Annotated in this window: 26 protein-coding genes and 3 pseudogenes (2 of these 29 cut by a window edge); 12 read left to right on the top strand and 17 right to left on the bottom strand. The window is 36.8% G+C overall.

Annotated features, from left to right (window positions below):
* The 7 genes from G7A72_RS14930 to G7A72_RS14900 form a co-directional block, all read left to right on the top strand.
* A protein-coding gene (locus G7A72_RS14930) for a hypothetical protein (protein WP_165153071.1) crosses the window boundary here: on the top strand, positions 1–1,460 show its 3' portion. 919 nt of this gene lie to the left of the window's left edge; only the last 1,460 of its 2,379 coding nucleotides appear in the window; the start codon falls outside the window, past its left edge; the stop codon is at positions 1,458–1,460.
* Complete coding sequence (locus G7A72_RS14925) at positions 1,457–2,152, top strand: DapH/DapD/GlmU-related protein (RefSeq protein ID WP_165153069.1); 696 nt, start codon at positions 1,457–1,459, stop codon at positions 2,150–2,152. The genes G7A72_RS14930 and G7A72_RS14925 overlap by 4 nt, the downstream gene beginning before the upstream one ends.
* A complete protein-coding gene (locus G7A72_RS14920; RefSeq protein WP_165153067.1) occupies positions 2,145–3,368 on the top strand; it encodes a glycosyltransferase family 4 protein in 1,224 nt (407 codons plus the stop codon). Before G7A72_RS14925 ends, G7A72_RS14920 begins: the two co-directional genes overlap by 8 nt.
* 1 nt (position 3,369) lies before the next feature.
* Positions 3,370–4,437 carry a glycosyltransferase family 4 protein gene (locus G7A72_RS14915; RefSeq protein WP_165153065.1) on the top strand — a complete coding sequence of 356 codons (1,068 nt, stop codon included), beginning with the start codon at positions 3,370–3,372 and terminating at the stop codon, positions 4,435–4,437.
* A gap of 119 nt (positions 4,438–4,556) precedes the next feature.
* Positions 4,557–5,774 (top strand): DUF1972 domain-containing protein, encoded by a 1,218-nt coding sequence (locus tag G7A72_RS14910; RefSeq protein ID WP_165153063.1) that lies wholly within the window; start codon positions 4,557–4,559, stop codon positions 5,772–5,774.
* Entirely contained in the window at positions 5,771–6,847 is a 1,077-nt protein-coding gene (locus G7A72_RS14905; protein WP_165153061.1) for a glycosyltransferase family 4 protein, read from the top strand. Before G7A72_RS14910 ends, G7A72_RS14905 begins: the two co-directional genes overlap by 4 nt.
* 45 nt (positions 6,848–6,892) lie before the next feature.
* Positions 6,893–7,678, top strand: a complete 786-nt coding sequence (locus G7A72_RS14900) for a class I SAM-dependent methyltransferase (RefSeq protein ID WP_165153059.1) — start codon at positions 6,893–6,895, stop codon at positions 7,676–7,678.
* A gap of 597 nt (positions 7,679–8,275) precedes the next feature.
* Here the strand turns inward: G7A72_RS14900 and G7A72_RS14895 are convergent.
* The 5 genes from G7A72_RS14895 to G7A72_RS14875 all read right to left on the bottom strand — a co-directional run bounded on the left by G7A72_RS14895 (position 8,276) and on the right by G7A72_RS14875 (position 26,004).
* Positions 8,276–10,219 carry an OmpA family protein gene (locus tag G7A72_RS14895; protein WP_165153057.1) on the bottom strand — a complete coding sequence of 648 codons (1,944 nt, stop codon included), beginning with the start codon at positions 10,217–10,219 and terminating at the stop codon, positions 8,276–8,278.
* Between the two features lie 11 nt (positions 10,220–10,230).
* Entirely contained in the window at positions 10,231–11,160 is a 930-nt protein-coding gene (locus tag G7A72_RS14890) for a type IX secretion system membrane protein PorP/SprF (RefSeq protein ID WP_165153055.1), read from the bottom strand.
* 60 nt (positions 11,161–11,220) lie between these two features.
* Positions 11,221–20,538 (bottom strand): PKD-like domain-containing protein, encoded by a 9,318-nt coding sequence (locus G7A72_RS14885; protein WP_165153053.1) that lies wholly within the window; start codon positions 20,536–20,538, stop codon positions 11,221–11,223.
* A 33-nt stretch (positions 20,539–20,571) separates the two neighbouring features.
* The gene (locus G7A72_RS14880; RefSeq protein ID WP_165153051.1) at positions 20,572–20,898 is read right to left on the bottom strand and encodes a hypothetical protein; all 327 of its coding nucleotides are present in this window, start codon (positions 20,896–20,898) and stop codon (positions 20,572–20,574) included.
* Between the two features lie 810 nt (positions 20,899–21,708).
* Positions 21,709–26,004, bottom strand: a complete 4,296-nt coding sequence (locus G7A72_RS14875; RefSeq protein ID WP_165153049.1) for a T9SS type B sorting domain-containing protein — start codon at positions 26,002–26,004, stop codon at positions 21,709–21,711.
* A 541-nt stretch (positions 26,005–26,545) separates the two neighbouring features.
* On the opposite strand from G7A72_RS14875, the gene G7A72_RS14870 reads away from it, so the two are divergent.
* The 3 genes from G7A72_RS14870 to G7A72_RS14860 all read left to right on the top strand — a co-directional run bounded on the left by G7A72_RS14870 (position 26,546) and on the right by G7A72_RS14860 (position 28,005).
* Positions 26,546–26,824 (top strand): transposase, encoded by a 279-nt coding sequence (locus tag G7A72_RS14870; RefSeq protein ID WP_165151468.1) that lies wholly within the window; start codon positions 26,546–26,548, stop codon positions 26,822–26,824.
* 23 nt (positions 26,825–26,847) lie between these two features.
* On the top strand, positions 26,848–27,663 hold the full coding sequence (locus G7A72_RS14865; RefSeq protein WP_241258508.1) for an IS3 family transposase: 816 nt from the start codon (positions 26,848–26,850) through the stop codon (positions 27,661–27,663).
* 201 nt (positions 27,664–27,864) lie between these two features.
* Entirely contained in the window at positions 27,865–28,005 is a 141-nt protein-coding gene (locus G7A72_RS14860) for a transposase (protein ID WP_165153047.1), read from the top strand.
* 781 nt (positions 28,006–28,786) lie between these two features.
* Here the strand turns inward: G7A72_RS14860 and G7A72_RS16625 are convergent.
* From G7A72_RS16625 to G7A72_RS14835, 5 genes and pseudogenes are all read right to left on the bottom strand, one after another.
* A pseudogene (locus tag G7A72_RS16625) lies at positions 28,787–28,915 on the bottom strand (DUF4133 domain-containing protein); the annotation flags it as partial.
* A gap of 123 nt (positions 28,916–29,038) precedes the next feature.
* Positions 29,039–29,338 (bottom strand): annotated as a pseudogene (locus G7A72_RS14850) (DUF4134 domain-containing protein); the annotation flags it as partial.
* A gap of 133 nt (positions 29,339–29,471) precedes the next feature.
* Complete coding sequence (locus G7A72_RS14845) at positions 29,472–29,726, bottom strand: transposase family protein (protein WP_165153045.1); 255 nt, start codon at positions 29,724–29,726, stop codon at positions 29,472–29,474.
* Positions 29,727–29,801: 75 nt separating this feature from the next.
* Positions 29,802–30,062 carry a hypothetical protein gene (locus tag G7A72_RS14840; protein WP_165153043.1) on the bottom strand — a complete coding sequence of 87 codons (261 nt, stop codon included), beginning with the start codon at positions 30,060–30,062 and terminating at the stop codon, positions 29,802–29,804.
* A 45-nt stretch (positions 30,063–30,107) separates the two neighbouring features.
* A complete protein-coding gene (locus tag G7A72_RS14835; RefSeq protein ID WP_165153041.1) occupies positions 30,108–30,311 on the bottom strand; it encodes a hypothetical protein in 204 nt (67 codons plus the stop codon).
* Positions 30,312–30,369: 58 nt separating this feature from the next.
* On the opposite strand from G7A72_RS14835, the gene G7A72_RS16705 reads away from it, so the two are divergent.
* Positions 30,370–30,495: a hypothetical protein gene (locus G7A72_RS16705; protein ID WP_256371154.1), complete on the top strand. Its 126-nt coding sequence runs from the start codon at positions 30,370–30,372 to the stop codon at positions 30,493–30,495.
* Positions 30,496–30,626: 131 nt separating this feature from the next.
* Here G7A72_RS16705 and G7A72_RS14830 read toward each other — a convergent pair whose 3' ends face one another.
* From G7A72_RS14830 to G7A72_RS14815, 4 genes and pseudogenes are all read right to left on the bottom strand, one after another.
* On the bottom strand, positions 30,627–32,585 hold the full coding sequence (locus tag G7A72_RS14830; protein ID WP_165153037.1) for an OmpA family protein: 1,959 nt from the start codon (positions 32,583–32,585) through the stop codon (positions 30,627–30,629).
* A gap of 14 nt (positions 32,586–32,599) precedes the next feature.
* On the bottom strand, positions 32,600–33,526 hold the full coding sequence (locus tag G7A72_RS14825; protein WP_165153035.1) for a type IX secretion system membrane protein PorP/SprF: 927 nt from the start codon (positions 33,524–33,526) through the stop codon (positions 32,600–32,602).
* 35 nt (positions 33,527–33,561) lie between these two features.
* Positions 33,562–44,076, bottom strand: a complete 10,515-nt coding sequence (locus G7A72_RS14820) for an Ig-like domain-containing protein (protein WP_165153039.1) — start codon at positions 44,074–44,076, stop codon at positions 33,562–33,564.
* 437 nt (positions 44,077–44,513) lie between these two features.
* Positions 44,514–45,415 (bottom strand): annotated as a pseudogene (locus tag G7A72_RS14815) (IS1595 family transposase).
* Between the two features lie 501 nt (positions 45,416–45,916).
* Here G7A72_RS14815 and G7A72_RS16700 point away from each other — a divergent pair.
* Positions 45,917–46,042 carry a hypothetical protein gene (locus tag G7A72_RS16700; RefSeq protein WP_256371154.1) on the top strand — a complete coding sequence of 42 codons (126 nt, stop codon included), beginning with the start codon at positions 45,917–45,919 and terminating at the stop codon, positions 46,040–46,042.
* A 131-nt stretch (positions 46,043–46,173) separates the two neighbouring features.
* Here G7A72_RS16700 and G7A72_RS14810 read toward each other — a convergent pair whose 3' ends face one another.
* The 3 genes in view from G7A72_RS14810 to G7A72_RS14800 are tightly spaced (at most 35 nt apart) and all read right to left on the bottom strand, a layout consistent with a single transcriptional unit that may run on beyond the window.
* Entirely contained in the window at positions 46,174–48,132 is a 1,959-nt protein-coding gene (locus tag G7A72_RS14810; protein WP_165153037.1) for an OmpA family protein, read from the bottom strand.
* A 14-nt stretch (positions 48,133–48,146) separates the two neighbouring features.
* Positions 48,147–49,073 carry a type IX secretion system membrane protein PorP/SprF gene (locus G7A72_RS14805; RefSeq protein ID WP_165153035.1) on the bottom strand — a complete coding sequence of 309 codons (927 nt, stop codon included), beginning with the start codon at positions 49,071–49,073 and terminating at the stop codon, positions 48,147–48,149.
* A gap of 35 nt (positions 49,074–49,108) precedes the next feature.
* Positions 49,109–57,671: the 3' portion of a gliding motility-associated C-terminal domain-containing protein gene (locus tag G7A72_RS14800; protein ID WP_165153033.1), read on the bottom strand. 638 nt of this gene lie beyond the right edge of the window; the window shows 8,563 of its 9,201 coding nt (coding positions 639–9,201); the start codon falls outside the window, past its right edge; its stop codon occupies positions 49,109–49,111.

The following is a 57,671-nucleotide window of genomic DNA, read 5'->3' as shown; positions in this document are numbered from 1 at the left end:
TACAATGCAGTACAAATGAATTTGGAGACCAGTTATTCGATAACGATTTAAATGAATGTCTACATTGGTATTTACTTATCAATTGCATGTATAACATGAATATTTACGCAAAAACTGAGGTATGGTACCCTCAAATTCATTGGATGATGGCCGTTTGGAACGAAGCTTTGAATCATTTTATCAAAAAAGAATACACTCAAAGGCAATTGTTGATTATGGACTTATTTGATTTACTACACAATCAAGAATATGCCGCACTAAAATATCCAAAAGAATACCCCGAGGATTTAAGCGTAAATTCAGACATTGATTTAGTTATCACTAAAGAAACGAATTCAATAGTTATGAAATACCTCAAAAATCATTCTTTGGTTTCCAAAATTAATAGCGATCACAGATCATTTATGAATACTATTCAGGTTTTTACTGTCGAGGGAAGTATACTATCAATAGATTTGATCTGGCAATTGAAAATAAAAAATTATGAAATATTAAGTACAAAACAATTAATAAAAAATAATTACAAGAATAATTATGGCATAAAGAGTGCCTCCATAATTGATACTGAACGATTTATCATTTTGTTCTACAATCTTAATGGAGCTCCAATTCCCGAAAAATATTTAGAGCACAAAAAGGGAATCGAAGAATCAAGTGAACCATTGGATTTAGTTTTGCAAAATTATTTTAATAACAAAAAAAATGACGTTTCACTAATTCAATATTTTATTAAACAGAAAAAAGAAAACAGTACTTTTTTCTATCTAAAAAACACTTTGAATTATTGCATAGACACCTTAAAAAATACCTTTAATAATCAAGGATTCACAATTACTTTTAGTGGGGTTGATGGTGCAGGAAAATCTACCGTTATAGATGAATTGGCACATAGAATAGAAAAACAACTCCGAAAACCAGTAGTAGTTTTACGCCACAGACCTTCTTTATTACCCATATTGAGTGTTTGGACAAAAGGGAAACAAAAAGCCCATCAAGATGCTACAAACAGCTTGCCTAGACAGGGGAAAAACAAAAATGTATTGTCCTCTTTTGCTCGGTTTTCTTACTATTATTTAGATTTTTTGATAGGACAATTTGTTGTCTATTTCAAATATATTTTAAGAGGTTATGTGGTTATTTATGACCGATACTACTTTGATTTTATAAATGACAGCAAGCGTAGTAACATTGTTTTGTCTAAAAAAATATCCTCTTTAGGATACCAATTTTTATTGAAACCCAAGTTTAATTTTTTTCTTTTTGCGGATGCCAACACCATTCTTAATCGAAAAAAAGAATTGAGCAAAACTACTATTGAACTTTTGACAGATGATTACAAGAATCTTTTTCTGAAATTAAAATCAAAAAGTCATGTCGCCATTTACGAAAGCATCAAAAATGAAGATTTAGAAGTTACCTTGAATCATATTGTTAGGACCATAATTCGAACCAAAAAATGAAACGAATTCTAGAAAAAATAATCCAAATGCGCAATCCAAATTTCAAATTTGATGCAGCATTACCCTTGGCAACAATTCTGGAGTTTGTATGGATGCAAAGCTTATGCTTGCTTAGAGGTTTTAAAGTGTTATTCTTTTTTAGAAAACCAAAAGCAATGATGCTGGGCAGAGGAGTTTCTTTTTTTTATATCTCTAAAATAAAATGGGGCAAATTTCTCCGATTAGGCGATTTTGTATTTGTATCGGCTTTGGGTAAAAACGGAATCCAATTTGGCAATAATGTAAGCATAGGTGCTTTTAGCCGCATTATTGTTTCGACCACATTAAACGATTTGGGCGACAAAATAGTCATTGGAAACTCTGTTGGAATAGGCGAATATGCTTCGTTAGGCGGAGCAGGCGGTCTAGAAATTGGAGATGAGTGCATCGTAGGCCCTTATTTAAGCTGTCATCCTGAAAATCATAATTATGAGGATTTAAATACTTCCATTCGATTCCAAGGCGTGAATAGAAAAGGCATAAAAATAGGTAAAAACTGTTGGATTGGCAGTAAAGTAAGCATACTAGACGGGGTTCAACTGGGCAATGGCTGTATTATTGCTGCCGGAGCCGTTGTAACAAAATCTTTTCCGGATAATAGCATAATAGGCGGCGTTCCCGCAAAACTTATAAAAACCAAAAGCAATGACTAAAACTATTTTGGCTAGTTGTTATGCCGTAAACCCATATAAAGGTTCCGAAAATGGAATGGGTTGGAACTTTGTGTATCAAATTGCGAGATACAATAAGGTCATTGCCATTACACGAGAAAATAATAAAGAAATGATTGATCTATATATGTCTCAAAATCAAGATGTGGTTTTTGAAAACATTACTTTCTTGTATTTTGATCTGCCGTATTGGATGCGTTTCTGGAAAAAAGGAGGACGTGGAGCGATGTTCTATTATTATTTATGGCAAAAAGGAATTGTCTCTTTTATAAAAAAACAAAACGTACATTTTGACATTGCTCATAACGTAAACTTTCATAATGATTGGACTCCCAGTTCCTTATGGAAACTAAATAAGCCAATGGTTTGGGGACCAATAGGACATCATCCCGAGATACCAAAACAGTATTTAAACCCTTATTCTGTGAAATATTTTTTGCAAGACCGAGCGACTTGGCTGGTGAAAAATTGTTTCTGGAAACTTTCTTTTTCGTTACACAAAACCAAAAAGAAATCCAACCATATATTGGGTATGAACTCTGGAGTAGCAACTGCGTTAAAGATTAGTACTGAACCCTTTTCGATACTCCCTTCTGTTGCCACAGAAGACAATTTTTCGGGGAATAATATCCCAAAAGAGGGATTTGACATCATTAGCGTAGGTCGTTTTGTCCCCTTGAAAGGATTTGATTTGACACTGCTCTCGTTTGCTAGTTTCATCAACTCTTTAGAACCAGAAGACCGCAATTATTGTAAACTAACATTAATTGGAACTGGTCCCGAAAAAGATTTTTACAAAACCATTATTGCTCAAAATCACATCGAGCCTTATGTAGAAATCATAGAATGGATTGACCGAAGTGAGTTGATGAAATGCTATGAAAAATCATCCGTTTTTTTGTTTCCCTCACATGAAGGTGCTGGTATGGTAGTGGCGGAAGCATTATCTTTTGGTTTACCTGTAATTTGTTTGGATAACGAAGGCCCTGGAGAGTTTATCAATTCGAAATGTGGTTTTACAGCTTCACAGATAGCATATAATGGGACCGTTTTAGAATTAAAAGAAGCGCTTTCAAAACTTTATTTAGATAAAAATTTATTGCATCAAATGAGTCTTGATGCACGAAAACACTACTTAAATAATTTTACATGGGATAGCAGAGGAGACTATTTGCAAAAAATATATAACACTCTATAAAATGAGAATCATAGCCGTACACCTCTTGAATAATTATAGCGGAAGCCCGAAAGTATTGATGCAATTATTAAAATGTTGGACAAAAAATAGTTTTGAAACTCATCTCTATACTTGTGGGGGAGAGGGTTTTTTATCCAATATTCACAAAGTTAACAACCATTTTTACTGGTATCGTTTTGCCAAAAATCCATTAATTAGGTTGTTGTTTTTGACAACAAGTCAATTATTTTTAGCGGTTCAGTTGCTGTTTTTTTTAAAGAAAAAAGACATTCTTTACATCAATACCGTTTTACCTTTTGGAGCAGCATTAATTGGAAAAATAATAGGCTGCAAAGTACTGTATCACATTCACGAAACGGGAGTAAAACCAAAAATATTAAATCATTTCCTTTTTGCAATAGTCAAATGGTGTGCTACAGATGTGGTTTATGTTTCTCATTTTCTGGCTGAAAAGCAACCTGTGAAAGTTAAAAATAATGTCTTGTATAATGTAATAGAAGAAAATTTTAGAAATGAAGCAAAATTACATTTAGGAAAAGCCAAAGAAGCCAAAATTATTTTGATGATTAGCTCCTTAAAAATATATAAAGGCGTAAATGAGTTTGTAAAATTGGCTGAATTATGTCCTCACTACATTTTTAAATTGGTTGTAAATGCCAATCAAAAAGAGATAGACTCCTACTTTAAGACTGTTTTTTTACCTCAAAATTTAATTTTATATACCAGTCAAACCGATGTACATCCTTTTTATAAAGAAGCCAGTATTGTAGTTAATCTTACCGTTACCAAGCTCTGCAAAGAAACATTTGGATTAACTATATTAGAAGCAATGACTTATGGAATTCCAACAATCGTCCCTCCTATTGGCGGTATGACAGAGCTTGTAGAGAACAATAAAAATGGTTTTTTTATAGATAGTCAAGAATTGATTCTTATTTCTGAAAAAATAAATCAGTTATTCCAAAATCCACTTTTATACCATCAAATGAGTCAAAGTGCCGTTATAAAAAGTAGATTTTTTAGTGAGCATTATTTCGAAAAAGAATCTATTAAAATTATTTCCAATTAAATACTCTTTTTTCCAACTTATGGAAAAAAAAGAATTGCAAAAAATAAAATAGTACTAATAATCAATTACTTACAATAACAGTACGGTTTTTGGCATCAGAATAGTAAACTTGAGAAATAATGAACAAAGATAGAATCGCCATTATCGGTACAGTAGGTTTACCCGCCAAATACGGTGGATTCGAAACCCTTGCAGAACACTTAGTAGAGCATTTATCTCCAAATTATGACTTTACGGTGTATTGTTCTAAAAATAAATACACCAAGGAAGAACGTATTGCAACCTACAAAGGAGCAGTTCTAAAGTACATACCGCTTAATGCCAACGGAATTCAAAGTATTCCTTACGATACCATTTCCATTTTACTAGCATTAAGAAATAGTGATGTCTTATTAATACTGGGTGTTGCTGGTGCTTGGACACTACCTTTGGTTCGGCTTTTTACCTATAAGAAAATTATTATTTCTATTGATGGAATGGAATGGAAAAGAGACAAATGGCCTTTAATAGCAAAATTATTTTTATGGTGGTCAGAAAAAATTGCTATTAAATTTTCTCACATAGATATCTCTGATAACGAATCGATTCAAGATTACACAGCATTACGTTACAAGACCTTGAGTCGCGTTATTGAGTATGGAGCCGATCATACTTTGCAAGTAAAGCCTTGCCGAAAAGACCTTGAAAAATATCGATTCCTTAACAAAAAATATGCAGTAAAAGTTTGCCGAATAGAACCCGAAAACAATGTGCAATTAGTCCTAGAAGCTTTTAAAAAATATGCAAAAATGAATTTGGTAATTGTAGGCAATTGGAATAATAGCAAATACGGAATAGCTTTAAAAGAAAGTTATAAGGAAATCCAAAATATTTTACTTCTAGACCCTATTTACGATCAAAGAGAAATTGATTTAATACGAAGCAATGCCACTTTATACATTCACGGACATTCCGCTGGTGGAACAAATCCATCCCTTGTAGAGGCAATGTATTTAAAACTACCTGTAATCGCTTTTAATGTTTCGTACAATAAAACAACAACCGAAAATAATGCACTGTATTTTAACTCATCCGAAGACTTAATAGCTCATTTGAATTGTATTACTGAATCTAAATTACTGGAACTTCGAATAAGGATGAAATCAATAGCATCGAGAAGATATACCTGGAATGTTATTTCAAAACAGTATGATTTATTAATAAAAGAAGCGCTGTCCATTGACCATAAAAATAGTGTTTTGGGTGAAGTACAAAAATTAAATCCAACTATATTACAAGAATATCAATTGTCGCATCTTCAAAATAGTAACTTATTTTACGAAAATAAACAACTATGAAAATAATTTTAGAATATCTATCGCTAGGTTTATTGTCATTGTTAATGAGCTTATTATACACTCCTATATTAAAAAAAATAGCCATTAAAATCAATTTGGTCGACAAGCCAAATTTTAGAAAAATACATTTTACAAGTATACCTCTTGTAGGTGGAATTTCAATTGCTGTTTCTGTGGTTACGGTCATTTTTATTTCTGGAAACATTACACTTTGCAAAGAATATTTATCCATTTTTAGTGCTTCATTTACAGTACTGATCATTGGTATTATTGATGATAAAAATGATATTAGAGCAAAATATAAATTGGCTATTCAGTTAATTTTATCTTTTATAATCGCTTTGTCAGGAATACGAATCTTTTCTTTTTATGGTCTGTTTGGTGTTTACGAAATTACTGTTTGGTTGCAGTATCTGATTACAGTTTTGATTATTACGGGAGTAGTAAATGCTTTTAATCTAATAGATGGAGTTGATGGTTTACTAGGTAGTTTATCATTATTAGGATTTATTATGTTTTTAGTAGCATCAGTATATTACAAAGATTATTATTTGGGGCTACTTAGTGTCATTTTTATTGGAGCTATTATCGGGTTTCTAAAATTTAATTTGTCAAAGGATAAAATTTTCATGGGTGATTCTGGTTCTCTCTTTCTAGGTTTTATGTTAGTAACGCTAGGAATTCAGCTTTTAAGTAAGCAAGAAACTCATAAAGAGTATAATTACGCATACGTTTTCATGATATTAGTCGCCTTTTTTTCTATTCCCGTTTTAGATTCTTTACGGGTGTATATGGGGCGAATAAAGCGAGGAAAATCACCTTTTATAGCCGATAAATCTCACTTGCATCATTTGCTAATAGGTGCAGGGTTAACACATAAAAGAATTGCATTGGCGGTAATTATCTTTTGCTTAATTTTCTTTTCCTTAGGATTTGGCTTAATCTCTTCCTACTCTACAACATTAATTATTTTCTCTATTATGATCGTTTTTTGGATTATAATTAGACTTCTATTATCCATAAATAATTTGCAAAAATGGATTCAAATTATAAAAAAAATAGAACAAGAATAAAATAGTGTATATAATCTTTTAATAATAACAATAAAAAACAAACTTATGGAATATTCAAATTTACTGCAGAAAAAAATGGCATTAGCTAATGGATTGTTTAATGTGCCTGCTCAAACCTTTTATGAAAGTAAACTTAATAAACTGACTGGAGCCTATACTGTAGCATGGAATGACAAAGGTGAGGAACACTCGCACAAAGCTTCGTTACGCATTACGGATTTTGAAGGATATAGCATCAATCCATCCTCTTTTAAATATTTATTACCCGCAATAAACACTTATATACAAGCCAAGAAAAACTATATAATAGAGAAGCCCCTTCCATTTATTGTATATGAGGCTATTAACTTCATGAGTACTATTTTAGAACCAAGGAAAAAGGTACTTGAGTTTGGTTCAGGTAACTCAACACTCTGGTTTTTAGAAAAAAAATGTGACATCACTAGTATTGAACATGATAAATTGTGGTATAATACCGTTAATGATTATGCACAATCTGCATCATTTGACAAAGATGTGATAAGTCAATTTTGCTTTTTGAATAAGCAAAAAGAAACTACTTGGCAATTCCTTGATGAAACCGAAAATGAAAGTTTTGATTTGATTCTTGTTGACGGGTCAAATGATTTCAACAACCGAAACGAATGCATAGAAAAATCTATTTCAAAACTTAAAAAAGGAGGATGGATAGTCTTAGACAATTCAGATCATCCTAATAATTGGCCGGGCGGTCTGTTTATGGATTCTTTATATAAAAGAGTACGATTTACAGGTTTCACTCCTATGGGGTTGTATATTTCCCAAACTAGCTTTTGGCAAAAAACAGATTAAAAATTTGGTACAAATTTTACAATTATAAATGCTGATCCTTTTATGTGCTGTTAATTATTTATTGAAGTAAATAAATAACGGCACATTTTTAATAAGTTACGAATCTGTTGAAAATTTATACATTGCGTTTTATGAGATTATTTTCGATTTACGAGAGTAGGTTTAAAAAGAGTAATTTCCCGATTTTGTTTGAAATTAGAGAAAATAATAAGTTAAGGAGGAGGTATTGAAAATATAGGATTTAATACCAAACGCAAATGTAAAATAGTCTCTACTCTCTCCAAAGGAGATGGAGTAAAAACATGGTTATTTGTGTTTTTGTTTTCTAAGGACTCTAGAAAGTCCGCAGATTGATTGGCATATTGAAAGTCTGATAGTTTATGGCACTTATTTATTTGCCGCAAATTTCACACTCGAGCGATAGGGAACTAACGAAGTAAATTATCACTGATTAATTTATGGGATTTGTGGTTATAAAAGTGGCAGAAGCTAAAGCAAAATAAACTAATCACATAGTTTTAAACGATATCTGAGACCAATAAAAAAGGCTTGCATTAATTAAAATGCTAACCCTTTTCCATCTACTATCTTTGCTTTCTATTCTATTGAAATAATAATAAACTCACTGCGTCTATTTGCCTGATGTTCGCTCTCTATACACTTTACACCATCAGAACACTTATTAACCAACTGGGCTTCACCATACCCTTTTCCGGATAATCTATAATCTTCGATGCCATTTTTAATCAACCATTCTATGGTAGATTTTGCCCGTTTATCAGACAATTTTAAGTTATATTGTTCTGTTTGTCGGCTATCAGTATGAGATCGAACATCAATTTTCATTTTGGGGAATTGTTGCATGACAACTACTATTTTAGCCAACTCAAAAGTAGCGTCTTTTCTAATAATAGATTTGTCTAAATCAAAGTAAATAATAGGGATATCTAATGTTTTTGCTAAATCAGTTCCTACACCAATTTCTTTAATACGTTTACTTAATTGAAAAGGCAAATCTGTTTTGCCAGTAGTGCTTTTTATAGTTATTTTTTCTTCTTTGGTTTCATAATCATCTTTAGTCGCTCTTATGTAATATGTTTTACCACAAACCACCTCGATACTATAATTGCCTTTGTCATCGGTAATCATCTCTTTTACGAGTGTAAAATGATCATCAAACATACTTATTTTTGCATTGACTAAAGGTTGTCCTGTTTCTTGATTAATAAGAATTCCAGCCAATAATTGTTCGCAAATTAGCTTCCTTGTTTCTGTAAAACTATAAATATCATCATATCCTAAACCCCCAGATCTATTGGAAGTAAAGAAACCTTTGCCGTCTTTGGTATTTATCAAAAAAGCAAAATCATCCTGTGGTCCATTGATTGGTTCACCAACATTTTGTATAACTCCATAAGTATTATCATTTCCTATATTAGTAACGAAAATATCTAAACCTCCTAAACCTGGACGGCCATCACTTGCAAAATACAATTCATTATTTCCAGATACGAATGGAAAGGTTTCTCTGCCTTCCGTATTGATTTCTGTTCCCAGATTCTTTGGTTCTCCATAAGTTCCGTCTTGCTTTATTGCTACTTTAAACAAATCAGATTGTCCAAATGTTCCCGGCATATCCGAGACAAAGTAAAGTGTGCTTTCATCTGTACTCAAAGCGGGATGTGCTACACTGTATTCTTCACCATTAAAAGGCAATTCGACAATATTTGTCCAATTACCGTTTTTTAAACTGGATTTATATATTTTCAACAATGTAACTTTTTGAGCATCTTTTCCTTTTTTTCCATCTAAATAATTATTTCTTGTAAAATACATAGTTTGACCATCCTTAGTAAAAATAGGAGTTGATTCATGAAATTTGGAATTAATAATTTTACTAAATCGTTTTGGATTACCTAAATTTCCATCAGTATTTATCTCGGAACTATACAAATTTGTAAACGATTGATTCGTCCATTTAAATATTTTTTGAGCTGTTCGTCCAGTATCTCTTGCTGAAGCAAAGACCAAATTATTGTTAAAAAATGAGCTTCCATAATCCGAATATTCAGAATTAATTCCAGCATTGGCTATTGTATAGCGCCCCGAATTGGCTTTAATTTCTTCAAGATAATTTTTTTGGGTTACATATAATTTAGCTCTCAAATCGTTTACTGACCTTTTATTGAAAGTATCCAGCATCTTATTAGCTTTGTCATAATTGCGAATAGATTTTAACGCTTGCGAATATCGGTAATAATATTCTGGCTCTTGTTCGCCATTCATATCAAATAATTCCGTATACCATTTTTCCGCTTTATTTAGATCTGCATTAAAGTAATAGGCGTTTCCAAGTTTTTGAAACATTTTTTCGTCTTTGTATCCTTTTAGAGCTACACTCTCATAGGTGGCAATTGCGTCTATGTAGGAATAATTGTTGTATTTTTTATCAGCACCCTCAATTCTTGCTTTTTGTCCGTATCCAGATACTGCTACTAGCAACAATATGACATTGTAGACGGGAGTTTTTATTTTTCTCATAGTAAAGTGATTTAAAAGAATCTTGGTGATATAATTTTATTATAGGTATTAAACAATTCAAAACGTAAAAAAATCTCATGAGACCCTGAGTTATAATTGGCCAACTGAGTAGTTTCTAAGTCATAGCCATAACCAATAAACCAAGAATCGCTAACTTGAAATCCTGCCATTGCACTAACAGCAGCACTCCATCTGTAAGCAAGTCCTAATACAAATTTGTCATCATACATCATGTTGGCGGATAAATCGACTTGTAAAGGAGCCCCGTTAACATATTTTACTAATAAAGAAGGTTTTAATTTAAAATTGTAGCTAATATCAAAAACATGACCTGCGATTAAATAAATATTTACATTTTCTTTTGCAATATAACTGCTTGCACCTGAGCCTGTATAACGATCAAAATGTTTTGTTTCTAATAAATGAGGAGCTGAGATCCCTAAGTAAGTTTTATCTGAATGTAGGTAGACACCAAAACCTATATTTGGAAAAAATTTATTATCTATATTTTGTTCAAATACAGGATCACCTCCATTATACTGGCTGAGTTTGGTAAAATCTACATTAAGTAAATTTGCTATTGCTTTAAGTCCAAACGACAATTCATATTGCTTGGACGCTCGAATACTATAAGAGAAATCTACCGCTATATTATTTTCGCTGGAAGGCCCAATTTCATCATTCACCACAGATACCCCAAGTCCAATATTACTGTTATTAATAGGAGTGTTAATTGATGCAGTATTTGTTATTGGCGCTCCATCTAACCCAACCCACTGTGTTCGGTGCAATGCAAAAATACTCATAACGTTTCTAGACCCGGCATACCCTGGATTAATATTGATTGTATTGTACATGTATTGAGTGAACTGTGCGTCTTGTTGGCCATAAATCACTACTGAAAAAAGTAATAGTACCAACCTGATTAATTTATTTCTCATCTTTTTTATTTTTTAACAATTCCTATAACTTTGGAGTTAAATGAATTAGAATTAACTAATCTATTTTATGTTTATATACAAGTAACCCGCTTTTTTTACCGTATCTGTGCTTCCTGTTTTGTATTTTAAAACATAATAATATGTCCCCACAGGTAGCTTTTCTGCTTGCGTAATAGTTACACGTCCTTCGGATATTCCTATAAATGTACGATCAGTATTGTTGTATCCGTTACGTTCGAATACCAAGACGCCCCAACGGTTATAAATTTCTACAGTATTCTCTGGGTAACATTCTAATCCTCGAATGTAAAAGACATCGTTATATCCATCTCCATTTGGTGAAACGGCATTGAATACTTCTACAACACACCCTGAGAGTGCTAATACCGTAGCATTATCACTTCCGTTGTTCAAATCATCAGACAAATCTTTCACATTAGTTCCATTAAGACTTGTTCCTTCTACTGAAGCTTGGTTTGTAATACTTCCTAACGTAATATCAGATTGTTTAAGTTTATAGCTAGCTGTAAAAGTGTTCTCATCAACTTGTCCCACACCCAAAGATATTGGCTCACCTTTAATAATAATTCCTGGTAAAAGGTCTTCTATTTTGACATTGCTTAAAGGTACATTACCCGTATTGGTTATGACAAAACGATACGCCACTGTTTCTCCAACTTGTGCAAAACCGTCATTATTATCATCCTCAAAAACAACTGTTTTTATTATCGCAATACTTGGTTTTTGAGTCAATTGCAAGACGGTTGTTCGATCTCCTCCTACTATTGAATTACCATTATCTGAAACAACTGATAAAGAACCACCATTTGTATCAACTCCAGAAGCAGTAGCAGAATTTACTACTTTACCTAAATCTATATCTGCCTGAGTAATTAAATAATTTACTTTGATAATAATAACGCTTCCAATTGCTAATGAATTTGTAACTGCAATTGGTGTAACAGATAACAATGCATCATTAATAACAATATTATTTATAGCAATATTTCCTGTGTTAGTTATTGTAAATGTATAAGTAATTGTCTCTCCAGCTAATACTGACCCAGCCAATGTAGCCGTTTTAATTAATGTCATTGCTGGTATTTGAACCAAAACAGTTACAGTAGCTGTATCACAATTCGAACTATTTGCTTTCTCACATATTTGATAGGTTAAAGTATATGTTCCTGCTGGAGTATTGGGTAAAACATCTATTGTTCCGTCTGGATTTAATAATAAATTTGGGCTGGATGTTAGTACTGTTACAATAACATCTGATGCTTTAATATTAACGGTATTTAAGGTGTCGTTACCAAAAATATTGATTACTCCCAAAGCTCCTCCCTGACTATTAACCGGTGTAGTAGCAGAGTCATTCACAGCGTCAATACTAAAAGTAGGTGCAGAATTACAAATAGCTGTTGCAGAAGGATAATTGATTATTACACTTTGTGCTATCTCTAATGAAAATTCCATTGTTACAGCTGGTTTTGTTAATTCAAATCCGTCACTACCTTGTATCCATTTGCCGTTTGACAATATCCATCCTGGCCAATCAATTGTTTTTCCATTACTATCTCGTAAAGTTCCAGGCCATAACAATTGACCTGTTAGTGGTAAATTGGTTAGTGTTGCTACAACATTATTGGCGCTATCAATCCACTTCACTATAAGTAAATTAGTCGTAGTAAAATTATCAGGAGTAACGGTGTAAGATACGTAAGGTGTGTTATTTAAACACAAACTACTGGTTGTAATAGTCATTGTTGGAGCAACAACCGATACTGTAACTACTCCCGTGCTACAATTTGAGGGATTTAAAATTTCACATATTTGGTATTTTAATGTATAAGTTCCTGCTGGAGTGTTGGGAGCTAAAACTACAGTTCCATCAGTATTTAATGTCATAAATCCAGAAGAGTCAGCTACAGTTAGTGACAACACTATTTGAGTAGAATTTACTGCAATACCATTAAGTTTATCATTAGTTAATACATTTATAACCGTAACTATTTGATTAATGCCTACTACGGAAACTACTGAATCATTAATAGCACTAATTGGGGCTTGTCCTACATTCACTGTTATTGTTATGGTACTGCAATTGGCTGGGTTCAACACTTCGCAAATGCTATAATCAAAAGTGTATGTTCCTGCTGGAGTTCCTGCATTTACTGCTACTTCGCCCGTGCTAGTGTTGAAGGTTATTCCTGTAGGAAGTACGCTTGCTAGCGTTACTAGTACTTGGCTTGGGATTACCGCTACGCCATTTAGTGTGTCATTCGATAAAACATTGGCTATTGCTGTTCCGCCTGTGTATCCGTTTATGGTTGTGGCGTTGGTATCGGCTACGGCTAGTATTGGTGCTTGGGCAACATTTACTGTTATTTTTATGGTACTGCAATTGGCTGGGTTTAACACTTCACAAATGCTATAATCAAAAGTGTATGTTCCTGCTGGAGTTCCTGCATTTACTGCTACTTCGCCCGTGCTGGTGTTGAAGGTTATTCCTGTAGGAAGTACGCTTGCTAGCGTTACTAGTACTTGGCTTGGGATTACCGCTACGCCATTTAGTGTATCATTCGCTAAAATATTGGCTATTGCTGTTCCGCCTATGTATCCGTTTACGGCTGTAGCATTAGTATCGGCTACGGCTAGTATTGGTGCTTGGGCAACATTTACTGTTATTGTTATGGTACTGCAATTGGCTGGGTTTAACACTTCGCAAATGCTATAATCAAAAGTGTATGTTCCTGCTGGAGTTCCTGCATTTACTGCTACTTCTCCTGTGCTGGTGTTGAAGGTTATTCCTGTAGGAAGTACGCTTGCTAGCGTTACTAGTACTTGGTTTGGGATTACCGCTACGCCATTTAGTGTGTCATTCGCTAAAACATTGGCTATTGCTGTTCCGCCTATGTATCCGTTTACGGCTGTAGCATTAGTATCGGCTACGGCTAGTATTGGTGCTTGGGCAACATTTACTGTTATTGTTATGGTACTGCAATTGGCTGGGTTTAACACTTCGCAAATGCTATAATCAAAAGTGTATGTTCCTGCTGGAGTTCCTGCATTTACTGCTACTTCGCCCGTGCTGGTGTTGAAGGTTATTCCTGTAGGAAGTACGCTTGCTAGCGTTACTAGTACTTGGCTTGGGATTACCGCTACGCCATTTAGTGTATCATTCGCTAAAATATTGGCTATTGCTGTTCCGCCTATGTATCCGTTTACGGCTGTAGCATTAGTATCGGCTACGGCTAGTATTGGTGCTTGGGCAACATTTACTGTTATTGTTATGGTACTGCAATTGGCTGGGTTTAACACTTCGCAAATGCTATAATCAAAAGTGTATGTTCCTGCTGGAGTTCCTGCATTTACTGCTACTTCTCCTGTGCTGGTGTTGAAGGTTATTCCTGTAGGAAGTACGCTTGCTAGCGTTACTAGTACTTGGTTTGGGATTACCGCTACGCCATTTAGTGTGTCATTCGCTAAAACATTGGCTATTGCTGTTCCGCCTATGTATCCGTTTACGGCTGTAGCATTAGTATCGGCTACGGCTAGTATTGGTGCTTGGGCAACATTTACTGTTATTGTTATGGTACTGCAATTGGCTGGGTTTAACACTTCGCAAATGCTATAATCAAAAGTGTATGTTCCTGCTGGAGTTCCTGCATTTACTGCTACTTCTCCTGTGCTGGTGTTGAAGGTTATTCCTGTAGGAAGTACGCTTGCTAGCGTTACTAGTACTTGGCTTGGGATTACCGCTACGCCATTTAGTGTATCATTCGCTAAAACATTGGCTATTGCTGTTCCGCCTGTGTATCCGTTTACGGCTGTGGCGTTGGTGTCGGCTACGGCTAGTATTGGGGCTTGTCCTACATTTACTGTTATTGTTATGGTACTGCAATTGGCTGGGTTTAACACTTCGCAAATGCTATAATCAAAAGTGTATGTTCCTGCTGGAGTTCCTGCATTTACTGCTACTTCTCCTGTGCTGGTGTTGAAGGTTATTCCTGTAGGAAGTACGCTTGCTAGCGTTACTAGTACTTGGTTTGGGATTACCGCTACGCCATTTAGTGTGTCATTCGCTAAAACATTGGCTATTGCTGTTCCGCCTATGTATCCGTTTACGGCTGTAGCATTAGTATCGGCTACGGCTAGTATTGGTGCTTGGGCAACATTTACTGTTATTGTTATGGTACTGCAATTGGCTGGGTTTAACACTTCGCAAATGCTATAATCAAAAGTGTATGTTCCTGCTGGAGTTCCTGCATTTACTGCTACTTCTCCTGTGCTGGTGTTGAAGGTTATTCCTGTAGGAAGTACGCTTGCTAGCGTTACTAGTACTTGGCTTGGGATTACCGCTACGCCATTTAGTGTATCATTCGCTAAAACATTGGCTATTGCTGTTCCGCCTGTGTATCCGTTTACGGCTGTGGCGTTGGTGTCGGCTACGGCTAGTATTGGGGCTTGTCCTACATTTACTGTTATTGTTATGGTACTGCAATTGGCTGGGTTTAACACTTCGCAAATGCTATAATCAAAAGTGTATGTTCCTGCTGGAGTTCCTGCATTTACTGCTACTTCTCCTGTGCTAGTGTTGAAGGTTATTCCTGTAGGAAGTACGCTTGCTAGCGTTACTAGTACTTGGCTTGGGATTACCGCTACGCCATTTAGTGTATCATTCGATAAAACATTGGCTATTGCTGTTCCGCCTGTGTATCCGTTTGTGGTTGTGGCGTTGGTATCGGCTACGGCTAGTATTGGTGCTTGGGCAACATTTACCGTTACTGTTGTGGTACTGCAATTGGCTGGGTTTAATACTTCGCAAATGCTATAATCAAAAGTGTATGTTCCTGCTGGAGTTCCTGCATTTACTGCTACTTCTCCTGTGCTAGTGTTGAACGATATTCCTGATGGTAAAGCTGTGGCTAATGTTACTAGTACTTCGCTTGGGAGTACTGCTACGCCATTTAGTTTGTCATTTGCTAAAACATTGGCTATTGCTGTTCCGCCTGTGTATCCGTTTATGGCTGTGGCGTTGGTGTCGGCTACGGCACATATAATATTATTTAGAGTTGTATTAGCTGTTGTTCCTGAAGTACAACCAATAGAGTTGGTTACAGTGAAATTATAAGTGCCTGGTGCTAATGCCGTTATTAAATAAGAACTTCCTGAACTGCTATAAGTTGCGGTATAAGTTCCGTTTTGGTTTATAGTCCAGTTTCCAGATGGTAATCCGCTTAAAACTGTACTTCCAAGAGTGTACACACAAGTTCCCTGTGTAGGTACACCAAGAGCCGGAATAGATGGAGTAGCTGGCTGAGGATCAACTGTTACACCAGTCCCTGAAGAAATACAGCCATCTATACTCTTCGCAGTTACTGTATAAGTCCCTGTTGGAACTAAATTAAAAATACCTGTTGTATTAGTGTACGTCAATCCATCTATACTGTAAGTCATTCCTGCACTTACAGGAGCTGTTATCGTTATAGTTCCTGTCGATACCGTACAAGATGGTTGTACTGTTGTTGTAGTTGGGGTTGCTGGCGTCGGATTTACAGTAATGGTTACTGTAAAAGTCGTTCCCAAACATCCAGTAGGAGCGGCTGGTGTAACGGTGTAAGTAGCAGTTTGTGATACTCCTGTTGGGTTAACAAAAACATCGGTAATATCTGCTGTGCTTCCTGTACTACGTGCGGTTCCGCCTGTTATTCCGCCAGTAACTACTGGGATGGAGTAAGTGAAAGTGGTGCCTGAAACTACTGGATTAGTTGTCAATACCTGATTTACTGTTTGTCCACTGCAAATTGTTTTGAGTGCAACTACTCCCGATGGAGTAGGATTTACCGTAATTACTACTGCAACCGGATTTCCAGCACAACCATTAATCAATGCAGTTACCATATAAGTAGCTGTTTGAACTACTCCAGTTGTGTTAGTTAAAAGATCAGTAATTGCCACGTTACTTGGAACTAATCTAGAAGTACCTCCTGTAATATTTCCAGGAGCTCCTGATATGGTTGGTGCTGGATAACTGTAAACGACACCAGTAGTTGTAGATGACAAACTTCTATTAGTGGTTTGTCCGCTACAAATAGTTTGAGCCAAACCTGAAGTTACAATAGGATTCGGATTCACAGTAATTACTACCGTTGTTACATCACCTATACAACCACCTAAAGAACCTGATGCAATTGGAGTTACAGAATATGTTGCGGTTTGCGGTTGCGTTGTTGGGTTATTATAATTATCTGTTATTGTACCTGTACCAAATCCATTATCGGTATAGGTCATCCCTCCAGACAAAACAGGAGGAGTCCAAGTAAAACTTGCGCTACTTGAAGAAGGTGTCGTTGTTAATGTTAAATTTGCTGTTGAATTACCACCAGTATTGGCACATAAATTTTGAACCTGACTGGCTGTCAAAACAGGAACAGGACTTACGGTAACAACCACTGTAAAAGTAGAACCCACACAACCTGATGGAGCTGTAGGTGTTATGGTGTAAGTAGCGGTTTGAATTGAAGATGTAGGATTTACAAGAATATCAGTAATATCTGCTGTACTTCCTGTATTACGTCCATTTCCTCCAGTTAAACCTCCAGTTACTACAGGTGTAGGATAAGTAAATGTTGTACCCGAAATAAAAGGACTGGTTGTTAATACTTGATTCACTGTTTGTCGGCCACTACAAATTGTTTTAGCTACAGCTACTCCCATTGGTGTTGGATTAACGGTGATATTTACAACAAAACTGCTCCCCGAACATGATCCAGAATTTGGAGTTACTGTATATGAGACTATTATACTAGCATTTGTTGTATTATTTAAAGTATCGGTAATATTCGTTGCATTTGTCCCCGAAGTAGTCCCAGTAATTCCGGCTACAACTGGCGCAGACCAACTGTATGTTGTACCAGAAGGGATAGTATTCCCTCCTCCATTAGTTGGTGTTACCACAAAATTATTTCCTGAACAAATTGTTGCAGCTTGTGCTGTGGTAATACTTGGTTTTGGATTGACTGTAACAGTTACGGGAAAACTAGTCCCTGTACAGCTACCTGATGTGGGAGCTAGATAATATGTCACTATAATTGCAGCATTGGTTGTATTGGTTAATGTACCACTAATTGCTGTTGCATTCGTTCCAGCAACTGCACCTGTAATCCCTGCTACAACAGGTGCTGACCAACTGTAAGTTGTTCCTAATGGAATCGTATTTCCTGATCCATTAGTTGGTGTCACTGAAAAAGTGCTTCCAGAACAAACTGTAGCTGCTTGTGTTGTATTTATACTTGGAGAAGGATTTACAGTAACAAAGAGTGTATCATCTATTATACAAGTTCCTAATCCATTATCCAAAGCTAATTTAACCCAAGTATTGGTATTGAATGACAATGACGGAGTTAAAGTACTATTATTGAAATTTGAATAAGGACCAGAAAGTCCACTCGTGCTATAAGACCATTGGTAACCGCCCACAGCTCCTCCTACACCTACATTATCACTTATAGTCAGTGTGTAAGGTATTACAACCGCACTAGGAGAAGGAACCGTGTAGGTAGACGCAGTTGCTGGAGTACAAGAGTTATCGGTAATTGGCACAGTAATAGATCCACTGGTATAGGTTCTTACATTGCCTGCTCCATCATCAAAAATAATAGTGACATTTGTAAGATTACCAACATCCGCACCAACACAATCATAAATTCTCACTTTCCAACCACCAGCATTACCATCTTCTCCAACAAGCGGAGTCCAATTAATTAATTTATTAGTATTAGCTGGTGTTTCTCCAGATGGGCCAGTAAAATAACCATTAAATGTTCCTGTCAATGGCGCTGGCATTGTACAAAAATTAAAATAAGCATTTGGTGTTTGATTTGTAAATGTCAAATTACTTACGTTGCTTCCACTATTACATGTATTCCCTTGATTTGCCCCCAAAGTAATCGTCTTGGTACCTGCTGGGTTTACTAAATAAAAACCCAAATCCGAAACATAAGTATGAGTTGCACTAAATTTTACCGAAATTTTAGTCGTATTAGTTATTACTAATGGTCTAGGAACTGGATTGTAATAATTAAATATTTGGGTAGTACCTCCTACGTTTCCGCTCAAACTTGTCGCAATTCCTTCACAAACTGAAATATCTAATCCCGCATTAGGAATACCAGAAGGTAAATTCCATATCCAAGCGCGACCTTCTTTTACACCATTCAGATCTGTTCGAACAATTAAATATCCCCCATCTGGCAAATTTACTTGGGATGCCGTACTGCCTAAAGCATATTTAGAATATGAATTTGTTACTGAATTAAATTTATACCAATCATAAGTTGTAGCTCCTGTTCCCGCTGGACATACCAACTGTCCTGAAGTATTACCAACTATATTTGTGAATATTGGGTCATTAGAATTAGCTGAATATAAAGCATTTGAATATTGAGTTTCTATGACTCCACATGAATTTGGCGAAGTTATTCCCAACTCATTTACATCCATTTTGATCACCACAACAATTACTGATGATGTCTCACAAGGAGCAGTAGCGACTACGTCGTACCTAAATGTAGATCCACCAAGAGGCAAAGTTGGTATTGTAACTATACTACCTGTAAGTGAACCCGTACCATCAACATCTATCCATGTACCACCTGCGTCTTGAGTTCCGTCTAGCCCTGTAAATAGATCTACTGTGGTACCAGTTGTAAAAACATATAACGGACCAGTTGCATTACCTGAATTTGCAGCCTTAGTTACATTTAAAAAAGCATTTGCTGTATTCGATGTCAATCCTGTTATGTCTGTTATTATAACGGTTAAATTTCTCTGAACAGTTGTGTTAGGGTTTGCTGCCAAATCTTTATATATCAAATCACTCAATACATTTCGCATAGCATTTGTACTAGCAGATCCATTATTAGTGATTACTAAACTAGCAGTATTATTACCTGCTACAGAAATTCCTGCAAAGATACCTCCTATAGAAAGTTGTTCATTTGTCCCATCTTGAGGGTTTGCTAATGTTATTGCCATGGACATAACAAGACCATTAGGAGAAGTAAAAGTCGAAGTGGCTCCCGTGTTAGTATTATCTAGCAATTCATAACCCGACGAACACCCTTTTGTATTAATGTTTATTCCTCCAGCTCCAGTAATATTGCCCGAATCTAACGCTATACTTGGATTAACAAAAATAGTATTGACTGAAATCCCATTGTTTTTTTTATTATTAGACAACGAAACTAATTCAGCACAGGTCTTATTGTGTCTTTTTTCTTTTCCTTCTATATTCTTTCCAAAACTATGATTGACGAACAGTAAAGAACAAATGAAAAAAATGATAATTAATAATTTTGAGTATTCTTTTTTCATAATAAAAACAGTTTAAAAATGATTTGAAACAGATTACTCTGTAATTAGACTCTTAAAAATTTCTCTATTCTTTACTAGCTTATATTCATTTTGGGGACCAATTAAATTTTTTAACTCAATTTCATATTGTTCAAAAATTTCTTTTTTCTGTACTTGAGAAAGCGTATAGACCGAATACTGTTTATACTTCCTATAAAAAAAATCTAAAAGAGGTTGCTCTTGATCTTTCGTAATTACTGCAATTTTTTTTAAGGTCACTAAATCCTTCTTTGCCGCTTCTTCAAAGGCCGTTGTCATGGATTGTGAGTAAGACTCAAAACAAATCAATAATAAAACGAGTAAAAAGGTTAATTTTTTCATAAACAAATTCTTAATAATTTTGAGAGCACTGCTTCTTGTTTTGTTTTTAGAAATAAACCTTTGAGATTTAAATTCTAATTAGTTATACATTTAAAAAAATCTAGAAACATCCATTTTTTAATTCTAAAACTTAAAATATTTGCAACATTCAATCGTATTATGATCTAAAAAAGGCACTGTATGAGTATATACATAGTCCTTCTTACGAGATAACAATTGTCTATTTTTATTATTATTTGTGTTGTTTAAAAACAGATATTATGTTTGATATAAATTGATTCATATTATCACATTGCACAAAATTCAATTTACATGCCTTATTTTTAAAAATCTGATTTATAGTGATTTAATGTTTTTGTGATTTTTAAAAATTCCAAAAAATGGAAATAACAATTTTTTTTGGAAGAAAAAATATAAAATTAGTAGCCTACTTATTTCAACTATTAAAAGGACATGTGGGGTGAATTTTTCGTGAAAAGTTTAAATGTGAATTTATTCTAAAAATATACTACAAATCCTAAACTAAAAGGTTAAAATTTTTTCGCCTTATTTATTAAACAAACAACAGAGACTGATTTTCTATACGAGAAATTAGCGTGTTCTTTTGTTTTAAATTCAACTATTTTATCTACGTAATTATAATTTAAAATATTCCAAGTGAATATAAACTATAATAAAATCGAGCTTATTACGATGATCTAAGCCTTCAAATCGAACTGACTAGAGCACGAATTTCTCTAAAATTGAATGTCCTTTTTCTCTAATTAAAATCTGTAGCTAGATTTAGTTTTTTACATTATTTGTAAATCATTATCTTAACAACGAAAAATGAGAACGATATTCTTTGGCTACTCCATTTTCTAAATATGAAATCACAAACCAATAATCATCTGCTGGTAAAGGTTGCCCATGAAAGCTGCCATCCCAACTATCATCATTAGTAGCAAGTTGTTTAATTATTTTTCCATATCGATCCAAAATAAATATTCTAGGGTTATCTTGATTTTGTAATCCTGCTATATTCCATACATCATTATAACCATCTCCATTTGGTGAAAATGATTTAGGGCTACTAATTAATTTGATGGGTATGGGTATGGGAGTAGATCCACAACCATTCGCATCACTAACAGTAACTTGATGAGAACCTGAACTAACTTGAGAAAAAATATTACTCGTTTGTGGCTCGTAATTATCAATTGCATATAAAAAATTACTTTCATACCCTAAATACGGAGTTGCATTGACCGTAATGGTTTGATTTTCAGAGAACCATCCGCTTGTTGTAAAAGTTACTTTGGCTGGTTTTGAAGAGATTAATACCGTAAAAGGTACAACATCGGATGAGCATCCCACTACTGATAAATCATTAACTATTAAAGTGTACTTACCTGGCGTTTTTGTCGAAAAGTCAGCAGTAGTGCTAACCGTAGTTCCATCTTCACTTTTCCAATCAAAGGAGTACAATGGAGCTGAATAATTACTAGTAATATAGGAGTCGTTTATGACTCCTGTATCTACATCAACACATATAGGGAGAAGTGAAATTACAGGTTCGGGCTTTGTTTTTATCGTAATGACCAAAGGCTCCTCGTCAAAACATAATTTTGTTGCAGGATTACCTATTTCGGCATAAGCATAAACTGTTGTTGAGGAAGTAATCAAATCGCCTACGAATTTTTCGACGTTGGTTACTGATAGTCCTCCAGCCAATACAAAATATTTAGTGGCAGGTAAAATCAGCGGTGGCAAAGCATACGATCCACACGTAACCACTGGAAGAATTGGAGCAACTACTGGAGTGTTATAAACGGTTATAGTAAAGACATCTTCGTCTGAACAAGCAATTCTATTATTATCCTCAGCATAAACATATAAGGTCGCTGTTGCAGTTATTGGAGTATACGGGGGTATTAATTTTATTCCATTACCATTAGGCCCTCCAGCAGCTGTATAATAATCGCCTTGACCTACGATTGCAGGTAAAGTATAAGTATCACATGCAAAAGTATCAGCAATAGGATTCACTTTTGTATTTACTATCGTTACCGTAATACCATATTCAGAAATACAAGTATTGGGTGAAGGTTCTGCTGCATAAACATAAATAGTTGTTGATGTTTTTATTTCATAACCAGCTGGCAAAATTAGATTTGTAGCTGATGGACCCCCAGAAAATTGGTAGTACTCACCATCTTTTAAGTCATCGAGGAAATAGCTTTCATTGCATTTTAAAACTTGTATAGGTCTTGCATCTACAGGAGGTGATGGATATACCGTTACAAGGAAACTAGCCTCCACATAGCAAGGACCCACTAGAGCTTTATCATAAAAATATATAGTTTGTGTACTTGTTATTGGATAACCAACTGGTCTTACCAATCCTGTTCCTAGAGGTTTCGTATAATATTTTCCAGAATGTGCTACTGCAGGCAAATAATAAACATCGCATTGGGGAGGCGTGTCTGACATAATTGGTAATGGAGAAATATTTATGGTAACCGTAAAAGATAAGTTATCCGTACAACTTTGTCCTGTCACATAAAACCATAGCGTTGTTGTACTATTTATGGACGTTCCAGAGGCTACAACCGAGCCTCCACCTGCTGATGCCGTTCTATATTCTCCAACAACCAAAGGAGGTAATATATAAGTAGAACAAGAATTTACATCGGCAGGAATGGAAATACTTGAGATACCAACAAAAACCGTAAATAATTTTTCTGAAGTACAATTAAGTGGTGATGAACCACTCTCTTTATATACAAAAATTGGTGTTGTACTATTAATTATTGTGCCAGGTGGCAATATAGGGAGACCTTTATTAGTTCCTGTATAATAAATCCCTCCGTTAGGATCAACTGGCAAAGGATAAGGATTACACCCAAACTGGTTGGGATAAGGCGGTAATGGTGTAAATGCTAATATGGTAACTACAAATGAAACTTCTTGGGTACACGAAGGGGTAACCGATGTGTCTTCAAACCAAACATATACTTGATTAGGACCAACAGTATTGATAATAGCACCCGCAGCGAGTTTTATATTTCCACTCGTTGTTGCTCCTCCGCTTTGGGTATAGTAATTACCATAAGGTAAAACAGGAAGTTTGTATTGGGTACAATAAGTGGCTGTAGGTGGGACTATTAAGGGCAAATTGGCAATTGTTATCTTAAATAGATTTTGATTTATACAAGAACCCGATTTATTATAGGTGTATAAACTCTTTGTTGTATTTACCACATCTCCAGCAAAGAATTGTGTTCCCGTTCCATTTATTCCAGTCCAGTATTGAGTTCCCGCATTGATTAGAGCTGGCAATGTATACGAGGTGCAAACCGCTACATCAGGCACGATATCCACTTTTGGTAATGGTGTTACAATAAGTTGAAAACTAGTCGTTACAAAACAACCCGTATTGGATATATTCTGCAATCGTACCCAAACAGTTCTTGATGCAGTTCTAATTATTCCTGTTGGTGAGGTTGCCAAAATATTAATATTAGAATTAGCTGATGGCAATGTGGTATGAAAAGAAATCACGTTGTAGACTGATGACTGTGTACCTAAAATCATAGCAATTTGGGCAGTTAAATTGAAATCTGCTCTCAAATCTGCTAGTGTTCTGGCACAAAGTGTCGTTGCGGTTGGAACGGAAGCAATATAAGGATTTGGAACTATTTGCAACTGGAAAGAGCGTATTTCATAACAGGGAGAATTAGCACTACTTACTCTAACATAGATTGTCTTTCCGTTTTCTGAATTTAAAATCGTATGAGGATTGGATAAAGCGCCCGTATTAGCAACAGCAGCACTATTCGTCAAATGATAAGTAACTATTGTACTAACTGGCAAATCGTCCAGAATTCCGGCAGGAGTTGTAGCAGGATTTAGTCCTGACATAATAACTGCTGTGTTTTTTGTAAAATCAAAATCATACGTTGGAACACCAATATCGCAAGTATAAATAGTAGGAATAATAGATTTAAAACTTATTTTTGGATAAATTTCGACTAAAATATCATCTGTAATAGCCACGCAGCCGGGCTCTGTATAAGTCACACTATAAGTTTGACTTCCAGTTGTAAGTAAAGGCGAAATAGTATTCAGATCTAAAGTTACACCCGTTTGTGCAGGAGAAAAAGCAACTCCCGCTTTTTTCCAAACAAAAGTAGTCCCAGAACTTAAACCTGCAGCTGATAATATAGGCAAAGAACTTCCTGCACAAATTCCAGTATTATTAGCAGCACTATAATCAATGCCTAATACATTTTGTCCAATATTAAAACTGTTAGCATTAAAAAAAATAGCCGAATCATATCCTATATTATTGCCTCCATCAGCAATAACTAATTTAATATGATAGGTATGCGTAACATCTAAACCTACCGCCGCTGCAATCATTTTTACAGTTTGTCCATTAAAATTTATCGCAGGTCCAAATCCTACTCCATTAAACCTACCAAAAAAACTAGCGTTAGCCGACGCACAATTTGTATTGTATAAATTATCCCTAATTGTTTCTACAGATATGGGTGTATTAGGCAATGCCGGAGCAGGAACTACTGCCAGATTTTTATTTGCACCGCCAGTGGTAAGATCTTTTAGAAGAAAAGCGAAAGCATCCGAGAAATTACATTGTGAAGTTCCATACTCCTCGGAAGCAAAAATAAATTCGAAATCAAAATTGGGAGTTTTAGGTTTAAAATCAAACTCAATATAACTTGCATTAATTGAGTTAATGGTAATCCCGGATTGTGAAAGCAAATTAGCTTCCAAATCAGCATCTCCTGTCCACGAAGCATTTCCATCACTCAAAATAGTGGTGTTAGGGCTAGGTACTTTTGTTACATCCCCCGTGGTTAATACAACTCCTTTTTCAAAAGGAAAATTTGGATTTGCGTTCTCAAAATAACCTATACCATTTGTTGAGCCAAAAGCAGTTCCTGTTTTTGAAGTAACATTTGTACCCGAAACACAAGGAGAATTAATTAAAACAGAATTAACCAATTGGTCAACAGTATAAATACTAGTATTTACAGTAATCGATTGTGAAAAACTTTTTATACTAAATAAGATGAAAACTGTGAGTATGATTTTTTTCATATATATCCTATTTTATTTTTTGAAGAAAGTAATTACTAATTTCATCTAATTGATTGCACAAATCTATTGGTCTTTTAGACTATTATTATAGTATACAAACACCTTAGAATCAAAGAACATACCTTTTTAATAAATATCTAAAAATCAATACTTTAAAACATATAAGCCAGTCATCATTTCCATTTTTTGGAAATAATGACTGGTTTATGGAGAAAAATATACTCTAAAATTATACAGTTTAGGGAATCATTAAATAGGGTATGTTCGTTTTTTTTCTATGTTACTCAATCTATATATTTTGAAGAATAATTTATAGGAAATGTATAAACGTAGCGATATAAATCAGTTAATATTGGAGTATGAGAATGCTAATGAAAGATTAGCTAGAGCGAGAAATCTTTTAGAAGGTGGGGATTTACACGCCAGCTCTTAACACGATTTTTTTATAATAAAAGTATGCTGACCTATGCTGACCCCCAAAATTCGGACAATATATCCCGACTAATTTAGATAGGAATAAAAACCTTAAATTAGCACTAATATGTCAAGAACAAGAAGAACCTTCGGAAAAGACTTCAAAGCCAAAGTTGTTTTGGAAGCCTTAAAAGAGAAAGATACCATCGAGGTATTAGCAAAAAAATACGAGTTGCTGCCCAACCAAATTTCAATGTGGAAGTCCGAAGCGATACGGAATCTTTCTGCGGTTTTTTCTGCAGAAAAAACGCTCGTTGCCAAAGATGAAATTCCAACAGAGAAACTCTATGCTCGAATAGGTCAGCTGACTTTGGAGAATGACTTTTTAAAAAAAAGTCTGGGTTAGTATCGATCAGTGAGCGAGTGAAAATGGTCGATACCCAAAATAAATTGAGCATTGTCAAACAATGTCGCTTATTAGAAATTCATCGTGGCGGTCTTTATTATAAAGCAAAACAGGAAAGTTTAGAGAACTTAAAAATAATGCAATTATTAGACCAACAGTATTTTAATACTCCATTTTATGGCTGCAGGAAACTGACGTTTTGGCTCAAGGATTTAGGTTTTAAAGTGAATCGCAAACGGGTAAAACGATTGATGCAAATCATCAATTGGCAAACCATTTATAGAGAACCTACAACAACAGTGAGTACTAAAGAACATAAGAAATACCCTTATTTACTCAAAGGTTTGAAGATTACCCATAAAAATCAGGTTTGGGCAACAGATATCACCTATATTCCTATGGCAAAAGGATTTATGTACTTGACTGCGATTATTGATTTGCATACAAGATTTGTTTTGAACTGGAGTGTAAGCAATACAATGAGTGCCGATTGGTGTGCCGATATTTTGCAAGAAACTATACAAAAGTATGGTGTGCCTGAAATTTTCAATACAGATCAAGGAAGTCAATACACCAGTGAGGTTCACACCAATGTACTATTAAACAATGAAATAAAAATTTCTATGGACGGTAAAGGAAGAGCTATTGACAACATTTTTATAGAAAGATTATGGAGGACAGTCAAATACGAGAATGTATATTTACAAGCATATACTGATGGAATCAGCCTTTATAGAGGACTCAAAGATTATTTTGAATTTTATAATACACGGCGAATTCATCAGTCACTAGATTATGGAACGCCTTATAATAATTATTACAAAAAAGAAGTGGCATAAAATCAGAATAACTTTTTTTGGCTTCTTAAAACAGCCAAAAGTTATCTCCGATTTTAACCAAGATAATAGAATATAAAACTAAAAACCTATCTTAAATCGTTGAGATTTCTGTCTGAAAAATGGGTACAGCATAACCCCTAAAATTCGGACAATATATCCCGACTAATTTACATAGGAATAAAACCTTAAATTAGTACTAATATGTCAAGAATAAGAAGAACCTTCGGAAAAGACTTCAAAGCCAAAGTTGTTTTAGAAGCCTTAAAAGAGAAAGATACCATCGAGGTATTAGCAAAAAAGTACGAGTTGCTGCCCAACCAAACATTTTTAAACACTGGCTGATTTTGGTTTTATCGATCAATTTTATATTTTGGCCTACAATCTCTTTGATAATATTACGTTGAGATTCGCTTTTCAAGATCCTTTCATAATGTTTCAAAAGCCTAAAATACAAGGATTCAAATACTTTCCAATCACGCTTTTTATTGCCATCACTCATAGTGGATCTTGCTGGACTTTGAGCAAGTATCAAGTCTCCAATAAAAGTCTCGCTAACCCCAATTCCATTTAAAATATCATTAAAAGTGTAGCTCTTATTAATCTATCCATAAGTTAATGCAATAAATAGTCGTAGGTCTTGTATTTACTACATCCCTTGTCGGGCCTATGTTTTTTATCATAAAATTCGATTATCCATCGAGGAACTAGGTTAATAATTTGTCAAATACCTGATTTTTCGGTATTTTTCTTTCGTCTAAAGAGTCCTATTAAGTATTTACAGTTTCTCAAAATAAAAAATACGGGATTTTCAGGATCTTTTTATTTTAGACTTTCGGACAGCAGTGCCAATAAATAAAACAATTGAGAAATTTATTCAATTAAATACTTATTCCTTACAATTATATTGTTATACATCAAAACTTTTGAAAGTAAACCTATTGGTGAGTATGGTTCTTAAAAACATGCCGAAAGCTCAATAAATACTGGGGATTTTATAACGGCATTGGAGCCTCATTTTCCGAAAAAAAAAAGCTTAAACAAATCATTTCTTTTGGTTTTAGACTTAATATTTAAAATCAGATTTTCAAGCTCCCAAAAAACGTCAATATCGGTAAAAATGTTCAATTGTAGTCCCACTTAGTCCTATAAACAGATATAGATAGGAATTGACTCCAGTCATGTACAAGATCATTATCAAGATAAGCATCCCTAGCAAACCACCAGCGAAGATGAACAGGTACTGCGCTTTCAGTCCTTTGAACTCTTACGTTCTTCCAATACCTTTATTAATAGTATACGTATTCATACCGCAAATACTAAAGAAAGAAAGAAAGAAAGAAAGAAAGAAAGAAAGAAAGAAAGAAAGAAAGAAAGAAAGAAAGAAAGAGCGTACGACAGTTGCCGCTGCAATCAAAAAGGTACAAGCTCCAAACCAACTCGCTGCCGTCTTGCTCGTATCTGGATCACCACTTCTAAATTTATTATACACCTTCACTCCACCAATGAGGCTCACTACTGCTCCAATAGCATCAATAAGTTTGGTAGCAGGATCAAAATAAGAAGTGACCATTTGCGTCGCCTCCGTGATTCCTGCTGTTCCGTTTCCTTGTACAACTGCACTAATTGTTGATAGTACGGTCACTTCCAACACTACTTTTTTAACTTGATTTCCCATGATTTAGATTAATTAAATTATTCTATATTTCTGCACTTTGTGGGATTTCGTGACAAAGGTATTATAGAAAAAGGGGCGTTGAAATAATTTAGCAGTCTTTGGAATCACTTGGTTGTTGCTGGCTTTTACAACTTTAATTTGAAAGTAAAATTTGAAGTATTTCTTTTAGATTTACATAAACCCTTCGATACAAGATCTTGACAGCTCTTTCAACTAATGACTTATCTCGTGGTTTGTTAGCCCTGGCAGGCAAGATTGTAGTTTGGTAATGCGCGGCTAAATCAGCTAAAGTTTCATTGATTGTGGGTTCAAAACGACTACTTTTTATTACTGCAGATTTTAAATTATCCGGAACAATAGCCGCAGGAGTACCTTCAAAAAAACGCATAGCATTTTCTACCGATGTAACAAAATATTCCTTTTGTTAGCTCATGGAAGCTTCGGCATAGGTGTATTGACTGGCTCACAATATGGCTACAAAAAATTGTACTTCTTCGATTTCTCCCGTGTATTTATCAATAATGGAGATTGTTTTTCCAGCATAATCCACATACATTTTATCGTCCACTTTGTGCTTTATGTGTATCACTGGATTGACCCGTTTGCTCCATGTTTTATAATGATGTCCAAATTGCGAGCTTCTGTAACACTTAGGATTTAGGGCAATATATTGCTCCCACATGTGCTGTATGGTAACGACAACTTTTTTTAGTTCGCATTCCATTTTAGGAAAAAAAGCATCAAGACTTTGCAGTTTGGGACAGATTGATTATACAGTGGTGGGTGAGAATAAAAGTTCTAACTCAGCATCTGTTTTTTCGTTAATTACTTCAAAACTTAATTCTAGTACTTTAAATAAAGAAATATACTTTTTTACCGTATTTCTAGAAATAGATAAATACTTACTTTTTCCGTTACAGTAGAATTTAATTGCTTTTCTAATTTTACTTATATCTCTTATTTTGTTTGCCATAAACCGTATTTTTAAGGAATGAATGGTGCTAAGAATATGAAAAAGTTGGTAGTTTTTAATGTCCAATTTTAGCCTAAAATCAGATGGTCAATTTGAACTGGAAAGTGGTGGTCAGTTTGCTCCGAAACTGGTGGTCAATTTGACAGGTTTTCCACTACTCCAATTCAGTCAGTATTTTATATAGCGTAAAAATTGGCAATTTATCTGTTAATCAGACCGTATCCAATGGTTTTATATTTTCAATTTATCAACCACCAAAAAAGGCTATCCAAGTTTATGGATAGCCTTTTTTGATAGTTGTTGTTTTGATAAGGTTTATTGCATCGATACAATAATAAATTCACTTCTTCTATTGGCTTGGTGTTGCTCCTCTGTACAGTTTGATTGGTTCGTAGGTTCACACCCACAATCGTTTACAAGCTGTGATTCGCCGTATCCTTTGGCCGTTAATCTATTGGCAGCTATACCGTTTTTAATCAACCATGCCTTGGTTGCTTTAGCTCTTCTATCAGATAATGCTTGGTTGTAAGCTACGGTTTGTCTACAATCTGTATGGGATCTAATGTCGATGGTCATCTTTGGGTATTCTTGCATCACTGCTAATACTTTTTCAAGCTCAAAAGCAGCATCTTTTCGAATGAATGACTTGTCTAAATCAAAATACAAAATCGGAATATCTAAGGTTTTAGCTAAATCTGTTCCTACATCAATTGCTTTTTTTCGTGGCTCTAAAGCCAATGGACCTTGTGTTACTCCAGATACGTTTGCTATTACAATCTTATTCTCTTTGGTTTCATATTCTGGTTTTTCTCCACGTAAATAATACGTTTTTCCACATTCAACCTCAAAGGCATAGTCCCCTGATGATGCAGTTGTACTTTCTTTGATCAAATTGAAATTGGAATCAAACAAACTTACCTTAGCATTTGCCAGGACTAAACCTGTATCCTGATCCTTGATGACTCCTTGAAGTGCTTGAGCACATATTAGAACTGGGAATTTATTGAATCTATAAATGTCATCAGATCCTAATCCGCCCTCTCTATTGGAAGTGACAAATCCTTTTTTATTCTCTGCATCTATCACAAATGAAAAGTCGTCTTGGGCACTGTTTATAGGTGTCCCTAAGTTTTCGATAGAAATTCCCGGAGTTTTTGATGATAAATCCATAACAAATACATCTAAACCTCCAAGTCCGGGATGTCCATCACTGGCAAAGTACATCTTATTATCTGGTGAGATATAAGGAAACGTTTCTCTTGACTCTGTGTTTATAGGCAATCCTAGATTCTCTGGCGTGCCGTACGTATCATTTGGATTGATGCTTACTTTAAAAAGATCTGATAATCCCTTGGTCCCTGGCATGTCTGATGCAAAATACAAGGTTTTCTCGTCTACACTCAACGCTGGATGCGCTACACTATATTCATTACTATTAAAAGGTAATTCTTGTACATTTACCCATTTTCCGTTTTCGTTTGTGGCTTTGTAGAGTTTTAATAATATAACACGTCTGCTGTCTTTTTGCTTTTTACCATTTAGATAATTATTACGGGTAAAATACATGGTTTGGCCGTCTTTGGTAAAAACAGGTGTAGACTCATGAAACCTACTGTTGATGTTTTTATGGAACACCTCTGGCTTGTCCATACTACCATCTGTACTTATCTGAGAACTGTACAAGTTGGTGAACGATTCATTGTTCCACTTGAACACTTTTTTAGCTACACCACCTGTGTCTCGTGCCGATGCAAAAAGTAGCGTGTTGTTGTAATAAGCACTGCCGTAATCAGAATAAGGAGAGTTAATTCCTGCATCGAAGATTTCATATTTCCCTGAATTTTTCTTGATCTCATTCAAGTAATCGCGCTGACTCGCAAAAAGTTTTCCTCGCTGGTCTGTAGCTGATTTTGCTATGAATTGCTCTAACATTTTATCGGCCTTAGCATAGTTTCCTACTGCTTTTAAAGATTGAGAATACCTGTAATAGTACTCTGGCTCTTGGGAGGCATTCATCTCAAAAAGTGCTGAGTACCACTTCTCTGCCTGGATCAAATCCGCTATGAAGTAATAGGAATCTCCTAGTTTTTGGAACATTTTTTCGTCTTTATACCCTTTCGCTGCTACTTTCTCATAAGTAGCTATTGCATCAACGTAAGAATAATTATCGAAGTTTTTATCCGCAATTGCTACTCCTTTTTTTTGGGCATACCCCATTACTGTTGATACTAAAAAAACTACACAGCATCCGAAATGTTTGGCGCTTAATTTCATAACGTTATATTAAATTAAAAGAATCTAGGTGATGTAATTTTATTGTATCTGTTCAATATTTCGTAACGAAGAAATATCTCATGTGATCCGGAATTAAAATTAGCAAGTCGTGTGGTTTCCATATCATAACCATATCCAATAAACCAAGAGTCAGACACTTGAAATCCAACCATGCCACTTAATGCGGCACTCCATCTGTAAGCTGCCCCTACTGTAAACTTATCATTAATTAAAAAGTTAGCTGATAAATCTACTTGTAATGGTGCTCCTTGCACGAGCTTGGTCATGATGGCGGGTTTGAACTTTAGATTATAATCTAAATCAAACACGTGACCTGCTGTTAAATAATAATTCACTCTCTCTCTTGCAATATAAGTAGAAGCTCCTACTCCGGCATATTTATCAAAATGTTTTGTCTCTAATAAATTAGGAACAGAGAGGCCTATATAGGTATTATCAGAATACCAGTAAAGTCCAACACCTATATTTGGTGAAAACTTATTGTCTATATTGTTCTCAAAACTATAATCATTAGGATCATACTGATTCAATTTATCAAAATTGATATTCAAAAGGTTTGCTGATGCTTTCAGTCCAAAAGAGAGCTTGAAATCCTCTGAAGTATTGATATAATAGGAAAAATCAACCGCTAAATTGTTCTCGTCCGAAGGACCAATCCTGTCACTAATTATCGACACTCCTAAACCTAGTTTTGTATCTTTTATAGGAGTATTAATCGAGGCCGTATTGGTCACAGGTGCTCCATCAAGTCCTACCCACTGAGTACGATGTAAGGCAAAAATATTCAATGCTTGACGTGATCCCGCATAGGCGGGATTCACGTTTATGGTGTTGTACATGTACTGTGTAAACTGAGCGTCTTGTTGCGCATTTATAGTACCCGCGAGCAACAGCAACATTAGTATAAATTTTGTTTTCATATTCTATTATTTTAGACTTAAGAGATTTAGATTGATTACCTATTAATGTATAAATATCCTGCTTTCTCGAAACTTGTTCCTGCATTATCTTTATATCTCAAAATATAATAATAGGTTGCTTCAGGTAGCTCTTCAGCTTGTTTTACTGTTACTCTACCTTCTGAAACTCCTCTAAAAGCTCTATCGTCATTGTTGTATCCTGCTCTTTCAAATACCAATACTCCCCAACGGTTGTATATTTCTACTGTGTTATCAGCATAACATTCTAAACCTCTGATGCGGAAAACTTTGTTGTCACCGTTTCCATTTGGAGCTACTGCATTAAACACTTCAATTACACATCCTTGAATAGCTAGAACAGTTGGTCTATCACTAAGATTATTTGAATCATCTGATAAATCGCTTGTGATAACTCCAAGAGGTGTTACTCCTGTTACCTTGGCTTGATTAGTTACACTACCTAAATTGATGTCGGCTTGTGTCAATCGATATACTCCTTGATAGGCTGTATTGTTTGTCGCTCCTACTGGTAATAAAGGTATGCTATTACCCGATAGTATCAAACCTGATAGCACATCGGTTACTGTTACATTGTTTAATGGAGTGTTTCCTAAGTTGCTTATCGCAAAGCTATAGGTTATACTCTCGCCTGCTTGTGCAAATCCATCTCCATTTTCATCATTGAAAACAGCTGTTTTAATTATGGCTATTGCTGGCGCTTCACCTACAACTACAGTAGCTGTTGCGCTGTCGCAATTGGATGGTGTTAAACTTAAACCTGTAATTGGATTTGCTTCACACAACTGGTACGTAATGGTGTAGGTTCCAGAAGGCGTGTTTGCTGCAAGAGTAAACACTCCGTTTGCATCTACATTCAATGGCCCTGCAGTTATTGGTGTTACATTCGTGTTTGCTGCTGTAACTGGGTTTCCATTAAAGGTATCGTTAGTTGTTACATTAGTCAGAGTCGTTGGTGTTGTACTTGTAGGCACAGTTACCAATGGACTATTTACCGCATCAATTGCATTTGCTACAATTACCGTGGCTGTTGCTTGCTTGCAGTTCGTTGGGTTTGCGCCTACTTCACAGATTTCATATACTACCGTGTAGGTTCCTGATGGGGTGTTTGGAACTACTGTCAAATTTCCATCTCTATCAATACTCAATGGACCATTTGTTACTGGTGTCACGTCAGTATTGGCTGTAGTTGCTGGCACTCCGTTTATTGTATCGTTTCCTAAAACACTTCCACCTGCAGATCTAATTGTATCATTATTAGCCACCAATGCATTGCCTACCAATACTGTTAGCGTAGCTGTAGTACAATTCGATGGGCTTACATTAACTCCTGTAGTCGTATCGGACTCACAGATGGTATACGTAACCGTGTAAGGTCCCGTTGGGGTGTTCGCCGCAATGGTTACATTTCCGTCTGCATCTACTAAAATTGCTCCTGTAGTGATTGGTGTAACATTCGTGTTTGTCGTCGTTACGGCAACTCCGTTTAAGGTGTCGTTTCCTAATACACTTCCTGCTGCTACTGGTGTAGTACCTGAAGCTAATGGTGTGCCTAAAGTATCGTTTCCTGCAATGATTTGACCCACTACGTTTACGGTTAGCGTAGCTGTAATACAATTGGATGGACTTACATTAACTCCTGTGGTGGTGTCTGACTCACAGATGGTATAGGTAACCGTGTAAGGTCCCGTTGGGGTATTGGCTGCAATGGTTACATTCCCGTCTGCATCTACTAAAATTGGTCCTGTAGTGATTGGTGTAACATTTGTGTTTGTTGTAGTTACGGCAACTCCGTTTAAGGTGTCGTTTCCTATCACACTTCCTGCTGCTACTGGTGTAGTACCTGAAGCTAATGGTGCTAATGGTGTTCCTAAAGTATCGTTTCCTGCTATGATTTGACCCACTACGTTTACGGTTAGCGTAGCTGTGGTACAATTCGATGGGTTTACATTAACTCCTGTAGTCGTATCGGACTCACAGATGGTATACGTAACCGTGTAAGGTCCCGTTGGGGTGTTCGCTGCAATGGTTACATTTCCGTCTGCATCTACTAAAATTGCTCCCGTAGTGATTGGTGTAACATTCGTGTTTGCAATCGTTACTGCAACTCCATTTAAGGTGTCGTTTCCTATCACACTTCCTGCTGCTACTGGTGTAGTACCTGAAGCTAATGGTGCTAATGGTGTTCCTAAAGTATCGTTTCCTGCTATGATTTGACCCACTACGTTTACGGTTAGCGTAGCTGTGGTACAATTCGATGGGTTTACATTAACTCCTGTAGTCGTATCGGACTCACAGATGGTATACGTAACCGTGTAAGGTCCCGTTGGGGTGTTCGCTGCAATGGTTACATTTCCGTCTGCATCTACTAAAATTGCTCCCGTAGTGATTGGTGTAACATTCGTGTTTGCAATCGTTACTGCAACTCCATTTAAGGTGTCGTTTCCTAATACACTTCCTGCTGCTACTGGTGTAGTACCTGAAGCTAATGGTGCTGCTGGTGTGCCTAAAGTATCGTTTCCTGCAATGATTTGACCCACTACGTTTACGGTTAGCGTAGCTGTAATACAATTGGATGGACTTACATTAACTCCTGTGGTGGTGTCTGACTCACAGATGGTATAGGTAACCGTGTAAGGTCCCGTTGGGGTATTGGCTGCAATGGTTACATTCCCGTCTGCATCTACTAAAATTGGTCCTGTAGTGATTGGTGTAACATTTGTGTTTGTTGTAGTTACGGCAACTCCGTTTAAGGTGTCGTTTCCTATCACACTTCCTGCTGCTACTGGTGTAGTACCTGAAGCTAATGGTGCTAATGGTGTTCCTAAAGTATCGTTTCCTGCTATGATTTGACCCACTACGTTTACGGTTAGCGTAGCTGTGGTACAATTCGATGGGTTTACATTAACTCCTGTAGTCGTATCGGACTCACAGATGGTATACGTAACCGTGTAAGGTCCCGTTGGGGTGTTCGCTGCAATGGTTACATTTCCGTCTGCATCTACTAAAATTGCTCCCGTAGTGATTGGTGTAACATTCGTGTTTGCAATCGTTACTGCAACTCCATTTAAGGTGTCGTTTCCTATCACACTTCCTGCTGCTACTGGTGTAGTACCTGAAGCTAATGGTGCTAATGGTGTTCCTAAAGTATCGTTTCCTGCTATGATTTGACCCACTACGTTTACGGTTAGCGTAGCTGTGGTACAATTCGATGGGTTTACATTAACTCCTGTAGTCGTATCGGACTCACAGATGGTATACGTAACCGTGTAAGGTCCCGTTGGGGTGTTCGCTGCAATGGTTACATTTCCGTCTGCATCTACTAAAATTGCTCCCGTAGTGATTGGTGTAACATTCGTGTTTGCAATCGTTACTGCAACTCCATTTAAGGTGTCGTTTCCTAATACACTTCCTGCTGCTACTGGTGTAGTACCTGAAGCTAATGGTGCTGCTGGTGTGCCTAAAGTATCGTTTCCTGCAATGATTTGACCCACTACGTTTACGGTTAGCGTAGCTGTAATACAATTGGATGGACTTACATTAACTCCTGTGGTGGTGTCTGACTCACAGATGGTATAGGTAACCGTGTAAGGTCCCGTTGGGGTATTGGCTGCAATGGTTACATTCCCGTCTGCATCTACTAAAATTGGTCCTGTAGTGATTGGTGTAACATTTGTGTTTGTTGTAGTTACGGCAACTCCGTTTAAGGTGTCGTTTCCTATCACACTTCCTGCTGCTACTGGTGTAGTACCTGAAGCTAATGGTGCTAATGGTGTTCCTAAAGTATCGTTTCCTGCTATGATTTGACCCACTACGTTTACGGTTAGCGTAGCTGTGGTACAATTCGATGGGTTTACATTAACTCCTGTAGTCGTATCGGACTCACAGATGGTATACGTAACCGTGTAAGGTCCCGTTGGGGTGTTCGCTGCAATGGTTACATTTCCGTCTGCATCTACTAAAATTGCTCCCGTAGTGATTGGTGTAACATTCGTGTTTGCAATCGTTACTGCAACTCCATTTAAGGTGTCGTTTCCTATCACACTTCCTGCTGCTACTGGTGTAGTACCTGAAGCTAATGGTGCTAATGGTGTTCCTAAAGTATCGTTTCCTGCTATGATTTGACCCACTACGTTTACGGTTAGCGTAGCTGTGGTACAATTCGATGGACTTACATTAACTCCTGTGGTGGTGTCTGACTCACAGATGGTATAGGTAACCGTGTAAGGTCCCGTTGGGGTATTGGCTGCAATGGTTACATTCCCGTCTGCATCTACTAAAATTGGTCCTGTAGTGATTGGTGTAACATTTGTGTTTGTTGTAGTTACGGCAACTCCGTTTAAGGTGTCGTTTCCTATCACACTTCCTGCTGCTACTGGTGTAGTACCTGAAGCTAATGGTGCTAATGGTGTTCCTAAAGTATCGTTTCCTGCTATGATTTGACCCACTACGTTTACGGTTAGCGTAGCTGTGGTACAATTCGATGGGTTTACATTAACTCCTGTAGTCGTATCGGACTCACAGATGGTATACGTAACCGTGTAAGGTCCCGTTGGGGTGTTCGCTGCAATGGTTACATTTCCGTCTGCATCTACTAAAATTGCTCCCGTAGTGATTGGTGTAACATTCGTGTTTGCAATCGTTACTGCAACTCCATTTAAGGTGTCGTTTCCTATCACACTTCCTGCTGCTACTGGTGTAGTACCTGAAGCTAATGGTGCTAATGGTGTTCCTAAAGTATCGTTTCCTGCTATGATTTGACCCACTACGTTTACGGTTAGCGTAGCTGTGGTACAATTCGATGGGTTTACATTAACTCCTGTGGTGGTGTCTGACTCACAGATGGTATAAGTAACCGTGTAAGGTCCCGTTGGGGTGTTCGCTGCAATGGTTACATTTCCGTCTGCATCTACTAAAATTGCTCCCGTAGTGATTGGTGTAACATTTGTGTTTGTTGTAGTTACGGCAACTCCGTTTAAGGTGTCGTTTCCTAATACACTTCCTGCTGCTACTGGTGTAGTGCCTGAAGCTAATGGTGCTAATGGTGTTCCTAAAGTATCATTTCCTGCTATGATTTGACCCACTACGTTTACGGTTAGCGTAGCTGTGGTACAATTCGATGGGTTTACATTAACTCCTGTGGTGGTGTCTGACTCACAGATGGTATAGGTAACCGTGTAAGGTCCCGTTGGGGTATTCGCCGCAATGGTTACGTTTCCGTTTGCATCAACTAAAATTGCTCCCGTAGTGATTGGTGTAACATTCGTGTTTGTCGGGGTTACGGCAACTCCATTTAAGGTATCGTTTCCTAATACACTTCCTGCTGCTACTGGTGTAGTGCCTGAAGCCAATGGTGCTAATGGTGTTCCTAAAGTATCAACTACCGCATCTAACGAATTTAAAACTTTAATTGTTGCCACAGCGCTATTACAATTTGTTGGAGATACTGCCAATCCTGTTGATGGATTAACTTCACACAATTCATAGGTAATACTATAGCTTCCGCTTGGTGTATTTCCTGCTAATGTTACAAGACCATTTGAATCGATACTCAATGGACCTGCAGAAACTGGTGTAACATTCGTATTGGTTGGACTTACTAAAACAGTATTCAATGTATCATTATCTGTTACATTAAACACTACTTTTGGATTCACTCCTGTGTTTACGGCAACTGGATTATCATTAACGGCATCAATTGGATTTAAAACAACAACTGTAGCAGTTGCGTTTGCACAATTTACAGGGTCTGCTCCTGATTCACATAATTGATAAATAATAGTATACGTACCAGAAACAGTATTTGGAGCTAAAGTCAAATTCCCATTTACATCTATACTCAATGGGCCAGTGGTTATTGGTGTCACATCTGTATTTGCTGATGTTACTGCTATTCCATTTAAACTATCTACTCCAGTACCATTATTAGCTAATACACTTCCAACTGTTGTTGCCACAGTAGTGCTTGGCGCTTGTGGAGGGAAGGTATCGTTAAACGCATTAATTTGATTATTAATACGAATTTTTGCATTTGCTATATCACAGTTTAATGGATTTATCTTTTCACATATTTGGTAAAAAACCATATAGGTACCTGAAATCTGTCCAGAAGGAACCGTAATTGTACCGTTACTATTCAGTACAAATCCTGTAGGCGCAGTTCCACTTAATGTTAAATTAACATCCGACGGGTTTAAGACAACTCCATTTAGGGTATCATTATTCAATACTGATGTAGTAGTTCCTCCATTTCCACCTGTATATGGTACTGCTGTAAAATCATCAACAATGGCATCTACTGCTGCTTGGAAAACGTTTACTGTTACTGTTGCTGTACTGCAATTAGCCGGATTTGAACCAATTTCACATATTTGATACTCTAATGTTTGAATTCCTGCAGGTGTACCTACTGCAATTGTAATGGTACCGTCTGGATTTAAAGTTAATGCTGGATTTGAAATTGTTGTTGTCAAAATCACATCAGCTGGGTTAACTGGTGGAATTCCACTTAAGGTATCATTCCCTAATACGGAACCAGTTGTAGCTCCTGGAAGTCCTCCTGTTGTATCCGCATTTGCCACAATAGCATTTAAAACTACTATTGTTGCTGTTGCTGTTTCACAATTAACAGGGTTTGCTCCTACTTCACATATTTCATAAATAATACTATAAGTGCCAGAAACTGTGTTGGCTGATAAAGTAATCTCTCCATTACTTGCTATACTTAGTGGACCTGCTATTTGTGGCGTAACATTAGTATTTGCATCTGTAACTGGATCTCCATACAATGTATCATTTGTAGTTACATTTAAAACAACTTTAGAAACATTAGCAGTCGCTACTGTAATTGGCCCATCATTTACTGCAAGTAATGGATTCTGAACTACAACTGTAGCTACAGCAGTATCACAATTTACTGGACTTGAACCAGACTCACACAATTGGTATGTTATTGTATAAGTTCCAGAAACCGTGTTGGCTGCTACTATTAAATTACCGTCAACATCTACACTTAAAGGCCCTGTAGTTATTGGTGTTACATCACTATTCGTTGCTGTAACGAATGGCGCATTCAAGGTATCATTTGATGTTACATTTTGAACGGTAACAGGCGTAGTAGCTGACGCAATTGTTGTTGGACCGTCATTTACCGCGTCTATTGGATTAAAGACTACTACAGTAGCCGTTGCAATATCACAATTTGCTGGGCTTACATTCAATCCTGTTGATGGATTGGCTTCGCATAATTGATACGTGATGCTGTACGTACCACTTGGAGTATTGGCTGCTACGGTTACTATTCCATCTGCATCAATGCTCAATGGACCTGTGGTTAATGGTGTTACATTGGTATTGGTGGTAGTTGCTGCTATGCCACTTAGCGTATCATTTGCTAAAGCATTTAAAGCTGTTACAACGGTATTGTTTGATGCAACGGTTACTGACGGATCGGCTACCGCATCAATTGGATTATTTACTACAACTGTTGCTATAGCAGTATCACAATTTGCTGGGCTTACATTCAATCCTGTTGATGGATTAGCTTCACATAATTGATACGTAATACTGTACGTGCCACTTGGGGTACTGGCTGCTACGGTTACTATTCCGTCTGCATTGATGCTCAATGGTCCTGTGGTTAGTGGTGTTACATTGGTATTGGTAGTTGTTACTGCGACACCATTTCTAGTGTCGTTTGCTAAAGCATTCAAGGCTGTTACAACGGTATTGTTTGATGCAATGGTTACTGATGGATCGGCTACCGCATCAATTGCATTAGCGACTACCACTGTGGCAGTTGCGGTATCGCAATTTGCTGGTGTAACGTTTAATCCTGTTGCTGGATTGGCCTCGCATAATTGATACGTGATGCTGTACGTGCCACTTGGGGTATTGGCTGCTACGGTTACTATTCCGTTGGCATTGATGCTCAATGGCCCTGTGGTTAATGGGGTTACATTGGTATTGGTGGTAGTTGCTACGATGTTGCTTAACGTATCATTAGCTAATGCATTCAATGCCGTTACAACTGTGTTGTTTGATGCAATAGTTACCGATGGATCGTTGACAGCATCAATGATACTTGTTACTACAATATATAACGTTGCTGTAACACAGTAAGATGGAGAACCATTATCACAAGTAGTATAAGGCAAGTTCACAGATCCAACAAAACCTGGAGCTGGTGTAAAAGTATAAACGCCAGTTGAAGCTAAAATAAATGTTCCCTGCGGTGTTGTTAAGTTTTGAGGCGAAACAGTTTGCGAATTGCCCTCTGGATCAATATCGTTAGCCGATACGTTTCCATTTGCTGCTACTGAATGTGTAGCAGTGTTATAATCATCGGTAGCATTATTTGTATTTGCTGCACCTAGTGGTAAAACAGTAACTTCAACAGTGGCTGATGCGCAGAATCCAGAAGGATTTTCGCATATTTGATATACAAATGTGGTTACGCCTATAAAACCTATAGTTGGTGTAAAAACTGGATTTCCAGCAACTATCGTTACAACTCCGGCACTACTTGGCGGCTGTGTTAAAATTGTCGGAATACCGATCACTCCTCCTGTATTACCTGGTCCATCATTTCCCCTGACCGGAATGACTATTGCTGTATTGAATACTGTTTTTGCAAGATCATTAGTCGCCACGGGTGGATTAACATTAGATAGCGGATTCAATACTGTAATGACCAAAAGTTCTTTAGGACATGGTGCTACTACTGTTGGCAAGCAAACATCTACTAAGAACGTATAAACACCTGGCAAGGTTGGTGAAAATGAGTACGTACCATTTGAATTGAATATGGGTAAAACTGCATTCGGATTTCCTACTTGTCCTACTGGTGAACCGTATGTTGTTCCAACTGGTACTTCATCATTAGCAGCAACGCTTCCTGAAATTATTGTATTTACATTTCCTGCATTTACATCTGGATTGGTACTACATCCTACTAAAAACGATAAAGATGGCGCTGTTAAACCACATGGTTTTGTTCCTGCAACTGAGTAATTACCTGGACTAGTTGGCGCATAAGTGTCACCAGTTGCACCAGCTATTAACACATCGTTAAGGTACCATTGATAAGGAGATAATCCTGGTTCGGCAGTTAACATAGTTACACATCCATTGGCGTTTAAACTTGGTTCTGGTGGCAACAAAGTATCATTAAAAGAAGATAAGTATGCTGCCATCGTAAACCCTCCTCCTTGCTGAACCATATTTATACTCATACGTACAGCGGATGTAAAAATAATATTATTTGGATTTGCTAACTGAACGTTTGTAAAGTCAATTAAATAATAACCCGTTATTCCAATTTGCCTTCTTACGCCACCTAAAACTTCTAAATCAAGACCGTTCATAAATACTTTAACTGTACTGTCTTGTAAAAGGACAAAACCAAAATAAGGTAAATTAGAATTGTCGTATCTTGTGAATTTTTTTGTTTCTGCTCTAAATGAACCTGTACAACTTGACAATGGTGGAAGAACAGACATATCTATTTCGCAACCTGCAGCAGTTCCGGAGTAAACAGCGATTTTCTTATCTGAGGAAAGTGATGAGCTAGAATAGGCAGTAGCTGCGTCGCCGTGATGAATTGTTTGAAAACTGCCTGCCGTTACAAGAGTATAGGTGTTAGTAGAAATTTCAGTTCCTGAAACATTATAATTTTTAACAACAACAGTAGTATTGGGTTCGGTTGCAATAAAAGTAGTTTGTTCTGGTAAATTTGTTGCTATACCAGTTGTACCGCCTCCTCTAATTATAATATAATCTTGCCCTAGTACTCGTACTGGCGGTATTTCATCAAAAACTGCATCTTTACAACCCCCTGGCTCATCCCCCCATGTTCCAGAATTCATTACAACTGGTTTGTTTGTAGTAACTAAATTACCTAACGTAGTTTGAAAAAGATACGATTCACCCGCATTCAAATTTACTAAAATAGCACCATTTACAGCTACTGCAGTACCGTTGTTTATAGCCATAACGGAATATACTGGAGTAGCAGTACTAGACCCAAAAGTAGAAAGACCTGCGTAGTTACTTCTGTAATAACCAACCCTAAATAAATTTCCTGGCGCTTCATTACCATAGCTTGAAAGCGCAGCATTTCCTTTTATAAAATTTGTTTGCCCACCATTAACACTGTCACTTTCTACATTTCTAATAGAAACTGCTATTGGAGACGCACAAGTAAATATTAAACCCCTGTCTGTATAAACCGTATTAATACTATTTGCAGCTAAGGTAAGTGGAGCACCTGTTGGTCTGTAAGCGACAGGACTTCCTGTAATTACGCTTAATGTTGCAATAGCTGTACCATCACTTTTGGTTATTGTTACAGAAACTGCTGAAGCAGAGTTAGTAGAAACCACAAATTCGTTTGCATTTGATGCATAGTTCCAAGGAGCAGGTGCTATGTAATGCTTTGTAGCATATTGCGCAAACGATTGTTCTTTTACAAAAACAAAAAACAAAAACAATAATAGTATTTTGGTATGCTTAAGGAAATAATTGTTTTTCATAAATTTAGTTTAAATAAGTAATTCTCGATTTTAAAAAATATTCATTATAGTATTAGTTATTTAGAAAATATTGTGTGTCTACTTTAGTCACTCTCTAAATTATTAATAGAAATTTTACATATTGTTGGCCCTAGGACAGTGTTAAAGCTTACAAATTTAAACAAATTAATAAGATTTAAAAATGTTTTGCGGGTAATACTATTCGTCATAAATACATTTGCAAGTATAAGTTATTTTTTCGTTTAATTTAACACTATAGTAAAAATAAACAGTAACAATTAACCATATAAATTATGGTTATTACATTTATTAACAAAATTCTGTAAAAAATATACTATCAATTTTCTCATTAACAAATATTAACAATATTTTCTTGATTATCAAAAAAGCATTAGTTAAAATCCATAAAGTAAAAAAAAAAAATTGTCCGTTTTTTGTCATAAACCTGTAATCCCCGCAATTACTAGTCTATCGAATAATTTTTCTTAAAATATCTTCTATTTAACTTGTAAAAAAACTCATTTAGTTACAATTAAATATATCTTCCTTTTATTATATTGTAATTTCCTAATAAAATACCTTTGGCATTACTTATTGCAGTATGGGCCCATCGCAAAGTTTTTGATGTTGTTTCTTTATTGGATTTCTCTTTTATGTGTATTTCAAAAAGCCTGCGATGTCAATATTTGATATAATTTTTTCAGAAAAAAATACTTTTCTCTGAAATTAATTTTTTAATAGTGTCATTAATCTGCTTAGCGGTATGATCTGTTTAAATTTTTGCTTTAAAATACCGAAATCGATTTGATTTTTTTCCTGTTTCAATATCTTCTAAAATTGTTGCTTCAGCACTAATTGCGGTACTCATTTTTCCTGCTTCGCCTCGACCACGAATCCCTTTTTCTTGCCCTATTTCTGATAATTCAACAGTAAAATATCCTTCGTCAAATTCTGTCATTTCTTCCAAAGCATAGCGCACATCTCTATTACCCATTGCTTCCCGCACCTTATGGGACCATAACCCAAACTGGCTCGTATCGCTTTAATCCAAATTGCATTTGAATTTCTTTGCTTGAAAATTCTTTTTTAGTAGCGGTCATTAAAAACATAGTTTTATACCAAATCAAAAAGGACAAATTAGAACTTTGCATTATTGTTCCATTTCGCAAAGAAATTCTACTTCCACATTTTTTAAATGCATAACTCCAAACACTTTTATCCAAAAATATGCTTTACCTACGCATTTACATTGAGCTCCAATCTTGTCTCTTTCTTCTTTAAAATGTAGTCTACAAGATTCTGCGCTTCCAAAATTTGCTGTTAAACTGAATAAATACATAGCTTTTATTATAACGATAGTACATTTTCTTAAATTATGACTAACTACAGACAATCATTAGTTTTTTTATTAAAATCAAATCAAATATTTCGTTTACGTTAAAACAATGCTAAGGATTTCATAATTAAATGCAAAATTATAATTTATATCTTTAATCTGAAAAGTAGTTCTTGTAAACTCGTTAAAAAGCAATTAAAATCGTTATTTAACTCTAATAAACAAAAACAAACTAATTTCTTTATATAAAATAACAATACGAATTTTTTTTTACTGTAAAAAAAGTAAAAGCGGAATAAAGAGGACTGACCATTTTCAATTTCCGTATACTTCGCACTTTTAGCCATGTAAATTTAATAACTAGTGAAGGATCTGAATATTTAAATTCGACAAATGACATTAAAGTATCGATAAGTAAAACTATAAGTAATTTAAAAAATATAATAATACACTTCAATAAAAAAGAGTATGGTGCTAACAATATGAAAAAGTTGGTAGTTTTTAATGTCCAATTTTAGCCTAAAATCAGATGGTCAATTTGAACTGGAAAGTGGTGGTCAGTTTGCTCCGAAACTGGTGGTCAATTTGACAGGTTTTCCACTACTCCAATTCAGTCAGTATTTTATATAGCGTAAAAATTGGCAATTTATCTGTTAATCAGACCGTATCCAATGGTTTTATATTTTCAATTTATCAACCACCAAAAAAGGCTATCCAAGTTTATGGATAGCCTTTTTTGATAGTTGTTGTTTTGATAAGGTTTATTGCATCGATACAATAATAAATTCACTTCTTCTATTGGCTTGGTGTTGCTCCTCTGTACAGTTTGATTGGTTCGTAGGTTCACACCCACAATCGTTTACAAGCTGTGATTCGCCGTATCCTTTGGCCGTTAATCTATTGGCAGCTATACCGTTTTTAATCAACCATGCCTTGGTTGCTTTAGCTCTTCTATCAGATAATGCTTGGTTGTAAGCTACGGTTTGTCTACAATCTGTATGGGATCTAATGTCGATGGTCATCTTTGGGTATTCTTGCATCACTGCTAATACTTTTTCAAGCTCAAAAGCAGCATCTTTTCGAATGAATGACTTGTCTAAATCAAAATACAAAATCGGAATATCTAAGGTTTTAGCTAAATCTGTTCCTACATCAATTGCTTTTTTTCGTGGCTCTAAAGCCAATGGACCTTGTGTTACTCCAGATACGTTTGCTATTACAATCTTATTCTCTTTGGTTTCATATTCTGGTTTTTCTCCACGTAAATAATACGTTTTTCCACATTCAACCTCAAAGGCATAGTCCCCTGATGATGCAGTTGTACTTTCTTTGATCAAATTGAAATTGGAATCAAACAAACTTACCTTAGCATTTGCCAGGACTAAACCTGTATCCTGATCCTTGATGACTCCTTGAAGTGCTTGAGCACATATTAGAACTGGGAATTTATTGAATCTATAAATGTCATCAGATCCTAATCCGCCCTCTCTATTGGAAGTGACAAATCCTTTTTTATTCTCTGCATCTATCACAAATGAAAAGTCGTCTTGGGCACTGTTTATAGGTGTCCCTAAGTTTTCGATAGAAATTCCCGGAGTTTTTGATGATAAATCCATAACAAATACATCTAAACCTCCAAGTCCGGGATGTCCATCACTGGCAAAGTACATCTTATTATCTGGTGAGATATAAGGAAACGTTTCTCTTGACTCTGTGTTTATAGGCAATCCTAGATTCTCTGGCGTGCCGTACGTATCATTTGGATTGATGCTTACTTTAAAAAGATCTGATAATCCCTTGGTCCCTGGCATGTCTGATGCAAAATACAAGGTTTTCTCGTCTACACTCAACGCTGGATGCGCTACACTATATTCATTACTATTAAAAGGTAATTCTTGTACATTTACCCATTTTCCGTTTTCGTTTGTGGCTTTGTAGAGTTTTAATAATATAACACGTCTGCTGTCTTTTTGCTTTTTACCATTTAGATAATTATTACGGGTAAAATACATGGTTTGGCCGTCTTTGGTAAAAACAGGTGTAGACTCATGAAACCTACTGTTGATGTTTTTATGGAACACCTCTGGCTTGTCCATACTACCATCTGTACTTATCTGAGAACTGTACAAGTTGGTGAACGATTCATTGTTCCACTTGAACACTTTTTTAGCTACACCACCTGTGTCTCGTGCCGATGCAAAAAGTAGCGTGTTGTTGTAATAAGCACTGCCGTAATCAGAATAAGGAGAGTTAATTCCTGCATCGAAGATTTCATATTTCCCTGAATTTTTCTTGATCTCATTCAAGTAATCGCGCTGACTCGCAAAAAGTTTTCCTCGCTGGTCTGTAGCTGATTTTGCTATGAATTGCTCTAACATTTTATCGGCCTTAGCATAGTTTCCTACTGCTTTTAAAGATTGAGAATACCTGTAATAGTACTCTGGCTCTTGGGAGGCATTCATCTCAAAAAGTGCTGAGTACCACTTCTCTGCCTGGATCAAATCCGCTATGAAGTAATAGGAATCTCCTAGTTTTTGGAACATTTTTTCGTCTTTATACCCTTTCGCTGCTACTTTCTCATAAGTAGCTATTGCATCAACGTAAGAATAATTATCGAAGTTTTTATCCGCAATTGCTACTCCTTTTTTTTGGGCATACCCCATTACTGTTGATACTAAAAAAACTACACAGCATCCGAAATGTTTGGCGCTTAATTTCATAACGTTATATTAAATTAAAAGAATCTAGGTGATGTAATTTTATTGTATCTGTTCAATATTTCGTAACGAAGAAATATCTCATGTGATCCGGAATTAAAATTAGCAAGTCGTGTGGTTTCCATATCATAACCATATCCAATAAACCAAGAGTCAGACACTTGAAATCCAACCATGCCACTTAATGCGGCACTCCATCTGTAAGCTGCCCCTACTGTAAACTTATCATTAATTAAAAAGTTAGCTGATAAATCTACTTGTAATGGTGCTCCTTGCACGAGCTTGGTCATGATGGCGGGTTTGAACTTTAGATTATAATCTAAATCAAACACGTGACCTGCTGTTAAATAATAATTCACTCTCTCTCTTGCAATATAAGTAGAAGCTCCTACTCCGGCATATTTATCAAAATGTTTTGTCTCTAATAAATTAGGAACAGAGAGGCCTATATAGGTATTATCAGAATACCAGTAAAGTCCAACACCTATATTTGGTGAAAACTTATTGTCTATATTGTTCTCAAAACTATAATCATTAGGATCATACTGATTCAATTTATCAAAATTGATATTCAAAAGGTTTGCTGATGCTTTCAGTCCAAAAGAGAGCTTGAAATCCTCTGAAGTATTGATATAATAGGAAAAATCAACCGCTAAATTGTTCTCGTCCGAAGGACCAATCCTGTCACTAATTATCGACACTCCTAAACCTAGTTTTGTATCTTTTATAGGAGTATTAATCGAGGCCGTATTGGTCACAGGTGCTCCATCAAGTCCTACCCACTGAGTACGATGTAAGGCAAAAATATTCAATGCTTGACGTGATCCCGCATAGGCGGGATTCACGTTTATGGTGTTGTACATGTACTGTGTAAACTGAGCGTCTTGTTGCGCATTTATAGTACCCGCGAGCAACAGCAACATTAGTATAAATTTTGTTTTCATATTCTATTATTTTAGACTTAAGAGATTTAGATTGATTACCTATTAATGTATAAATATCCTGCTTTCTCGAAACTTGTTCCTGCATTATCTTTATATCTCAAAATATAATAATAGGTTGCTTCAGGTAGCTCTTCAGCTTGTTTTACTGTTACTCTACCTTCTGAAACTCCTCTAAAAGCTCTATCGTCATTGTTGTATCCTGCTCTTTCAAATACCAATACTCCCCAACGGTTGTATATTTCTACTGTGTTATCAGCATAACATTCTAAACCTCTGATGCGGAAAACTTTGTTGTCACCGTTTCCATTTGGAGCTACTGCATTAAACACTTCAATTACACATCCTTGAATAGCTAGAACAGTTGGTCTATCACTAAGATTATTTGAATCATCTGATAAATCGCTTGTGATAACTCCAAGAGGTGTTACTCCTGTTACCTTGGCTTGATTAGTTACACTACCTAAATTGATGTCGGCTTGTGTCAATCGATATACTCCTTGATAGGCTGTATTGTTTGTCGCTCCTACTGGTAATAAAGGTATGCTATTACCCGATAGTATCAAACCTGATAGCACATCGGTTACTGTTACATTGTTTAATGGAGTGTTTCCTAAGTTGCTTATCGCAAAGCTATAGGTTATACTCTCGCCTGCTTGTGCAAATCCATCTCCATTTTCATCATTGAAAACAGCTGTTTTAATTATGGCTATTGCTGGCGCTTCACCTACAACTACAGTAGCTTGGGCTGTAGCACAGCTCAACGGGTTAGAGCCTGTTTCACAAACTTGGTAAGTAATCATGTAGGTTCCTGCTATTGTATTAGGTGCTACTGTCAAGTTTCCATTTGCGTCTATACTTAATGGACCATTTGTTACTGATGTCACATCAGTATTAGCTATGGTAGCTGGTGCTCCGTTAATGGTATCATTTGCAAGTACGCTTCCTCCTGTAACCGGTATTGTGTCATTAATAGCAATAATTGCATTGTTTACCACCACAGTTGCTGTAGCTCGTGTACAATTTGATGGTTTTGCTCCTGCTTCACAGATCTCATATGTGATGGAGTATGTTCCACTTGGTGTGTTTGGCGCTACTGTTAAGTTTCCATCAATATCTATACTCAATGGGCCATTTGTTACTGGTGTCACATCAGTATTGGCTGCGGTAGCTTGCATTTCATTAACCGCATCATTTCCTATTACATTACCCCCTGTTGTTGGGAAAGAATTATTATTGGCAGTAATTAAGTTATTGACAACTACCGTTACTGTAGCTGTGGTGCAATTTACAGGTGTCATTCCTGTTTGACAAATTTCATAAACAACAATATAGGTTCCACTTGGTGTGTTTGGTGCTACTGTAAGGTTTCCAGACAAATCTAAACTTAATGGGCCTGCGCTTACTGGCGTTACTACAATATTGGTCATCGTAGCGGGTGCGCCATTGACACTGTCATTCCCTAATACATTTCCTCCTGTTGCTGTAAAACTGTCATTACTAGCAACTAATGGATTTACATAATTAATCGTTGCTGTAGCAGTTTTGCAATTTACTGGAATTGCACCTGCTTCGCAGATTTCATATGTTATCGTGTACGTGCCTGCTGGCGTGTTTGGAGCTACTATTAAATTTCCATCTGTATCAATACTCAATGGACCATTTGTTACTGGTGTCACGTCGATATTGGCTGTAGTTGCTGGCACTCCGTTTAAAGTATCGTTCGTTGTCACGTTTCCTCCTATAGATGGAAATGTATCATTATTGGCTACCAATGGATTACTTACCACAACTGTTGCTGTTGCCTGCTTGCAGTTTATTGGGCTTGCCCCTACTTCACAGATTTCGTATACTACCGTGTACGTGCCTGATGGAGTGTTCGCATTTACCGTTATCGTTCCATTTGCATTCAATGTCAATCCTGCTGGAACCGTCACTCCTGTTAAGGTTACTTGTCCTGGGTTGGTTCCAATAGTTGGATTTAGTGCACCATCTAAGGTATCATTGGCCAATATATTTGATGTCGTGTCGCCTGTGCTTACTGCTACTGGTGTGTCATCGTTGGCAATCAATGGATTGTTTACCACTACAGTTACGCTAGCCGTATCACAATTTCCAGGTGGTGCTGGTGTTGCCCCTACTTCACAGATTTCGTATACTACCGTGTACGTGCCTGATGGAGTGTTCGCATTTACCGTGATCGTTCCATTTGCATTCAATGTCAATCCTGCTGGAACCGTCACTCCTGTTAAGGTTACTTGTCCTGGGTTGGTTCCAATAGTTGGATTTAGTACACCATCTAAGGTATCATTGGCTAATATATTTGATGTCGTGTCGCCTGTGCTTACTGCTACTGGTGTGTCATCGTTGGCAATCAATGGATTGTTTACCACTACAGTTACGCTAGCCGTATCACAATTTCCAGGTGGTGCTGGTGTTGCCCCTACTTCACAGATTTCGTATACTACCGTGTACGTGCCTGATGGAGTGTTCGCATTTACCGTGATCGTTCCATTTGCATTCAATGTCAATCCTGCTGGAACCGTCACTCCTGTTAAGGTTACTTGTCCTGGGTTGGTTCCAATAGTTGGATTTAGTACACCATCTAAGGTATCATTGGCTAATATATTTGATGTCGTGTCGCCTGTGGTTACTACTACTGGTGTGTCATCGTTGGCAATCAATGGATTGTTTACCACTACAGTTACGCTAGCCGTATCACAATTTCCAGGTGGTGCTGGTGTTGCCCCTACTTCACAGATTTCGTATACTACCGTGTACGTGCCTGATGGAGTGTTCGCATTTACCGTGATCGTTCCATTTGCATTCAATGTCAATCCTGCTGGAACCGTCACTCCTGTTAAGGTTACTTGTCCTGGGTTGGTTCCAATAGTTGGATTTAGTACACCATCTAAGGTATCATTGGCTAATATATTTGATGTCGTGTCGCCTGTGCTTACTGCTACTGGTGTGTCATCGTTGGCAATCAATGGATTGTTTACCACTACAGTTACGCTAGCCGTATCACAATTTCCAGGTGGTGCTGGTGTTGCCCCTACTTCACAGATTTCGTATACTACCGTGTACGTGCCTGATGGAGTGTTCGCATTTACCGTGATCGTTCCATTTGCATTCAATGTCAATCCTGCTGGAACCGTCACTCCTGTTAAGGTTACTTGTCCTGGGTTGGTTCCAATAGTTGGATTTAGTACACCATCTAAGGTATCATTGGCTAATATATTTGATGTCGTGTCGCCTGTGGTTACTACTACTGGTGTGTCATCGTTGGCAATCAATGGATTGTTTACCACTACAGTTACGCTAGCCGTATCACAATTTCCAGGTGGTGCTGGTGTTGCCCCTACTTCACAGATTTCGTATACTACCGTGTACGTGCCTGATGGAGTGTTCGCATTTACCGTGATCGTTCCATTTGCATTCAATGTCAATCCTGCTGGAACCGTCACTCCTGTTAAGGTTACTTGTCCTGGGTTGGTTCCAATAGTTGGATTTAGTACACCATCTAAGGTATCATTGGCTAATATATTTGATGTCGTGTCGCCTGTGGTTACTACTACTGGTGTGTCATCGTTGGCAATCAATGGATTGTTTACCACTACAGTTACGCTAGCCGTATCACAATTTCCAGGTGGTGCTGGTGTTGCCCCTACTTCACAGATTTCGTATACTACCGTGTACGTGCCTGATGGAGTGTTCGCATTTACCGTGATCGTTCCATTTGCATTCAATGTCAATCCTGCTGGAACCGTCACTCCTGTTAAGGTTACTTGTCCTGGGTTGGTTCCAATAGTTGGATTTAGTACACCATCTAAGGTATCATTGGCTAATAGATTTGATGTCGTGTCGCCTGTGGTTACTGCTACTGGTGTATCATCGTTGGCAATCAAGGGATTGTTTACCAATACAGTTACGCTAGCCGTATCACAATTTCCAGGTGGTGCTGGTGTTGCCCCTACTTCACAGATTTCGTATACCACCGTGTACGTGCCTGATGGAGTGTTCGCATTTACCGTGATCGTTCCATTTGCATTCAATGTCAATCCTGCTGGAACCGTCACTCCTGTTAAGGTTACTTGTCCTGGGTTGGTTCCAATAGTTGGATTTAGTACACCATCTAAGGTATCATTGGCTAATATATTTGATGTCGTGTCGCCTGTGCTTACTGCTACTGGTGTGTCATCGTTGGCAATCAATGGATTGTTTACCACTACAGTTACGCTAGCCGTATCACAATTTCCAGGTGGTGCTGGTGTTGCCCCTACTTCACAGATTTCGTATACTACCGTGTACGTGCCTGATGGAGTGTTCGCATTTACCGTGATCGTTCCATTTGCATTCAATGTCAATCCTGCTGGAACCGTCACTCCTGTTAAGGTTACTTGTCCTGGGTTGGTTCCAATAGTTGGATTTAGTACACCATCTAAGGTATCATTGGCTAATAGATTTGATGTCGTGTCGCCTGTGGTTACCGCTACTGGTGTGTCATCGTTGGCAATCAATGGATTGTTTACCACAATTGTTGCCACAGCGCTATTACAATTTGTTGGAGATACTGCCAATCCTGTTGATGGATTAACTTCACACAATTCATAGGTAATACTATAGCTTCCGCTTGGTGTATTTCCTGCTAATGTTACTACTCCATTCGAATCGATACTCAATGGTCCTGCAAAAACTGGGCTAACATTCGTATTGGTTGGACTTACTAAAACAGTATTCAATGTATCGTTGTCTGTTACATTAAACACTACTTTTGGATTTACTCCTGTGTTTACTGCAACTGGATTATCATCAACTGCATCAATAGGATTTAAAACAACAACTGTAGCAGTTGCATTTGTACAATTAACAGGATCTGCTCCTGATTCACATAATTGATAAATAATAGTATACGTACCAGAAACAGTATTAGGAGCTAAAGTCAAATTCCCATTTATATTAATACTTAACGGGCCTGTGGTTATTGGAGTCACATCTGTATTTGCTGATGTTACTGCTATTCCATTTAAACTATCCGCTCCAATACCGTTATTAGCTAACACACTTCCAACAGTTGTAGCCACAGTAGTGCTTGGCGCTTGTGGGGGGAAAGTATCATCAAACGCATTAATTTGATTACTAATACGAATTTTAGCGTTGGCTACATCACAATTACCCGAATTTATCTTTTCACATATTTGATAAAAAACCATATAGGTACCCGAAACTTGTCCAGAAGGTACTTTTATCGTACCATTGCTATTAAGTACAAATCCTGTAGGCGCTGTTCCACTTAATGTTAAATTAACATCTGCTGGATTTAAGACAGCTCCATTAAGGGTATCATTATTCAATACTGATGTAGTAGTTCCTCCATTTCCACCCGTATATGGTACTGCTGTAAAATCATCAACAATGGCATCTACTGCAGATTGAAAAACGTTTACTGTAACGCTGGCTGTACTGCAATTAGCTGGATTCGAACCAATTTCACATATTTGATACTCTAATGTTTGAGGTCCTGCAGGTGTACCTGCTGCAATAGTAATGGTACCATTTGCATTTAAAGTTAATACCGGATTTATAACTGTTGTTGTCAAAATAACGTCTGCGGGTTCAACTGGTGGAATTCCACTTAATGTATCATTCCCTAATACAGAACCAGTTGTAGCTCCTGGAAGTCCTCCTGTTATATCCGGGTTAGCGATAATAGCATTTAGAACTACTATTGTTGCTGTTGCTGTTGTACAATTAACAGGGTTTGCTCCTACTTCACATATTTCATATGTAATACTATAAGTGCCGGAAACTATGTTTGCTGCTAAAGTAATCTCTCCATTACTTGTTATACTTAATGGACCTGATATTTGTGGAGTAACATTAGTGTTTGCATCTGTAACTGGATCTGCATGTAACGTATCATTTATAGTTACATTTAAAACAACTTTGGGAACTTCAGCAGTCGCTACTGTAAGTGGTCCATCATTTACTCCTACTAATGGGTTCTGTACCACAACAGTCACTATAGCCGTATTACAATTTGCTGGACTTGCCCCAGATTCACACAACTCATAAGTAATTAGATAAGTTCCTGAAGCTGTGTTGGCTGCTAATGTTAAATTACCATTAATATCAATACTCAATGGTCCTGTAGTAATTGGTGTTACATCAGTGTTTGCCCCTGTTACTGCAATAGTATTTAAAGTATCATTATCTGTTACATTTAAAATAACTGTAGGTGTTGTTGCTGAAGCTACAGTTGCTGAACCATCGTTTACAGCGTTTATTAGATTTAAAACTGCTACTGTAGCCGTTGCATTATCACAATTCGCAGGGATCATATTTAATCCAGTTGATGGATCGGCCTCACATAATTGGTACGTGATGCTGTACGTACCACTTGGAGTATTGGCCGCTAAGGTTACTATTCCGTCAGCATCAATGCTCAATGGACCTGTGGTTAATGGTGTTACATTCGTATTGGTGGTAGTTGCTGCAACTCCATTTCTAGTGTCATTCTCTAATACGTTTCCTGCTGTTACTGGATTGGTACCTGATATTAACGGTGCAGCTAGCGTACTCAAGGTATCGTCATCAGCAACAATAACTGCTAATACCGTCACAGTTATTGGCGTTGTTGCTGATGATTCACAAGCGACAGTATTTAATGTTGATATAGTAATTCTTCTGTATTGAGTGGTGGATGTTAAACCTGTTGGCGCATCATATGTGACTACTGTTGCTCCTGATATTGTATTCCAAGTATTAAACGGACTTACCGCACTTTCCCATCTGTATGTACTTGTAACATCTCCAGTGCCTGCTGTTGTACTGGTAAAGGCTGCGGGGTCACCTTCATAATAAATTGTTTGATTGGCGGAAATAGTTCCTGCAGTTGGCGTTGATTGTACCGTTACGGTAACTGGCGATGTAGCTGTTGATTCACATGCTACACTATTTAAAGTTGAGATTGTGATTCTTTTATATTGAGTAGTGGCTGTTAAACCTGTTGGCGCATCATAGGTGGCTGTTGTAACTCCTGATATGGCACTCCAAGTGCTAAATGGGCTTACGGAACTTTCCCACCTGTACGTAATTATTCCATCTCCCATTCCTGCTGCTGTGCTGGTAAAAGTCGCTGGATCACCTCCATTACATATTGTTTGACTATCCGCAATTGATCCTGCAGTTGGCGTTGCTTGCACCGTTACGGTAACTGGCGATGTAGCTGTTGATTCACATGCTACACTATTTAAAGTTGAGATTGTGATTCTTTTATATTGAGTAGTGGCTGTTAAACCTGTTGGCGCATCATAGGTGGCTGTTGTAACTCCTGATATGGCACTCCAAGTGCTAAATGGGCTTACGGCACTTTCCCACCTGTGTGTAATTGTTCCGTCTCCAGTTCCTACTGTTGTGCTGGTAAAAGTCGCTGGATCACCTCCATTACAAATTGTTTGACTAACCGCAATTGATCCTGCTGTTGGCGTTGCTTGTACCGTTACGTTAAAAATAGTTGTGCTACTTGCACATCCACCTGCATTTTTTACGGTAAGGTTTCCTGTATAAGTGCCAGATGTAGCATTCGCAGGAACTGCTATACTAATTGCACTTGCAGGTAATGCGGCATTTGTAACAGCAACAAAACTATTAGTTGGCGTTGCGTTCCATGTTATGCTATAAGTTGTAGGAGTTCCAGTTGTTGAGCTGTACGATAAAGGTGTAGTTTGAAGACTTGCACTAGAACAAACACTTACAGAGGCAGCAGCCGTCGTAATAGACGGTGCTGGTGCTACCGTAACTGTTGTTGTTATACAACTGGTTACCGAACAAACATTTTTATAACGAATATAATATGTGGTGTTTACAGTAGGGCTTACTACTAAAGAATTACCTGTACCTACAAGGGTTCCACCACAAGAACCAGTAAACCATTGTGCATAACCGCCACCGCCGCCTTTGTTACCGCCGCTAACAGTTAAGGTAGTTGAGGCACCAGAGCAAATAGACGTTCCACCTGTTATCGTGGTTGGTGCTGTTGGATTTGTGTTCACTTGAACCAGCACAATTGTAGTGGTATAATACATGCCCGAAGTTACCGTTCGTCGGTACCATGTAGTTTGCGTGATACCACTAGGTATAATATAATCTTTAGAGGTACTTACACCAGGTGCCGTGGCATAAGGTGAATAAGCCCCAACCGTATTAAATTCCCATAAATAAGAATACACATTATTTCCTCCAGTGGGTGTTGAGCCAGTTATAGTCCCAGGATTTGTGCCCGAACATATTGGTTCTGCATACGATGCTACCACGTTTATTCGTTTCGGTGTACCTCCACAAGGATCGCCATATGCTCCATTAAATGTTGGAACTTTGCCTGTAGTGACACCTAAAATAACTTTATTAACTTCTGTAATACTAGTAAGTGCGTGGCAAGCTCCTAATACATAATTTGGGCTTGTACCTGTTGGCGTGCCGTAACTTGCAAAGTTTACATTAATAAAAACAAGACCATCAGGAGCGGTAACTGATGATGAAGTTGCGCCTTCAGGATAGGATGCGCCTACCGTTCCAGAAGCACCACTGGTGTAGGATGCA

Source organism: Flavobacterium sp. Sr18, from assembly GCF_011064265.1.
In the GTDB taxonomy this organism is placed as follows: Bacteria; Bacteroidota; Bacteroidia; order Flavobacteriales; family Flavobacteriaceae; genus Flavobacterium; species Flavobacterium petrolei.
The sequence above is the reverse complement of the archived record's forward strand: the minus strand, read 5'-3'. Positions and strand labels throughout refer to the sequence as shown.

Bases quoted from the DNA above. Each gene is read 5' to 3' on its own strand.
- G7A72_RS14925 (WP_165153069.1), top strand. From the start codon at position 1,457: ATGAAACGAATTCTAGAAAAAATAATCCAAATGCGCAATCCAAATTTC.
- G7A72_RS14920 (WP_165153067.1), top strand. From the start codon at position 2,145: ATGACTAAAACTATTTTGGCTAGTTGTTATGCCGTAAACCCATATAAA.
- G7A72_RS14915 (WP_165153065.1), top strand. From the start codon at position 3,370: ATGAGAATCATAGCCGTACACCTCTTGAATAATTATAGCGGAAGCCCG.
- G7A72_RS14910 (WP_165153063.1), top strand. From the start codon at position 4,557: ATGAACAAAGATAGAATCGCCATTATCGGTACAGTAGGTTTACCCGCC.
- G7A72_RS14905 (WP_165153061.1), top strand. From the start codon at position 5,771: ATGAAAATAATTTTAGAATATCTATCGCTAGGTTTATTGTCATTGTTA.
- G7A72_RS14900 (WP_165153059.1), top strand. From the start codon at position 6,893: ATGGAATATTCAAATTTACTGCAGAAAAAAATGGCATTAGCTAATGGA.
- G7A72_RS14895 (WP_165153057.1), bottom strand. From the start codon at position 10,219: ATGAGAAAAATAAAAACTCCCGTCTACAATGTCATATTGTTGCTAGTA.
- G7A72_RS14890 (WP_165153055.1), bottom strand. From the start codon at position 11,160: ATGAGAAATAAATTAATCAGGTTGGTACTATTACTTTTTTCAGTAGTG.
- G7A72_RS14885 (WP_165153053.1), bottom strand. From the start codon at position 20,538: ATGAAAAAAGAATACTCAAAATTATTAATTATCATTTTTTTCATTTGT.
- G7A72_RS14880 (WP_165153051.1), bottom strand. From the start codon at position 20,898: ATGAAAAAATTAACCTTTTTACTCGTTTTATTATTGATTTGTTTTGAG.
- G7A72_RS14875 (WP_165153049.1), bottom strand. From the start codon at position 26,004: ATGAAAAAAATCATACTCACAGTTTTCATCTTATTTAGTATAAAAAGT.
- G7A72_RS14870 (WP_165151468.1), top strand. From the start codon at position 26,546: ATGTCAAGAACAAGAAGAACCTTCGGAAAAGACTTCAAAGCCAAAGTT.
- G7A72_RS14865 (WP_241258508.1), top strand. From the start codon at position 26,848: ATGGTCGATACCCAAAATAAATTGAGCATTGTCAAACAATGTCGCTTA.
- G7A72_RS14860 (WP_165153047.1), top strand. From the start codon at position 27,865: ATGTCAAGAATAAGAAGAACCTTCGGAAAAGACTTCAAAGCCAAAGTT.
- G7A72_RS14845 (WP_165153045.1), bottom strand. From the start codon at position 29,726: ATGCGTTTTTTTGAAGGTACTCCTGCGGCTATTGTTCCGGATAATTTA.
- G7A72_RS14840 (WP_165153043.1), bottom strand. From the start codon at position 30,062: ATGGAATGCGAACTAAAAAAAGTTGTCGTTACCATACAGCACATGTGG.
- G7A72_RS14835 (WP_165153041.1), bottom strand. From the start codon at position 30,311: ATGGCAAACAAAATAAGAGATATAAGTAAAATTAGAAAAGCAATTAAA.
- G7A72_RS16705 (WP_256371154.1), top strand. From the start codon at position 30,370: ATGTCCAATTTTAGCCTAAAATCAGATGGTCAATTTGAACTGGAAAGT.
- G7A72_RS14830 (WP_165153037.1), bottom strand. From the start codon at position 32,585: ATGAAATTAAGCGCCAAACATTTCGGATGCTGTGTAGTTTTTTTAGTA.
- G7A72_RS14825 (WP_165153035.1), bottom strand. From the start codon at position 33,526: ATGAAAACAAAATTTATACTAATGTTGCTGTTGCTCGCGGGTACTATA.
- G7A72_RS14820 (WP_165153039.1), bottom strand. From the start codon at position 44,076: ATGAAAAACAATTATTTCCTTAAGCATACCAAAATACTATTATTGTTT.
- G7A72_RS16700 (WP_256371154.1), top strand. From the start codon at position 45,917: ATGTCCAATTTTAGCCTAAAATCAGATGGTCAATTTGAACTGGAAAGT.
- G7A72_RS14810 (WP_165153037.1), bottom strand. From the start codon at position 48,132: ATGAAATTAAGCGCCAAACATTTCGGATGCTGTGTAGTTTTTTTAGTA.
- G7A72_RS14805 (WP_165153035.1), bottom strand. From the start codon at position 49,073: ATGAAAACAAAATTTATACTAATGTTGCTGTTGCTCGCGGGTACTATA.